Origin of the sequence: Streptomyces sp. NPDC058864 (assembly GCF_042742985.1) — a bacterium.
Lineage (GTDB): Bacteria > Actinomycetota > Actinomycetes > Streptomycetales > Streptomycetaceae > Actinacidiphila.
In genome coordinates, this window is record NZ_JBHYMQ010000008.1 from 1 (window position 1) to 55602 (window position 55602).

At 73.0% G+C, this 55602-nt stretch carries 51 protein-coding genes (1 of these 51 only partly in view); 22 read left to right on the forward strand and 29 right to left on the reverse strand.

All coding sequences use genetic code 11. The annotated features are described in order from the left end of the window. Positions 1-170: 170 nt before the first annotated feature. Positions 171-1028, forward strand: a complete 858-nt coding sequence (locus ACFW3D_RS08740) for a helix-turn-helix domain-containing protein (protein ID WP_500502915.1) — start codon at positions 171-173, stop codon at positions 1026-1028. Between the two features lie 160 nt (positions 1029-1188). Next, entirely contained in the window at positions 1189-1398 is a 210-nt protein-coding gene (locus tag ACFW3D_RS08745; RefSeq protein WP_500502917.1) for a DUF397 domain-containing protein, read from the forward strand. Between the two features lie 79 nt (positions 1399-1477). Here ACFW3D_RS08745 and ACFW3D_RS08750 read toward each other — a convergent pair whose 3' ends face one another. Beyond that, positions 1478-2323: a hypothetical protein gene (locus ACFW3D_RS08750; RefSeq protein WP_500502919.1), complete on the reverse strand. Its 846-nt coding sequence runs from the start codon at positions 2321-2323 to the stop codon at positions 1478-1480. A 105-nt stretch (positions 2324-2428) separates the two neighbouring features. Here ACFW3D_RS08750 and ACFW3D_RS08755 point away from each other — a divergent pair, with 105 nt between their 5' ends. The 3 genes from ACFW3D_RS08755 (at position 2429) to ACFW3D_RS08765 (ending at position 6287) form a co-directional block, all read left to right on the forward strand. Further along, on the forward strand, positions 2429-3622 hold the full coding sequence (locus tag ACFW3D_RS08755; RefSeq protein ID WP_500502921.1) for an aminotransferase-like domain-containing protein: 1194 nt from the start codon (positions 2429-2431) through the stop codon (positions 3620-3622). A gap of 63 nt (positions 3623-3685) precedes the next feature. Continuing rightward, positions 3686-4471: an SDR family oxidoreductase gene (locus ACFW3D_RS08760; RefSeq protein ID WP_500502923.1), complete on the forward strand. Its 786-nt coding sequence runs from the start codon at positions 3686-3688 to the stop codon at positions 4469-4471. 280 nt (positions 4472-4751) lie between these two features. After that, positions 4752-6287, forward strand: a complete 1536-nt coding sequence (locus ACFW3D_RS08765) for a sodium:solute symporter family protein (protein ID WP_500502925.1) — start codon at positions 4752-4754, stop codon at positions 6285-6287. An 88-nt stretch (positions 6288-6375) separates the two neighbouring features. On the opposite strand, the gene trxA is transcribed toward ACFW3D_RS08765, so the two are convergent. Together trxA and ACFW3D_RS08775 are read right to left on the reverse strand one after the other, a co-directional pair. Next, positions 6376-6711, reverse strand: a complete 336-nt coding sequence (trxA, locus tag ACFW3D_RS08770) for a thioredoxin (RefSeq protein ID WP_500502927.1) — start codon at positions 6709-6711, stop codon at positions 6376-6378. Further along, positions 6708-7127: a MerR family transcriptional regulator gene (locus tag ACFW3D_RS08775; RefSeq protein ID WP_500502928.1), complete on the reverse strand. Its 420-nt coding sequence runs from the start codon at positions 7125-7127 to the stop codon at positions 6708-6710. Before ACFW3D_RS08775 ends, trxA begins: the two co-directional genes overlap by 4 nt. A gap of 122 nt (positions 7128-7249) precedes the next feature. Here ACFW3D_RS08775 and ACFW3D_RS08780 point away from each other — a divergent pair, with 122 nt between their 5' ends. The 4 genes from ACFW3D_RS08780 to ACFW3D_RS08795 all read left to right on the forward strand — a co-directional run bounded on the left by ACFW3D_RS08780 (position 7250) and on the right by ACFW3D_RS08795 (position 12554). Then, positions 7250-9823 (forward strand): bifunctional FO biosynthesis protein CofGH, encoded by a 2574-nt coding sequence (locus ACFW3D_RS08780; RefSeq protein ID WP_500502930.1) that lies wholly within the window; start codon positions 7250-7252, stop codon positions 9821-9823. Between the two features lie 203 nt (positions 9824-10026). Then, complete coding sequence (locus ACFW3D_RS08785; protein WP_500502931.1) at positions 10027-10791, forward strand: SCO2400 family protein; 765 nt, start codon at positions 10027-10029, stop codon at positions 10789-10791. Between the two features lie 17 nt (positions 10792-10808). Next, positions 10809-11294: a DUF6069 family protein gene (locus ACFW3D_RS08790; RefSeq protein WP_500502933.1), complete on the forward strand. Its 486-nt coding sequence runs from the start codon at positions 10809-10811 to the stop codon at positions 11292-11294. A 153-nt stretch (positions 11295-11447) separates the two neighbouring features. Further along, a complete protein-coding gene (locus tag ACFW3D_RS08795) occupies positions 11448-12554 on the forward strand; it encodes an ADP-ribosylglycohydrolase family protein (RefSeq protein WP_500502935.1) in 1107 nt (368 codons plus the stop codon). A gap of 210 nt (positions 12555-12764) precedes the next feature. Here the strand turns inward: ACFW3D_RS08795 and ACFW3D_RS08800 are convergent, their stop codons facing one another. The 8 genes from ACFW3D_RS08800 to ACFW3D_RS08835 all read right to left on the reverse strand — a co-directional run bounded on the left by ACFW3D_RS08800 (position 12765) and on the right by ACFW3D_RS08835 (position 21602). Then, on the reverse strand, positions 12765-13595 hold the full coding sequence (locus ACFW3D_RS08800) for an LLM class F420-dependent oxidoreductase (RefSeq protein ID WP_500502937.1): 831 nt from the start codon (positions 13593-13595) through the stop codon (positions 12765-12767). 99 nt (positions 13596-13694) lie between these two features. After that, positions 13695-15434 carry an N-acyl-D-amino-acid deacylase family protein gene (locus tag ACFW3D_RS08805; protein WP_500502939.1) on the reverse strand — a complete coding sequence of 580 codons (1740 nt, stop codon included), beginning with the start codon at positions 15432-15434 and terminating at the stop codon, positions 13695-13697. Positions 15435-15594: 160 nt separating this feature from the next. Then, positions 15595-16716 (reverse strand): LLM class flavin-dependent oxidoreductase, encoded by a 1122-nt coding sequence (locus ACFW3D_RS08810; RefSeq protein WP_500502941.1) that lies wholly within the window; start codon positions 16714-16716, stop codon positions 15595-15597. Positions 16717-16809: 93 nt separating this feature from the next. Then, a complete protein-coding gene (locus ACFW3D_RS08815; protein WP_500502942.1) occupies positions 16810-17574 on the reverse strand; it encodes an SDR family NAD(P)-dependent oxidoreductase in 765 nt (254 codons plus the stop codon). Between the two features lie 12 nt (positions 17575-17586). Further along, positions 17587-18459 carry a TIGR03619 family F420-dependent LLM class oxidoreductase gene (locus ACFW3D_RS08820; protein ID WP_500502944.1) on the reverse strand — a complete coding sequence of 291 codons (873 nt, stop codon included), beginning with the start codon at positions 18457-18459 and terminating at the stop codon, positions 17587-17589. After that, positions 18456-18728, reverse strand: coding sequence for a hypothetical protein (locus tag ACFW3D_RS08825; protein ID WP_500502946.1), 273 nt, complete (start codon positions 18726-18728; stop codon positions 18456-18458). Before ACFW3D_RS08825 ends, ACFW3D_RS08820 begins: the two co-directional genes overlap by 4 nt. A gap of 90 nt (positions 18729-18818) precedes the next feature. After that, positions 18819-20054 (reverse strand): amidohydrolase family protein, encoded by a 1236-nt coding sequence (locus ACFW3D_RS08830; protein ID WP_500502948.1) that lies wholly within the window; start codon positions 20052-20054, stop codon positions 18819-18821. A gap of 834 nt (positions 20055-20888) precedes the next feature. After that, the gene (locus tag ACFW3D_RS08835; RefSeq protein WP_500502950.1) at positions 20889-21602 is read right to left on the reverse strand and encodes an AMP-binding protein; all 714 of its coding nucleotides are present in this window, start codon (positions 21600-21602) and stop codon (positions 20889-20891) included. Between the two features lie 302 nt (positions 21603-21904). On the opposite strand from ACFW3D_RS08835, the gene afsR reads away from it, so the two are divergent. Together afsR and ACFW3D_RS08845 are read left to right on the forward strand one after the other, a co-directional pair. Further along, a complete protein-coding gene (gene afsR, locus ACFW3D_RS08840; RefSeq protein ID WP_500502953.1) occupies positions 21905-24841 on the forward strand; it encodes an SARP-family global regulator AfsR in 2937 nt (978 codons plus the stop codon). Between the two features lie 175 nt (positions 24842-25016). After that, on the forward strand, positions 25017-25151 hold the full coding sequence (locus tag ACFW3D_RS08845) for a hypothetical protein (protein WP_018559962.1): 135 nt from the start codon (positions 25017-25019) through the stop codon (positions 25149-25151). Between the two features lie 443 nt (positions 25152-25594). Here the strand turns inward: ACFW3D_RS08845 and ACFW3D_RS08850 are convergent, their stop codons facing one another. Then, on the reverse strand, positions 25595-27163 hold the full coding sequence (locus ACFW3D_RS08850; protein ID WP_500502955.1) for a FadD3 family acyl-CoA ligase: 1569 nt from the start codon (positions 27161-27163) through the stop codon (positions 25595-25597). Between the two features lie 57 nt (positions 27164-27220). Between ACFW3D_RS08850 and ACFW3D_RS08855 the strand changes: the two genes are divergently transcribed. The 3 genes from ACFW3D_RS08855 to ACFW3D_RS08865 are packed head-to-tail and all read left to right on the forward strand — an operon-like array spanning position 27221 to position 29526. After that, entirely contained in the window at positions 27221-28369 is a 1149-nt protein-coding gene (locus tag ACFW3D_RS08855) for a lipid-transfer protein (RefSeq protein WP_500502957.1), read from the forward strand. A 1-nt stretch (position 28370) separates the two neighbouring features. Beyond that, positions 28371-28778: a Zn-ribbon domain-containing OB-fold protein gene (locus ACFW3D_RS08860; protein ID WP_500502959.1), complete on the forward strand. Its 408-nt coding sequence runs from the start codon at positions 28371-28373 to the stop codon at positions 28776-28778. Further along, positions 28747-29526 carry an enoyl-CoA hydratase/isomerase family protein gene (locus tag ACFW3D_RS08865; RefSeq protein ID WP_500502961.1) on the forward strand — a complete coding sequence of 260 codons (780 nt, stop codon included), beginning with the start codon at positions 28747-28749 and terminating at the stop codon, positions 29524-29526. Before ACFW3D_RS08860 ends, ACFW3D_RS08865 begins: the two co-directional genes overlap by 32 nt. A 379-nt stretch (positions 29527-29905) precedes the next feature. Here the strand turns inward: ACFW3D_RS08865 and afsK are convergent, their stop codons facing one another. Both afsK and ACFW3D_RS08875 read right to left on the reverse strand, forming a co-directional pair. Further along, the gene (gene afsK / locus ACFW3D_RS08870; RefSeq protein WP_500502963.1) at positions 29906-32296 is read right to left on the reverse strand and encodes a protein serine/threonine kinase AfsK; all 2391 of its coding nucleotides are present in this window, start codon (positions 32294-32296) and stop codon (positions 29906-29908) included. Positions 32297-32431: 135 nt separating this feature from the next. Next, on the reverse strand, positions 32432-33232 hold the full coding sequence (locus ACFW3D_RS08875; protein WP_500502965.1) for a VOC family protein: 801 nt from the start codon (positions 33230-33232) through the stop codon (positions 32432-32434). A gap of 193 nt (positions 33233-33425) precedes the next feature. Here ACFW3D_RS08875 and ACFW3D_RS08880 point away from each other — a divergent pair, with 193 nt between their 5' ends. Then, entirely contained in the window at positions 33426-34073 is a 648-nt protein-coding gene (locus tag ACFW3D_RS08880; protein ID WP_499512412.1) for a TetR/AcrR family transcriptional regulator, read from the forward strand. A gap of 161 nt (positions 34074-34234) precedes the next feature. Here ACFW3D_RS08880 and ACFW3D_RS08885 read toward each other — a convergent pair whose 3' ends face one another. Together ACFW3D_RS08885 and ACFW3D_RS08890 are read right to left on the reverse strand one after the other, a co-directional pair. Further along, on the reverse strand, positions 34235-34735 hold the full coding sequence (locus ACFW3D_RS08885; protein WP_500502967.1) for a nitroreductase family deazaflavin-dependent oxidoreductase: 501 nt from the start codon (positions 34733-34735) through the stop codon (positions 34235-34237). Beyond that, entirely contained in the window at positions 34732-35952 is a 1221-nt protein-coding gene (locus ACFW3D_RS08890) for an acyl-CoA dehydrogenase family protein (RefSeq protein WP_500502968.1), read from the reverse strand. Before ACFW3D_RS08890 ends, ACFW3D_RS08885 begins: the two co-directional genes overlap by 4 nt. Positions 35953-36033: 81 nt before the next feature. Between ACFW3D_RS08890 and ACFW3D_RS08895 the strand changes: the two genes are divergently transcribed. After that, positions 36034-37200: a thiolase C-terminal domain-containing protein gene (locus ACFW3D_RS08895; protein WP_500502970.1), complete on the forward strand. Its 1167-nt coding sequence runs from the start codon at positions 36034-36036 to the stop codon at positions 37198-37200. Between the two features lie 128 nt (positions 37201-37328). Here the strand turns inward: ACFW3D_RS08895 and ACFW3D_RS08900 are convergent, their stop codons facing one another. The 4 genes from ACFW3D_RS08900 to ACFW3D_RS08915 form a co-directional block, all read right to left on the reverse strand. Beyond that, entirely contained in the window at positions 37329-38159 is an 831-nt protein-coding gene (locus tag ACFW3D_RS08900; protein WP_500502972.1) for a glycoside hydrolase domain-containing protein, read from the reverse strand. Positions 38160-38463: 304 nt separating this feature from the next. Continuing rightward, the gene (locus ACFW3D_RS08905; protein ID WP_500502974.1) at positions 38464-39015 is read right to left on the reverse strand and encodes a GNAT family N-acetyltransferase; all 552 of its coding nucleotides are present in this window, start codon (positions 39013-39015) and stop codon (positions 38464-38466) included. An 8-nt stretch (positions 39016-39023) separates the two neighbouring features. Next, positions 39024-39449, reverse strand: coding sequence for a Zn-ribbon domain-containing OB-fold protein (locus ACFW3D_RS08910; RefSeq protein ID WP_500502976.1), 426 nt, complete (start codon positions 39447-39449; stop codon positions 39024-39026). Further along, entirely contained in the window at positions 39446-39898 is a 453-nt protein-coding gene (locus ACFW3D_RS08915; RefSeq protein ID WP_500502978.1) for a DoxX family protein, read from the reverse strand. Before ACFW3D_RS08915 ends, ACFW3D_RS08910 begins: the two co-directional genes overlap by 4 nt. Positions 39899-40031: 133 nt before the next feature. Here ACFW3D_RS08915 and ACFW3D_RS08920 point away from each other — a divergent pair, with 133 nt between their 5' ends. The 3 genes from ACFW3D_RS08920 (at position 40032) to ACFW3D_RS08930 (ending at position 44532) form a co-directional block, all read left to right on the forward strand. Then, on the forward strand, positions 40032-41225 hold the full coding sequence (locus tag ACFW3D_RS08920) for a flavin-containing monooxygenase (protein ID WP_500502980.1): 1194 nt from the start codon (positions 40032-40034) through the stop codon (positions 41223-41225). A 270-nt stretch (positions 41226-41495) separates the two neighbouring features. Continuing rightward, positions 41496-43703, forward strand: coding sequence for an acetate--CoA ligase family protein (locus ACFW3D_RS08925; RefSeq protein WP_500502982.1), 2208 nt, complete (start codon positions 41496-41498; stop codon positions 43701-43703). Beyond that, entirely contained in the window at positions 43696-44532 is an 837-nt protein-coding gene (locus ACFW3D_RS08930; RefSeq protein ID WP_500502984.1) for an enoyl-CoA hydratase/isomerase family protein, read from the forward strand. Before ACFW3D_RS08925 ends, ACFW3D_RS08930 begins: the two co-directional genes overlap by 8 nt. A 12-nt stretch (positions 44533-44544) precedes the next feature. Here the strand turns inward: ACFW3D_RS08930 and ACFW3D_RS08935 are convergent, their stop codons facing one another. Further along, on the reverse strand, positions 44545-45165 hold the full coding sequence (locus ACFW3D_RS08935) for a hypothetical protein (RefSeq protein ID WP_500502986.1): 621 nt from the start codon (positions 45163-45165) through the stop codon (positions 44545-44547). Positions 45166-45249: 84 nt separating this feature from the next. On the opposite strand from ACFW3D_RS08935, the gene ACFW3D_RS08940 reads away from it, so the two are divergent. Then, positions 45250-45867: a flavin reductase family protein gene (locus ACFW3D_RS08940; RefSeq protein ID WP_500502988.1), complete on the forward strand. Its 618-nt coding sequence runs from the start codon at positions 45250-45252 to the stop codon at positions 45865-45867. Between the two features lie 18 nt (positions 45868-45885). On the opposite strand, the gene ACFW3D_RS08945 is transcribed toward ACFW3D_RS08940, so the two are convergent. Both ACFW3D_RS08945 and ACFW3D_RS08950 read right to left on the reverse strand, forming a co-directional pair. Further along, the gene (locus tag ACFW3D_RS08945; RefSeq protein ID WP_500502989.1) at positions 45886-46212 is read right to left on the reverse strand and encodes a hypothetical protein; all 327 of its coding nucleotides are present in this window, start codon (positions 46210-46212) and stop codon (positions 45886-45888) included. Positions 46213-46298: 86 nt separating this feature from the next. Beyond that, a complete protein-coding gene (locus tag ACFW3D_RS08950; protein WP_500502991.1) occupies positions 46299-47633 on the reverse strand; it encodes an MFS transporter in 1335 nt (444 codons plus the stop codon). 70 nt (positions 47634-47703) lie between these two features. On the opposite strand from ACFW3D_RS08950, the gene ACFW3D_RS08955 reads away from it, so the two are divergent. Continuing rightward, entirely contained in the window at positions 47704-48729 is a 1026-nt protein-coding gene (locus ACFW3D_RS08955; RefSeq protein WP_500502993.1) for a GlxA family transcriptional regulator, read from the forward strand. A gap of 6 nt (positions 48730-48735) precedes the next feature. On the opposite strand, the gene ACFW3D_RS08960 is transcribed toward ACFW3D_RS08955, so the two are convergent. Genes ACFW3D_RS08960 through ACFW3D_RS08975 form a run of 4 tightly spaced genes read right to left on the reverse strand, consistent with a single transcriptional unit; the run spans position 48736 to position 53324 of the window. Then, a complete protein-coding gene (locus tag ACFW3D_RS08960) occupies positions 48736-49785 on the reverse strand; it encodes a Zn-dependent alcohol dehydrogenase (protein ID WP_500502995.1) in 1050 nt (349 codons plus the stop codon). Beyond that, positions 49785-51251, reverse strand: a complete 1467-nt coding sequence (locus ACFW3D_RS08965) for an aldehyde dehydrogenase family protein (RefSeq protein ID WP_500502997.1) — start codon at positions 51249-51251, stop codon at positions 49785-49787. Before ACFW3D_RS08965 ends, ACFW3D_RS08960 begins: the two co-directional genes overlap by 1 nt. Next, positions 51248-52393, reverse strand: a complete 1146-nt coding sequence (locus ACFW3D_RS08970; protein ID WP_500502999.1) for an acyl-CoA dehydrogenase family protein — start codon at positions 52391-52393, stop codon at positions 51248-51250. Before ACFW3D_RS08970 ends, ACFW3D_RS08965 begins: the two co-directional genes overlap by 4 nt. Positions 52394-52421: 28 nt before the next feature. Beyond that, positions 52422-53324: an SDR family oxidoreductase gene (locus tag ACFW3D_RS08975; protein ID WP_500503001.1), complete on the reverse strand. Its 903-nt coding sequence runs from the start codon at positions 53322-53324 to the stop codon at positions 52422-52424. A gap of 95 nt (positions 53325-53419) precedes the next feature. Here ACFW3D_RS08975 and ACFW3D_RS08980 point away from each other — a divergent pair, with 95 nt between their 5' ends. Next, on the forward strand, positions 53420-54346 hold the full coding sequence (locus ACFW3D_RS08980) for a cyclase family protein (protein ID WP_500503003.1): 927 nt from the start codon (positions 53420-53422) through the stop codon (positions 54344-54346). A 33-nt stretch (positions 54347-54379) separates the two neighbouring features. On the opposite strand, the gene ACFW3D_RS08985 is transcribed toward ACFW3D_RS08980, so the two are convergent. Continuing rightward, positions 54380-54853, reverse strand: coding sequence for an ATP-binding protein (locus tag ACFW3D_RS08985; RefSeq protein ID WP_500503005.1), 474 nt, complete (start codon positions 54851-54853; stop codon positions 54380-54382). A 378-nt stretch (positions 54854-55231) separates the two neighbouring features. Beyond that, positions 55232-55602: the 3' portion of an acyl-CoA dehydrogenase family protein gene (locus tag ACFW3D_RS08990; protein ID WP_500503007.1), read on the reverse strand. Its footprint extends 580 nt past the window's final position; the window shows 371 of its 951 coding nt (coding positions 581-951); its start codon lies beyond the right edge, outside the window; its stop codon occupies positions 55232-55234.

Here is a 55602-nt window from a genome sequence, read left to right on the forward strand (position 1 = left end):
CAGGCACAGGCCGGCCGCCGCCCCGCGCGCTGCCGTTTGTCCGCTCTTTTGAAGAGCGCAGCATATGACCAATTCCCAGCGGCGGGATGACCGATAGTGGCACTCTGCTGACCAGCAGTACATATCTGCAGAGAACACGGACCAGTCCGGAACCCGGAGGTGCACATCCCGTGGCCGCCAACGTCAATCCCACCGTCAGGCGACGCCGACTCGGCTCGGAACTGCGCAAGCTGCGCGAGCAGAAGGGAATGACCGCGGAGGAGGTCGCCGCCCGGCTGCTGGTCTCCCAGTCGAAGATCAGCAGGCTGGAGAACGGCCGCCGCAGCATCAGCCAGCGCGACGTGCGCGACCTGTGCAGCGTCTACGGGGTCGACGACAGCCGCCTCGTGGACTCCCTGATGAACATGGCGCGCGAGTCCCGGCAGCAGGGCTGGTGGCACGCCTTCGGCGACGTCCCCTACAGCGTCTACATCGGCCTGGAGACCGAGGCCGAGTCCCTGCGCGTCTACGACTCCCTGGTGGTGCCGGGCCTGCTGCAGACCCGCAACTACGCAGCGGCCGTCATCGAGGGGACGCTCCCCGAGGCCACGCCCGAGCAGATCGAGAAGCGGATCGAGATCCGGCTGCGCCGCCAGGAACGCGTCACCGACCCGGACTCGCCACTGCGCTTCTGGGTGGTGATGGACGAGTCCGCGCTGCGCCGGATCGTCGGCAGCAAGGACGTGATGCGCGAACAGCTGGAGTACCTGACCCAGATGAGCACCCAGGCGCACGTCACGGTCCAGGTCCTGCCGTACGACGCCGGGGCGCACCCGGGCATGTCCGGCAACTTCGCGATCCTGGAGTTCGCGGACGCGACCGACTCCAGCGTCGTGTACATCGAGGGCGTCACGAGCGACCTGTACCTGGAGAAGCCGACGGACGTGCACGGCTACAGCGTGATGTACGAGCACCTGCGGGCGCAGGCGCTGAGCGCGGAGCAGAGCCGGCAGTTCATCGCGGACGCCGCCAAGGAGTACGCACGCTGACCCTGCGCCAGGAAATGCCGCAGAGTACACCTGTGCCCCGTGAGGCGGAAGACCTCCTGGAATATGCCACCCATTGGAGGTAATAGCCGCTGTGGGCAGTGATGTTGGCGAGTAGCTTCGATCACGTCAGAGCTGCACAAAAAGAAAGCTCGGAGCGATCATGGCTATTCAGCTCGGAAACACCAAGGCGTGGACCAAGTCCACTCGTTCCCAGGGAAATGGCGCCTGCGTCGAGGTGGCCTCCCGTACGAAGTCCGCCGTCGACGTCCGCGACTCCAAGGACCCCGACGGCCCGGCGCTCGCCTTCTCACCGGAAGCCTGGTCGGCGTTCGTCGCGGACGTCGGCCACGGGACGTACGACCTCGACTGAGCACCGCCGCAGTACCCGTACGGGCCCTCTCGACCGGCACGCCGTCCTGGCCGAGGGGGCTCACTGCCGTCCGGGCGCCCTACCCCCGCAGTTCGTCGACGTAGGCGTCGGTCCCCGGCACCGTGGGGATGAAGGGCGCGACGAGTTCGACCCGGCCGAGCCCCGTGCCGGCCACCTCGGTGTCCAGCCCCGTGAAGTGCTCCTCCCACACCTCGCGCGGGTCCCGCTGCAGGAACCAGAGCAGGGTGAGCCGGGTGCCGACGCCCTCCACCTGCTTCACGTACGACATCCGTTCCAGCGGCAGCGGTGTGGGGCGGAAGACGGTCACCATCGCCGCGGGCGAGCCGGCCAGCCGCCTCGGCAGGTGGCTGTCGCGCAGCAGGCCGAGCAGCGCGTCGCACTGCTGCGGGGTGTCGGTGTCGACCACCTCGACGACCAGCCCGGTGTAGGGGTGGTCGAGCGCGTGGAAGTCCCGGGGGCCGGCCGGGCCGTCGCGGTAGACGGTGACGGCGTGGTCCTGGAAGGCGGTGAAGACGTGGGTGCGGTCGTGGTGGACGCGGGCGTCGCGGTTGAGGCGCCGGTTGATGGCGACGGTCCACTTCATGTGGTCCGCGTAGCGCCCGGCCGTGATCCAGTACACGGTGATGTAGCAGCCGTCGGTGACCGGCTGGGCGACCGCGGACTTCTCCGGGTAGCGCAGTGACTGCAGGTCCCGGGTGGCCACCCAGCGGCGTCCGGCGTACATCCAGGGCATGGCCATGGCGCCGGCGATGAAGTGGTCGTCCTCGTACCAGCGGTTGTAGGCGTACTCGTGGCCCGGGTGCGGCTCGACCATGGTGATGAGGGCGTGGCCGAGACCGGGGCCGTAGGGGCCGACGGAGGCCAGTTCGGCGTAGAGCTCGCTGCGGGTGTCTTCTTCGGTCATGTCTCCGGTTTAGCTGACTAAGCGTCAGATGCGGAAGCCCGTGGCGGGTCCCGACATATCTGTGTACGGTCCGCGAAATCACCCGCCACCGCGAAGGAGCCCGCCATGCGTGCCGCCGTCCCCGGACTCGCCACCCGTGCCACCGCCGTCGGCGGCTCGCCGGTACGGGAGATCCTCGCGCTGACCGCCCGCCCGGAGGTGATCTCCTTCGCCGGCGGACTGCCCGCCCCCGAGCTCTTCGACGCCGCCGCGATACGCGCCGCGTACGAACGCGTCCTCACCGACGCGCCCGAGCGGGTGCTGCAGTACTCCACCACCGAGGGGGACCCGGCGCTGCGCGGGGCGGTCGCCGGCCGGCTCACCCGGGCGGGACTGCCCACCGGCTCCGACGACCTGCTCGTCACCGGCGGCTCCCAGCAGGCCCTCACCCTGATCTCCACGGCCCTGCTGGAACCCGGGGACGTCGTCCTCGTGGAGGACCCGGGCTACCTGGCGGCGCTGCAGTGCTTCGCCTTCGCGGGCGCCCGCGTGGTGCCGGTCCCGTCCGACGCGGACGGCATCGACCCGATGTCCCTGGAGCTGGCCGCCGTCCGGGAGAAGGCCAAGCTGCTCTACCTGGTGCCCACCTTCCAGAACCCCACGGGCCGCACGACCACCGCCGAGCGCCGGCAGGCGATCGCCCGGGTCGCCGAGCGGCACGGGCTGTGGATCGCGGAGGACGATCCGTACGGGGAACTGCGCTACGACGGCGAGGCGCAGCCGTGGATCGCCTCGCACGAGGCGGCCGCCGACCGGACGGTCCTGCTCGGCAGCCTGTCCAAGATCATGGCACCCGGGATGCGACTCGGCTGGCTGCGTGCCCCGGCCGCACTACGCCGCGCGTGCGTGGTCGCCAAGCAGTCCGCCGACCTGCACACCTCGACCGTGGACCAGGCCGCCGCCGCCCGCTACCTCGCCGACTCCGACCTCGACGCCCATCTGACCCGGGTCCGCGCCGCCTACCGGGAGCGACGGGACGCGCTGCTGGCCGGACTGCCCGGCGCGCTGCCCGAGGGCAGTTCGTGGAACCGGCCGGAGGGCGGCATGTTCGTCTGGGCCCGGATGCCCGCCGGCTACGACGCGACGGAGCTGCTGCCCCGGGTGGTGGCGCACGACGTGGCGTACGTGCCGGGGGCGCCCTTCTTCGCGGGCGAGCCCGACCGTGCGGCGCTGCGGCTGTCGTTCGTGACGCACACCCCGGACGAGATCGGGGAGGGGCTGCGCCGCCTCGCCAAGGCCCTGGCCATCGCGGGCGGCTGACCCTATTCTGACGGTCCGTCAGTTCATCCGTCAGTTCATCCGTCCGGGTGGGGGTGGTGGGCCGTGCTGCTGCGCGACAAGACCGTGGTGGTGTCCGGGGTCGGGGCCGGCCTCGGGCAGCGCGTCGCCCAGGCCGTCGTCCGCGACGGCGGGAACGCGGTACTCGGGGCGCGCACCGAGGCACACCTCGCCAAGGCGGCGGACGAGATCGACCCCGCGGGCACCCGTGTCGCCTGGCGCGCCACCGACATCAAGGACGCCGCGCAGTGCGAGGCCCTGGCCGCCCTCGCCGAGGAGAGGTTCGGCGGGATCGACGCGGTCGTCCACGTGGCCGCGATGGACGGCCACTTCGGCGGACTCGCGGACGCCGACTTCGAGACCTGGAAGACCGTGCTGGACGTCAACCTGCTCGGCACGCTGCGGATGACCCGGGCCTGCCTGCCCGGCCTGCGCGGCCGCGGCGGAGGCTCGGTGGTCTTCATCGGCACCCAGTCCGCCGTGGCCGCCCCGTCCCAGGTGCGCCAGGCGGCGTACGCGTCCTCCAAGGGCGCGCTGACCTCGGCGATGTACTCACTCGCCCGCGAGCTGGGCCCGGAGCGGATCCGGGTCAACACGGTGCTCCCCGGCTGGATGTGGGGCCCGCCGGTCCAGGCCTGGGTCGGCTTCACCGCACACGTCGAGGGCGTGCCCGAGGACGAGGTGCTGCACCGGCTCGCCGAACGGATGGCGCTGCCCGAACTGGCCACGGACGGCGATGTGGCGGAGGCCGCGGTCTTCCTGGCCTCCGACCGGGCGCGCGCGATCACCGGGCAGTCGCTGCTGGTGAACGCGGGCGAACTGATGCGCTGACAGGGACGGACGGAGCCCGGACGGGCTCCGTCCGGCGTGCGGTCGTTCCGGCGAAGTACCCGCTCATGGTGGGGCGCCGCGCATCGTCACAACAACGTGAAGTAAGGTCAAGAACAAGTAAAATCGTTCTACTCGCTGATCGGCGTTCATGTCCTTGAACGCCGATGGTCTTGACCAGCCCCATTCCAGGCGGTTCAATCTGGGGCGCCGCCCCGCGACGGACGTACCGGCGAAGTGCGCTCCCGTTCACAAGGCGGACCCCTGGAAGGGGCAACAACGCATGAATGGTCTCGACTGGGCCGTACTCATCGGCTACTTCGGCGTGATGGTCGCCATCGGCCTGTGGTCCCACAAACGCGTCGACGACGTCAGCGACTTCTTCACCGCGGGCGGCCGCATGCCCTGGTGGCTGTCCGGCATCTCGCACCACATGTCCGGCTACAGCGCGGTGATGTTCACCGGTTACGCCGGCATCGCCTACACCTACGGTGTCACCTCGTACGTCACCTGGTCCTTCCCCATCGCCATCGGCATCGCCATCGGCGCCAACCTCTTCGCGCCCCGGCTCAACCGGCTGCGCTCGCGGCTGCACGTGGCCTCGCCGCTGGAGTACCTGAAGAACCGCTACAACGTGCCGACCCAGCAGGCCCTCGCCGTCTCGGGCGTACTGCTCAAGATCGTGGACGTCGGCGCCAAGTGGGCGGCGATCGCGACGCTTCTGTCGGTCTTCACCGGGGTCTCCCTCAACCAGGGCATCCTCATCACCGGCGCCGTCACGGCCGTCTACTGCACGGTCGGCGGACTGTGGGCGGACGCCCTCACCGAGCTGGGCCAGTTCGTCATCCAGCTGCTGGCCGGCCTCGCCATGCTGGTGGCGGTGCTGGGTGAGATCGGCGGGATCAGCGGGCTGTGGACGGTCTGGGACAAGCTGCCCGACAACCACACCGCGCCGACCGCCGGCCCGTACACCCTGACCTTCCTGCTGGCGTACCTGTTCATCAAGACGTTCGAGTACAACGGCGGCATGTGGAACCAGGCCCAGCGCTACATGGCCACGGCCAACGCCCGCGAGGCCACCCGCTCCGCCCGGCTGTCGGCCCTGCTGTGGTTCGTCTGGCCGCTGGTCCTCTTCTTCCCGATGTGGGTCGCCCCGCTGCTGGTGAAGGCGCAGAAGCCGGACGCGTCCGACTCGTACGCCCTGCTGACCGAGCAGCTGCTGCCGCACGGCCTGCTCGGCCTGGTGGTCGTCGGCTTCTTCTCGCACACCATGGCGATGTGCTCCTCCGACGCCAACGCCATCGCCGCCGTCTTCACCCGGGACATCGCGCCGGTGGTGTCCAAGGCGGCGCGCGGCTGGAACGCGCGGGCCGGGCTGATCGCCGCCCGGATCACCACCGTGGCCTTCCTCGCCCTGTCGATGGCCGTCGCCACCCAGGTCAACTCGCCGACCTTCAAGGACATCATCACGGTCGTCATCAAGTGGGTGGCCGGCCTGATGGGCCCGATCGCGATCCCGTTCATGCTCGGACTGCTGCGGACGTTCCGGAAGTCCGGCCCGACGGCGGCGCTGGTCTCCTGGGCGGCGGGCCTGTTCGCCTTCTGGCTCACCAACTACGGCCTGGACGGGGTGCAGCTGCAGATCCAGATCGTGACTCCGCTGGCGGTCAGCCTCGTGCTGTACGTGCTCATCGGCTTCGTCAAGCCGGAGGACACCCCGGAACGCGACGCGGTCCTGGCGCGGATCAACTCCGACGGCGACGGCGACGGGGACGACGCAGCCGCCGCGCCCCTGCCCGAGGAGCCCGCGAAAGCCTGACGGCCGGTGTCCCGGGGCGGGCCGCCACCCGCCCCGGGACGCTGAGTTCCGCGGCTCGGTCCGCCGCAGCAGCGGTGCCCGCCCCCGCTCACAGGACGTCGGCGAGCTCCTGCAGCAGCCGCCGCTTCGGCCGCGCCCCCACCAGGGACTTCACCGGCTCCCCGGACCGGAAGACCATCAGGGTCGGCATCGACAGGACGCCGTACACCGACGCGGCCTGCGGGTTGTGGTCCACGTCGAGCCGGACGACCTTCAGCCGGCCCGCCTCCTCGCGGGCGACCTCCGCCAGGACGGGCGCGATCTGGCGGCAGGGTCCGCACCAGTCGGCGGTGAACTCCACCAGCACCGGCCCCTCGGCCCCCAGCACCTCCTCGGCGAACGTCCCGTCGGTCACCTCGGTCAGGTCCTCGATGTGCGTCGTCATCGCGTACTCCCCTCACTTGCCTCGCAACTGAACTCACAGCGCGGTTCGGACGCGCCCCCGGCCGAGGCCAGCTCCGCGTGGGCGAGCTGCGAACCGAGCCGCTCCCGGACCTCCGTCAGGCGGTCGATGCACTCGTCCAGCTCGGCGAGCTTGCGCCGGTAGACCTCGAGCGAGGCGGCGCAGGAGTCACCCTCCGGGTGGCCGGCCCGCAGGCAGTCCACGAACGGCCGGGTGTCCTCCAGTTCGAAGCCGAAGGCGCGCAGCGCCTGGATCTGCCGGAGCAGCCGCAGGTCCTGCTCGTCGTAGGCCCGGTAGCCGTTGCCCGCGCGCCGGGCGCGCAGCAAGCCGAGCGATTCGTAGTGGCGCAGGGCGCGGGTGGTGGTCCCGGCCCGTTCGGCGAGTTCTCCGATCCGCATGCCCCGACGGTAGACCTTGACGCCGACGTCAAGGCCAGTGCGGATATTCCCCGTCGGGGGCCCGCGGCCCGGTGATCCTCCCGACACCGCCGACCGGCGTGCACCGCGCCTATCCTCGGAGGATGACCCAGACTCCGCCCACCGCCAACAGCATGCGCCGTGCCCTCAGGCGTGCCCGCGACGGCGTCGCGCTCGACACCGCGGAGGCCGCGGTGCTGCTCCAGGCGCGGGGGGAGGACCTCACCGCCCTGACGGAGAGCGCCGCCCGGGTTCGGGACGCCGGTCTGGAGGCGGCGGGCCGCCCGGGGATCATCACCTACTCCAAGAGCGTCTTCATCCCGCTCACCCGCCTGTGCCGGGACAAGTGCCACTACTGCACCTTCGTGACCGTCCCCGGCAAGCTGCGGCGGGCCGGGCACGGGATGTTCATGTCCCCGGACGAGGTGCTGGAGATCGCCCGGCGCGGTGCCGAACTCGGCTGCAAGGAAGCCCTGATCACGCTCGGGGACAAGCCGGAGGACCGCTGGCCGGAGGCGCGCGAGTGGCTGGACGCCCACGGCTACGACGACACCATCGCCTACGTCCGGGCCATGTCCGTGCGGATCCTGGAGGAGACGGGGCTGCTGCCGCACCTCAACCCCGGGGTGATGAGCTGGACGGACTTCCAGCGGCTGAAGCCGGTCGCGCCCTCGATGGGCATGATGCTGGAGACGACAGCGACCCGGCTGTGGAGCGAGCCCGGCGGCCCGCACTACGGCTCGCCCGACAAGGAACCCGCGGTGCGGCTGCGGGTCCTGGAGGACGCCGGGCGCAGCTCCGTACCGTTCACCAGCGGGCTGCTCATCGGCATCGGGGAGACGTACGAGGAGCGCGCCGAGTCGTTGTTCGCCCTCAGGAGGGTCGCCCGGTCGTACCACGGCATCCAGGAGCTGATCATCCAGAACTTCCGCGCCAAGCCGGACACCGCGATGCGCGGCATGCCGGACGCGGAACTGGACGACCTGGTGGCCACGGTGGCCGTCGCCCGGCACATCATGGGGCCCTCGGCCTGCCTGCAGGCGCCGCCCAACCTGGTGGACGCGGAGTACGCCCGGCTGATCGGGGCCGGAATCGACGACTGGGGCGGTGTCTCCCCGCTGACCCCGGACCACGTCAACCCCGAGCGCCCCTGGCCGCAGATCGAGGAACTGGCGGCCCGCTCCGCGGAGGCGGGTTTCAGCCTGCGCGAACGGCTCTGCGTCTACCCGGAGTTCGTCCGGCGCGGTGAGCCGTGGCTGGACCCGCGGCTGCTGCCGCACGTCACCGCGCTGGCCGACCCCGCCACCGGCCTGGCACGTGAGGACGCCGAGGTCACCGGCCGTCCGTGGCAGGAGCCCGAGGAGGTCTTCACCGCCGCGGGCCGCACCGACCTGCACCGCACCATCGACACCGAGGGCCGCACCGGCGACCGCCGCGAGGACTTCGACGAGGTGTACGGGGACTGGGAGGCGCTGCGCGAACAGGCCGCGCCCGGCCTGGTCCCGGACCGCATCGAGGCCGACGTGCGCACGGCGCTGTCCGTGGCCGCCGACGACCCCACCAAGCTGACCGACGCCGAGGCGCTCGCGCTGCTGCACGCCGACGGCGCGGCGCTGGACGCGCTGTGCCGGATCGCCGACGACGTCCGCAGGGACGCGGTCGGCGACGAGGTCACCTACGTCGTCACCCGCAACATCAACTTCACCAACGTCTGCTACACCGGCTGCCGCTTCTGCGCCTTCGCCCAGCGCCGCACCGACGCGGACGCCTACACCCTGTCCCTGTCCCAGGTCGCCGACCGCGCCGAACAGGCCTGGCAGGTCGGCGCCACCGAAGTCTGCATGCAGGGCGGCATCCACCCGGACCTGCCCGGCACCGCCTACTTCGACATCGCCCGCGCCGTCAAGGAACGCGTGCCCGGCATGCACGTGCACGCCTTCTCCCCGATGGAAGTCGTCAACGGCGCCACCCGCACCGGCCTGTCCATCCGCGAATGGCTCACCGCCGCCAAGGAGGCCGGCCTCGACTCCGTCCCCGGCACCGCCGCCGAGATCCTCGACGACGAAGTCCGCTGGATCCTCACCAAGGGCAAACTCCCCGCCGCCACCTGGGTCGAGGTCATCACCACCGCCCACGAACTGGGCCTGCCCTCCTCCTCCACCATGATGTACGGCCACGTCGACCAGCCCCACCACTGGCTCGCCCACCTGCGGCTGCTCGCCGAGATCCAGCAGCGGACCGGCGGCTTCACGGAGTTCGTCACCCTCCCCTTCATCCACACCAACGCACCCGTCTACCTGGCCGGCATCGCCCGCCCCGGCCCCACCCTCCGCGACAACCGCGCCGTCACCGCCATGGCCCGCCTCCTCCTCCACCCGCACATCCGCAACATCCAGACGAGCTGGGTCAAACTCGGCACCGACGGCGCCGCCGAAATGCTCCGCTCCGGCGCCAACGACCTCGGCGGCACCCTGATGGAGGAGACCATCTCCCGCATGGCCGGCTCCAGCTACGGCTCCCACCGCTCCATCCGCGACCTCGTCGCCATCGCCGACGCCGCCGGCCGTCCCGCCCGCCAGCGCACCACCGCCTACGGCCAGGTACCCGCCGAACGCATCGCCGCAGGTCTCGCCTCCGACGGCCACCTGCCCGAACTCCTGCCCGTGCTGGAGGACTGAGCCGGGGCGCGGCCGCGGGCCGCGCCCCTCGGCGACCTGTGCAAAAGAGCCCGAGCAACTCTCCAAAAGCGTCACACAGGCTGCGCACCTCCTGCGGGAGGTGTCGTTAGCGTTGCTGGCCGTCCCGCCCTGCACGGAGAACGTGCGCGTGGACCTGCCGCCGACGTCCCCCGGCGGCGCTGTCAGCACAGAAGGACTCGGAGATGGACTACTGCTCCTCTTGCCGTCGGCATCTCAACGGGGCTCTCGTGTGTCCGGGGTGCGGCGCGTACGCACCCGACATCGCCCCGCCCATGTGGCAGGGCCCGGACTCGGCCGCCGAATGGGAGAGACTCCGCGACACGGACGACCCCGATGACCCCGACGGCACCCGGCAGGACGACGCCGACCCGTCCCTGCAGGGCCGCGCGGCCCGGCGGCGGCAGCTGGAGCGCTGGAAGAAGAACCGGCGGCGCGCCGCGGCCGCCACGGCCGTGGCGCTCGTCGGCGGCGGTCTCACCGTCGCGGCGCTGCCGCACGGCGGCGCCCGGGGCCGGGCCGACACGGCCGCTGCCGCGGAGCCGCTGACACCGGCCAACGCCCGTACCCTGCCGCTCTCCTCGATCCCCGCGCAGCCCGGCGACGACGCCACGCACCGCCCCGGTCAGCGCGCACACCCCACCACCGCCGCGCCGCGGGGCCACGCGCCCGGCGCCGCACCGTCCGCCGCGAGCACCACCACGAGCACCACCAGGAGCGCCACGGCGCCGGAGCGCACCGCCGCGCAGGGCGGGACCGGTCCCCGGGTCCGCACGGTCCCGGCTGTCCCCGCTCCCGCGGACACCGCCCCGCACACCACCGCGCCCTCGTCCGCCCCCCACTCCCCCGCGGACGACCAGGCCACACCCCCCACAACGACGGCGACCCCAACGCCGTCGGCAACGAAGTCACCGATGCAGCTGTGCCTCCTGGTGCTCTGCGTCGGCTGACCGGAAAGGAACCACACGTGTCAAGCAGCTACGCCGACCGCGACCGCCGCCGGGTCAACGCCTGGCGGCTGTGGGGCGTCGGAGCCGCGACCGCGGTGCTCGCCGCCCTGCTGGCCAAGTCCGGCATCCTGGTCGCGCAGAGATTCCTGCTGCTGCCGCTCTTCGCCCCCCAGGGCTACGGGCTGTGGCGCGACGCCGCCGCCACCGCGTACGTCCTCGGGGCGGGGCTCGTCGCGCTCGTCGCGACCCTGCTCCTGCGCGTCCTGCTCACCTCGACGCCGCGCGCCATGCTGTTCTTCGGCTGGATCATGACCGCGCTGACCTTCTTCGCCGTGGTCGTCCCGCTGGCCGTGCACCGCTCGAACGAGATGCTCGCCGCCTGCGTGGTGAACCTGTTCATCGGGCTGATCGTCACCTCCCTGCTCGCGAGCGCGGCCCGCTGGGCGCTGACCCGCGGCGGCCCGGCCCCCCGGCCCGCATGGCAGGGGGGCCGGGGCTGGTAGACCCCCGGAGCCCCGAACCCCCGAAGGCCCCCGCTGCCCCGGCAGCGGGGGCCTTCCTCCGTGCGTGACCGGCCACATTCCGTTCACGGCCGGAAGCCGGCCGATCTGGCTCGATTACAGTGCTTGGTCGGGCCGAGCAGGGAGGTGTTGGTCATGAGCGGGGCCGTATGGGGGCGTGCCGAGCAGCAGGACTTCCGCAGCCGGGTGCGCGGTTGTCTGCTGGGCGGTGCGATCGGCGACGCCCTCGGCGCGGGCGTGGAGTTCGACTCGCTGGCCGCCATACGGCAGGCGCACGGGAAGGACGGGATCACCGACTACGTCCCGGCGTACGGGCGGCGGGGCGCCGTCACCGACGACACCCAGATGACGCTGTTCACGGCCGAGGGCCTGATACGCGCCCAGGTGCGCCGCGACGTCGGGGCCTGGCACCCGCCCACCGACGTGCACCGCGCCTATCTGCGCTGGGCGGCCACCCAGAGCGACTGGGGACCCGACGAGCGCCGCAAGGACACCGGCTGGCTGGCCCGGGAGGAGTGGCTGTACGCGCGCCGCGCCCCCGGGAAGGCCTGCCTGACCGGGCTCGGCGACGAGCGGATGGGCACCCTCGACGACCCCAAGAACCCGCAGTCCAAGGGCTGCGGCACGGTCATGCGCTCCGCCCCCTTCGGGCTGCTGGTCGGCTGGGAGCCGCACCTGGTGTTCCAGCTCGCCGTCGAGTGCGCCGCCCAGACGCACGGTCACCCCACCGGCGTCCTGGCCGCCGGAGCGTTCGCGGTCATCGTCCACGGGCTGGCCCGCGGCGAGGCCCTGGACGGCGCCGTGCAGCACGCGCTGGCCCTGATCGCGGCACGCCCCGGGCACGAGGAGACCTCCGCCGCCCTGCAGGCCGCCCTCGGCGCGGTACGCCAGGGGCTGCCCGGCGCGGAGCGGGTGGAGTCCCTGGGCGCGGGCCGGACGGCCGAGGAGGCGCTCGCCATCGGCGTCTACTGCGCCCTGGTCGCCGAGGACGTACGGCACGGGCTGCTGCTCGCGGTCAACCACTCCGGTGACAGCGACTCCACCGGCTCGATCTGCGGCAACCTGCTCGGCGTGCAGCACGGCGAGACCGCCCTGCCCCCGGCGTGGACCGCGGAGCTGGAGGGCCGGGGCACCATCCTCCAGCTCGCCGACGACTTCGCCATGGAGACGACGCAGGGGCCCGCGCTGCACGGGCCCGGCGGCGCGTCGGCGGCGTGGCTGGAGCGCTACCCCACCGCCTGATCTCCGGCGGGGAGCCGGCAGGCCGGCTGCAACGGCTGGAACGACCGGACCATCGGGCTCCGGGCACCCGGCCGGCCCACGACAGCGCGCCGGTCACGGCGACGACTTCACCGAGGAGGGCGTCCGCGCCGCGACGCGGGCGCTGCCGGAGCGCCGGCTCGACGTCGACGCGGCCTTCACTGCCTCGGACGTCGTGGCCGCCGGCGCGGTTCAGAGGTACTGCGCGTAGTCGTCGAGGGTGCGCAGCACCTCCGCCGTCCCCGCGGACGGCAGTTGCAGCACGATCTCGTCCAGGCCCTGGTCCCGGTAGTGGGCCAGCTTGCCCGGGTTCGGACGGACCGCGTACGGAACGACCCGGAGCGCCGCCGGGTCCCGGCCGGCGTCCGCCCACACGCGGCGCAGCCGCGGGACGCTCTCCGCCAGCCCGCCGCCGCCGATCGGCATCCAGCCGTCGGCGTACTCGGCGATGTGCGCGAACAGCGCGGGGCCCCCGGCACCGCCGCACAGGATGCGGGGCCGGCCGCCCGAAACGGGCTTGGGCCAGGCGTGGCTGGCCTCGACCCGGCAGGAGACGCCCTTGTACGCGGTCGGTTCCGGCGCCCACAGGGCCTTCATGAGGGCCATCCGCTCCCGCACCAGCTCCCGGCGGCGCGGCCAGTCGACCCCGTGGTCGGCGGCCTCCTCCACGTTCCAGCCGAAGCCGACACCGAGGGTGAACCGGCCTCCGGAGAGGAAGTCCAGGCTCGCGATCTGCTTGGCCAGCACGATCGGATCGTGCTGGGCGACCAGCGAGACGCCGGTGCCCAGCCGCAGCCGGCGGGTGACGGCCGCGGCCGCGGACAGGCCCACGAAGGGGTCGAGCGTACGGCCGTACTCCGGCGGCAGCGCGCCGCCCATGGGCGCGGGGGTCCGGCGGCTGACCGGGATGTGCGTGTGCTCCGGGAGGTAGAGGCCGTCGAAGCCGCGCTCCTCCAGTTCCCGGGCGAGCCGGACGGCGGGTACGGAGTGGTCGGTCAGGAAGATCGTCGTGGCGATCCGCATGGCGTCGTCGCACCTCCCGTGGTGTGGGCCAACCGTATGCCGGTGCCGCGGGCCCCGGACACCCCCGGCACGGTGTCCCGCCGCGGGGGCGACCCGTGGTCACACCCCCGTGGCGACCGTGCGGGTGTCCCGTCCCGAACGCAGGACCCGGCCGGGGACCGCCCCGGTGATCCCGTCGTCGCGGATCGTCTCCACGCCGTTGACCCGTACGCTCACCACGCCCCGCGCCCTGGAGTCCAGGCGCGGGCTGTCGCCCGGGAGGTCGTGCACGAGGACGGCGGTGCCCGCGTCGATCCGCTCGGGGTCGAGGAGCACCAGGTCGGCGTGGTGTCCCTCGGCGACCCGGCCGCGGCCGCGGAGCCCGAACAGCCGCGCCGGGTCGTCGGTGAGCATCCGCACCGCCTTCTCCAGCGGGACCAGCCGGCGGCCGCGCAGGCAGTCGCCGAGGAAGCGGGTGGTGTACGGCGCCCCGCACATGCGGTCCAGGTGGGCGCCCGCGTCCGAGCCGCCGAGCAGCACGTCCTCGTGCTCCCAGGTGGTGCGCCGCAGCTCCCAGCTGTCCGGGTCGTTGTCGGTGGGCATCGGCCACAGCACCGTCCGCAGGTCGTCGGCCGCACAGATCTCGACGAGGGTGCGGAAGGGGTCCTGCCCCCGTTCGGCGGCGATGTCCCGCACGACCCGGCCGCTGACCGCGGCCCGCCGGTTCTCCTCTGAGTACGTGTCCCCGATGACGTACCGCCCGAAGTCGGCCAGCCGGCGGAAGACGCCCGCCTCGGGGCTGACGGCGCGGCGGAGCATCCCGGCGCGGACCCCGGGGTCGCGGAGCCGGGCGATGCGCTCGGGGACGGGCAGGGAGAGGATCTCGCCCCAGCCGGGGATGAGGTTGAGGGCGCAGAAGGTGCCGAGCGACATGTTCATCGGCGTCAGGATCGGCATCGTCAGCGCGACGACGCGGCCCCCGGCCTTGCGGGCCCGCTCGGAGGCCTGCAACTGGCGGGGCACCCGGTCCGGGACGGCGGAGTCGACGGTCAGCACGTTCCAGTTGAGCGGACGGCCGGCGGCGACGGTCATCTCGACGAAGAGGTCGATCTCGTCGTCGGAGAAGGTGTCCAGGCACCCGGCGACGATCGCCTCGATCTGCGTGCCCTCGTGCTCGCCGACGGCCCGGGAGAGCGCGAGCAGTTCCGCGGGCCGGGCGTGCCGCGAGGCGACCGGGCGGCCGTCGCCGTCGGAGTGGGTGGCGGACTGGGTCGTCGACAGGCCCCAGCCGCCGGCCTCCATGGACTCGTGGAAGAGCCGCAGCATCCGGTCGAGCTGGTCGGCCGAGGGCTGTCCGCCGACGGCGTCGGGCCCCATGACGTAGCGGCGCAGCGCGCAGTGGCCCACCATGAAGCCGGCGTTGACGGCGATCCGGCCCTCCAGCGCGTCGAGGTAGTCGCCGAAGCCGTGCCAGCTCCAGTCGACGCCGGACTCCAGGGCCTTGAGCGACATGCCCTCGACCTTGGACATCATCCGGCGTGTGTAGTCGGCGTCCTGGGGCTTCAGCGGCGCCAGGGTGAACCCGCAGTTGCCGCCGGCGACGGTGGTGACCCCGTGGTTCATGGAGGGGGTCGCGAAGGGGTCCCAGAACAGCTGGGCGTCGTAGTGGGTGTGCGGGTCGACGAAACCCGGGGTGAGGACCAGCCCGGTCGCGTCCTCGGTGGTCCGTGCGGGCTCCTCGGTCCGGCCGGCCGGCGCGATCGTGACGACGCGGCCGTCCCGCAGTCCGACGTCGGCCGTGCGGGCCGGGGCACCGGTGCCGTCGACGAGCGTCGCGCCGCGGATCAGGTGGTCGAGCATGCGTGGTCCCTCCTCCTGCTGGGGCCGCGGGCGGGCGCCCCGCCGCGCGGTGTGGCCCCCGGCCGGCCGCGGGCGCGGCGGGCCGCCGCCGCGGTGCCGGTCCGGTCCGGGGGCCGGGCGGCGGTCCGGGAAGGCGCCGCCCTGTCGGTGGCCCGCGGCGTCACACCGCCCGGCGGAAGCGGGTGGTCCGGTGCACCGGGTCCGTGTCGATCTTGGGGATGACGTGCTCCCCCACCAGCTTGATCGTGCGCATCGTGTCCTCGAAGGGGACGCCCACCGGCAGTCCGAACGACAGCTGGTCGGCCCCCGCGGACTCCCAGCGCTTGCACTGCTTGAGCGCGTCGTCGGGGTCGCCGCAGATCATCAGCTCCTCGTCGAGGAGCATCTCGATGAGCTCCTCGGTGTACGTCGGCAGCAGCTCGGGCCACTGCGGGATGTACTCCGGGCGCGGGAAGGTGTCGTGGTAGCGGAAGACCAGCGACTGCAGGTAGTTGAGGTTGCTGCTCGCCGCGACGCGGATCGCCTCCTTGCGGGTCTCGGCGACGATCGCGGTGGTCGTCACCATGACGTTGTCGTTGACGAAGTCGCCGATGGGCTCGGCGTCGCGCACCGCGGTCTTGTACTGCTCCAGGACCCACTCCATGTCGGAGACCTTCTGGACGCTGAAGCCCAGCACGCCGAGCCCCTTGCGGGCGGCCATGGCGTAGGAGGGCGGGGAGCCCGCGGCGTACCACATGGCGGGGTGCGACTTCCCGTACGGCTTGGGGAACACCTTGCGGGGCGGCAGGGACCAGTGCTTGCCCTGGAAGCCCGGGTACTCCTCGTTGAGCCACATCTTCGGGAACTCGCCGACGGTCTCCTCCCAGATCTCCTTGGTGGCGTTCATGTCCGTGACGCCGGGGAGGAAGCCGAGGATCTCGTGGCTGCCGGCACCGCGGCCGGTGCCGAACTCGAAGCGCCCGTCGGAGAGGTGGTCGAGCATGGCGACCTTCTCGGCGACCTTGACGGGGTGGTTGACCTGCGGGAGGGGGTTGAAGATGCCCGACCCGAGGTGGATCCGCTCGGTGGCGTGGGTGAGGTAGCCGATGTAGACGTCGCTGGCCGACAGGTGCGAGTACTCCTCGAGGAAGTGGTGCTCGCTGAACCACGCGTACTTGAAGCCCGACCGGTCCGCCTGGACGACGTACTCGGTCTCCTCCATCAGCGCGTGGTGCTCGGCCTGCGGGTCGACCTCCGAGCGGAACTTGGGCACATATCCCTGTACGAAGATCCCGAATTCCAAGGGGTTCACCGTCCCTAGCTTTTCTGACGGATCGTCAGATTCCCGCTCCGACTGTTCCACCGGCGACGGGGGAGGTCAATACCTGATCGTGCGTCAGAAGAGCTGGACCCCGGCCAGCCAGCCGCCGTCCACGACGAACGGCTGTCCGGTGACGTACGAGGAGTCGTCACAGGTCAGGAAGAGCGCCAGCCGCGCGACCTCCTCCGGGCGCCCGATCCTGGCGAGCGGCACCAGCTTGCCGTACAGCCGGTCCAGGGCCTCCGCGGGGACGGAATCCCCCGGGTTCGACATCGGGGTGTCGATCGCGCCCGGGCACATCGCGTTGACCCGGATGCCCTTGGGCGCCAGCTCCAGGGCGGCCACCCGCGTCATGCCGACGACGGCCGCCTTGGTCGCGGCGTACGAGACCACCCCGGCCATGCCGGTCAGCGCCACGTAGGAGGCGGTGTTCACGATCGTGCCGCCGCCGGCCGCCGCGAGCAGCGGGGCCGCGGTGCGCATCCCCAGGAAGGCGCCCACCTGGTTGACCTGGACGACCTCCTGGAACTCCGCGAGCGGGGTGTCGACCAGCGCGTTGAACCGCAGGATGCCCGCGTTGTTGACCAGCCCGTCCAGCCGGCCGAAGGACTCGGTGGCGGCGTCCAGGGCCGCGGCCCAGTCCGCCTCGCTCGTCACGTCCAGGTGGACGTAGCGCGCCCGGTCGGCGCCGATCCCCTCCGCCACGGCCGCGCCCCGCTCGTCCAGCACGTCCCCGAGCACGACCCGCGCCCCCTCCGCCGCGAAGAGCAGCGCCTCCTGCTCGCCCTGCCCGCGCGCCGCGCCGGTGATCAGCACGACCCGACCGTCCAGCTTGCCCATGTCCGTCACTCCCTACGCGTCGAGGTGCGGCGCCACGCCGTCGGCGAACGCCTCCATCTGGTCGAGCAGTTCGGCGGCGCCACGGCTGCGGAACCTCACCTGGATCTGGTCCACCCCCATAGCGCCGTACTCCCGCAGCGACTCGGCGAGCGCCTCCGGCTTGCCGGTCAGGGTGCGCCGCCCCACCGGCCACTCCGGCTCGCCGACGTACAGGGGCTCCGCGATCACCCCGACGGTGATCGGCCTCCCGCCGCGCAGCCCGCGCAGCCGGGCGATCTGCCCTGGCATGGCCTCCCGCGAGTCCCCCTGCGGCAGCCAGCCGTCGCCCTTGAGCGCCGCGCGCCGCACCGCCGCGGGCGACGACCCGCCGACCCACACCGGGACCGGCCGCTGCACCGGCTCCGGCTTCTGCCCGCCCGCCGCGAAGTAGTCCCGCACCGCGTCGATCGCCCGGTCCAGCAGCGCTCCCCGCCGCTCGAAGTCCACCCCGAGCGCCTCGAACTCCTCCCGGACGTGCCCGGCCCCGACCCCGAGGACAAGCCGGCCCCCGGAAAGGTGGTCCAGGGTCGCGTACTGCTTGGCGGTCAGCAGCGGATGCCTCAGCCCGATCACCGCCACGTGGCTCAGCAGCCGGACCCGCGTCGTCACGGCGGCCAGGAAGGCGAGCGTGGCGACGGGGTCGTACCAGGTGGGGCTCATCGCGGGGGCGAGCCGGGGCGGGATGGCCACGTGGTCGCAGCACCCGATGTACGCGAAGCCGAGCCGGTCCGCCGCCCGCGCGACGTCCACCAGGTCGCCCGGCGGCGCCCCGGCCTCCCACGGCTCCGCGTAGAGGGTGCTCAGGGATTGCACCGGCAACTGCATGCCGTACGCGGTCTTGGTCATGCCGTCATGTTCGGACCTGACGAACCGTCAGACAAGGGCCGGCACACCCCGAACTCCGGAGCGGCCACCGCCCTTCGACCGCGGCGAAGCCCGAAGGGGTTGGATTCCCGGAGCGCGACCACCCACAGCAGGCCGCCGTCGGAGTCCAGCCGGGCGAAGAAGCCGTGCGAACCTTCGCCGCAGTCCACGCACCCCGTGCCGTCCACCCGGTACAGGCCGTCCCACGCCGGGACCCGGCCCGTCAGCCACAACTCGGCGATCAGGCCCATCGCCCGCCCCCTCCCCGCCATGCCGGGAGAAGCCCATCGGGCGGCCGCGCACGGTGTGCGACACGGCCGCCGACAGCGGGCGAACTCATCTCAGCCGGCGACGCCGCCCTGCCCCGGCCACAGCCCCTCCGGGGTCAGCCCGAGCAGCTCGATGGCGTTGCCGCGCACGATCCGCTCGACGACGTCCGGGGCGAGGTGGCCCATCTGGGCCTCCCCGACCTCGCGGGACTTGGGCCAGGTCGAGTCGGAGTGCGGGTAGTCGGTCTCGTACAGGACATTGCCGACGCCGATCGCGTCGATGTTGCGCAGGCCCACCGCATCGTCGAAGAAGCACCCGTACACGTGCTCCCGGAACAGCTCCGACGGCGGCCGCAGCACCTTGTCGGCCACACCGCCCCAGCCGCGGTTCTCCTCCCACACCACGTCGGCCCGCTCCAGGATGTACGGGATCCAGCCGATCTGGCCCTCCGCGTACATGATCCGCAAGGAGGGGAAGCGGTCGAAGATCCCCGACATCAGCCAGTCGACCATGGAGAAGCAGCAGTTGGCGAAGGTGATCGTGGAACCGACCGCGGGCGGCGCGTCGGCCGAGGTGGACGGCATCCGCGAAGAGGAGCCGATGTGCATCGCGATGACGGTGCCGGTCTCGTCGCAGGCGCGCAGGAAGGGGTCCCACGCGTCGGTGTGGACGGACGGCAGCCCCAGGTGCGGCGGAATCTCCGAGAAGCAGACGGCCCGCACCCCGCGCGCGGCGTTGCGGCGCACCTCGGCGGCGGCCAGTTCGGCGTCCCACAACGGTATGAGGGTGAGCGGGATCAGCCTGCCGCCGGCCTGCGGGCCGCACCACTCCTCGACCATCCAGTCGTTGTAGGCCCGCACGCACAGCAGCCCCAGCTCCCGGTCCTTGGCCTCGGTGAAGGTCTGGCCGCAGAACCGCGGGAAGGTGGGGAAGCAGAGGGCGGACTGCACGTGGTTGACGTCCATGTCCGCCAGCCGCTCCGGGACGCTGTACGAGCCGGGGCGCATCTGCTCGTACGTGATCGCCTCCAGCCGCACCTCGTCCCTGCTGTAGCCGACGGCGGTGTCCAGGCGGGTCAGCGGGCGCCGCAGGTGCTCGTAGACCCACCAGTCCGCGACGGGCCCCTCGTCGCCGGGCTCGCCCATGCGCGGGGCGAACCTGCCGCCGACGAAGGTCATCGACTTCAGGGGGGCGCGCACGATCCGCGGCGCGTTGTCCCGGTACGCCGACGGGAGCCGGTCCCGCCAGACGCCGGGGGGCTCGACCGTGTGGTCGTCCACCGAAATGATCCTCGGGAAGGTCTCCATGGGGTCACGGTAGCGCGAATCTGACGCCCCGTCAGGAGTGCCGGTGCGACCCGTTTGCTTGCGTGCGGCGCGGTTTGTGGTTGCGGTTGGGGTTCTTTTCCCCGCCGCCCTCCCGTTGCCCCGGTCGGTCAGTGACCGCCTCGCTGCGTGCGTCTGTGGGTCGGTGGCGCGCCGGCGCACGTCCTCAGCGCTCGCGGATTTGCCGGATCATTCCGTCCCGGGTCCGCCGCTCGTCGCTTCCGGGCGCACCCCTGCACACCCCCTCCTGTCGTATGGGCGACTGACGCCGGTGGGGGGTGAGTAACGCACCTGCGGCACCCCCGGACCGCCTCCTCGCCCACCCTCCGGCCGTCTCCCGCCCGCCTGCCCTCCCCCGTCCTTGGGCCGGGTCGGCCAGTGGGGGTGAGGAGGGCACTTGCGGCAACCCCGGACTGCTTCATCACCCCCCACCGGGCGTTGGTCGCTCGCGATAGGGAGGGGGGGGGTGATGAGGGCACTTGCGGCAACCCCGGACTGCTTCATCACCCCCCACCGGGCGTTGGTCGCTCGCGATAGGGAGGGGGTGGGGTCGTAGGGGTGGGCGTTCTGGACGCTGACGTGTATTTGTTGTGCGGCAGAGCGGCACCTGTTCGGACCGCCCGCCATGCACATAAATATGCGGTACAGAATGCCCACCCCGGAGGCCCCGCCCCCGGCCCACCCAACGGACTGGGCGAGACCCGTACCAACCGTCCCGGGGCAATCGGGTGGGCGGGCGGCGGGAAACCGCCCGCCGCAGGCGCAAACAAGCCGCACACGTACAACCGGCCCGCAGAAACGACCCCCGGGCGCCACTCACCCCACCCCGCCCCCCGGCTCCAGCAGCAGCATGCGCCACACCGCGTCCTCCAACCCCCGCACGGAGGCCATCCACCCGAGGCTGTCCTCCGACGTGCCCCGGCCCGCCGCGACGACCAGCTCACCCACCGCGTCCGCCAGGTCACCGTGCCGCAGCGCGGGCTCCATGCGGCCCCCGCCGAGCCCGTCGGCCACGTAGCGCTCGTAGCCGGGCGCCGTGCGCAGGACGCCGACCGGGCGCCACTCCCGCGCCAGCCGGTCCACCGGCTCACCGCCCACACGGTGCCCGTCGGCCTCGACGACCTCCGTGCGCGAGCGGTCCACCGCGAGCGCGGTCCACGCGTCGGCACCGGTGAGCACCGCCGCGGGACGGCAGCGCTCGACGGCCTCCGCGACCGTCCCCGCCCCGTCCGGGCCGCCGCCGACCAGCGGCACCGCGGCCATCCCGGCGTACAGGCAGCCGTAGAACGCCCCGGCCAGGTCCGCACCCTGCCGGTAGGCGAGCAGCACCCGGCTGCCCGGCGGCAGCAGCCGTCCCAAGCGCGCGGCGACCGCGCGGGCGCGGCGGTCGAGTCCGGCGAAGTCGCAGTCGTACGGCTCGTACGGGCGCCCTTCCGGCTGCCGGAAGGCCCGGCGGCGCAGCGCGGGACCGGGCAGCCGGTAGACCGACGGCGCCGGCCCGCCGCCGGCGCGGCTCCGTGGTCCGCTCACGGCCTGCGGCACACAACGCGAGCACATGGGCGCCCCTCCATCTCTCCGGACGGGGAGCCCGTCAGACCGACGGCATATGACCGCACTTCACATGAAAATGGCCCGAACATTCCCTGCTACTCCTCGGAACGCCCCTCCCGAAAGCCACCCATAGGTGACCGCGTACAGGTTGAGGCGGCAAACTGGCACAGGCGGCGGAACTGATGGCGATGGTCCTGCCGTCTGTGAAAACTGTTCCGCCTCGTGATGAACGATCGATATACGCGCTCGTCGGGAAGGTTCGGCGGCACCTGGGGGCAGGCATGGCAAGCGGTAAGGACCAGGGCGGAGTGCTGCGCTTCGCGGTCCTCGGCCCGGTGCGGGCCTGGCACGGCACGGAGCCGATCTCCGCCGGTTCGCCACAGCAGAAGGCGCTGCTGGGCGCGCTGCTGCTGCGCGGCGGCCGCACGGCCACCGCGCAGGAGCTGCTGGACGCCGTCTGGGGCGAGGACCCGCCGCCCACCGCGCTCGCCGCGCTGCGCAGTTACGCCTTCCGCCTGCGCAAGGCCCTCGGCGCCGAGGCGCTGGCCACCGTCGACGGCGGCTACGTGCTGCACCCGGGGGACGACTTCGACCTCTTCCTCGCCGAACGCCACCAGGCCGCGGCCGAGAAGGCCCGCGCGGCCGGGGACCTGGCCACGGCCCGCGAGGAACTGCGCGGTGCCCTCGCCCTCTTCGACGGCGAACCCCTGGCGGGGCTGCCCGGCCCGTACGCCGAGACCCAGCGCACCCGTCTGCTGGAATGGCGGCTGCAGCTCACCGAGACGTGCCTCGACCTGGACCTGCAGGCCGGCGGGCACGCCGAGGCGGTCTCCGAGCTCACCGTGCTGTCCGCCGAGCACCCGCTGCGCGAGCGGCCGCGTGCCCTGCTGATGCTCGCCCTGTACCGCAGCGGGCGGCAGGCCGAGGCACTGGGCGTCTACGCCGACACCCGCCGCCTCCTCGACGACGAGCTGGGCGTCGACCCGGGTGCCGAGCTCGCCGAACTCCACCAGCGCGTGCTGGAGGCCGACCCTTCGCTGCTGCCGCCGCCCGTTCCGCAGGCGGAGGTCGTCGCCGAGCCGGTACGCCCTGCCCAGCTGCCCGCCACCGTCGCCGACTTCACGGGCCGCGACGCCTTCGTCCGCGAGCTCGGCGAGCGTCTGGCCGGGGCCTCCGCGGAGGGCGGGGTCATGTCGGTCTCCGCAGTCGCCGGCATCGGGGGCGTCGGCAAGACGACCCTCGCCGTCCACGTCGCCCACGCGGTCGCGGGCACCTTCCCCGACGGCCAGCTCTACGTCGACCTCCAGGGCACCGCCGCCCGGCCCGCCGAACCCGAGACGGTGCTCGCCTCCTTCCTGCGCTCCCTCGGCGTCACCGACTCCGCGATACCCGAGTCCCTCGCCGACCGCGCCGCGCTCTACCGCTCCACGCTCGCGGGCCGCCGGGTCCTGGCCCTGCTGGACAACGCCCACGACGCCGCCCAGGTCCGCAACCTCCTGCCGGGCACGCCCGGCTGCGCGGCGCTGGTCACCAGCCGGACCCGCATGGTCGACCTGGCCGGGGCCCACCTGGTCGACCTGGACGTCATGAGCCCGGAAGAGGCCCTGCTGCTCTTCACCCGCATCGTCGGGGAGGAGCGCGTCGCCGCCGAACGCCAGGCCGCCCTCGACGTCGTCGCCGCGTGCGGCTTCCTGCCGCTCGCCATCCGCATCGCCGCCTCCCGCCTGGCCACCCGCCGCACGTGGACGGTCTCCTTCCTCGCCCGCAAGCTCAGCGACGAACGCCGCCGCCTGGACGAGCTCAAGGCCGGCGACCTCGCGGTCAAGGCCACCTTCGAGCTCGGTTACGGCCAGCTCACCCCGCAGCAGGCCCGCGCCTTCCGCCTGCTGGCCCTCGCCGACGGCCCGGACGTCTCCCTCGAGGCGGCCGCGGCCGTCCTCGACCTGGACGTCCACGACGCCGAGGAACTGCTGGAGACGCTGGTCGACATCAGTCTCATCGAGTCCGCCGCTCCCGCCCGCTACCGCTACCACGACCTGGTGCGCCTCTACGCCCGCGACTGCGCCGAACGCCACGAGGGGGACGACGCCCGCTGCGCCGCGCTGTCCCGGCTGCTGGACTTCTACCTCGCGTCGGCCGCGTGCGCGTACGAGTTGGAGAACCCCGGCGACCGCCTGCTCGCGCACCTCGCCCCCGTCGGCCGCCCCGGACTGCCCTTCAGCTCCCGCGAGGACGGCCTGGACTGGCTGTTCACCGAGGCGTCCAGCCTCCTCGCAGCCGTCCAGCAGGCCGCGGGCGGCGGCTGCGAGGGCCCGATGCGGCGGGCCGTCGACCTGCTGCTGGTGAGCCAGGACCTGATGGAGTCCGGGATCTACGCGCGCCAGTACGAGCAGGCCACCCGCGCCATCGTCACCACGGCCGGCGCCTGCGGCGAGCCGCTCGTGGAGGGCCGGGCCCGCGTGCTGCTGGGCCAGCAGTACAGCCTGGCCGGACGACTGGAGGAGGCGGACCGGGAGGCCGAGCGCAGCCTCGCGCTCGGGCGTGCCGTCAGCGACCCTCTGACCAGCAGTTACGCCCCCAACCTGCGCGGGATGGTGGCCCTCGCCTCGCGGCGCTTCCAGGACTGCGCGGACCACCATTCCCAGGCCCTGGAGACCTTCGTGGCCGACGGCAACCGGCACGGCGGTGCCGCCGCGTTGAGCAACCTGTCACGCGCCCAGATCGAGCTCGGAGACGTCTCCGCCGCCGTGGCCTCGGCGGAGCGGGCCCTGTCGATCTACCGCGAGCTGCGGGCCGGATTCCGTCTCGGCAACGGCCTGTACGCGCTCGCCATCGCGCTGACGGCGGCCGGCCGCCGTCAGGAGGCCCTGGCGGCGCTCTCCGAGGCGCTCCCCGTCTTCAGAGCGGCCCGGCAGCGCTTCTGGGAGGCCATGTCCCTCTTCCGTATGGCGGAGGTGCACCTGTCCTCCGGTGCCCACCGCCAATCGGCGGCGCTGGCCGAGCAGTCGCTGAACGCGCTGCGCGACCTCGGGGGCGAGCTCTATCGCGCGAAGGTGCTCACCGTCCTCGGGCGCGCGCTCGCCGAGGTCGGCCAGGTGGACCGTGCCCGCGCCTGCTGGCGGGACGCCCTGGCGGCCTTCGTCGCGCTGGGCTCCCCCGACGCCGACGAGGTCCGGCGCCTGCTGCACGGTCCGGCCTCTCCGGCGATCGCCGTGTAGCGGTTCCGCGCCACGCAACACCGCTGATACAGGACATCAACAGTTCCGTTTATCGGTTGATTATCGACGCCTGCCACGATTCCATCACTGCAAGAGCTGCCCGCCTGGTAGCGCACGGGGGTCGTTGCCAGGCGGGCTTTGCATCGGCCCAGTTCCACCCACAAGGGGAGGCAGCATGAGCGAGACGGCACCCGAGTCCGGCTCCACCGTCGAGGAAGAGCCGGAAGTCGTCGAGACCGAGGAGATCGAGGAGCCCAAGGTCAAGGGCGACGACACCACGGTCAAGCCCGACAACTGGCACTCGCCCTGACCGGCGCCTGAACGGGGGACGGCCGGCCCGAGGGGGGCACGGGGGGACAGCACCACCACGGGGGACAGCACGGCCTGAGGGCGCACCAAGGGGGGAGCGCCTCCAGGAGCGGGGGGACGGCACGAGGGATCCACGGACCGACTGCGGCGCGGAGGGGGCGCCGCAGTCGGTCTTCGTCGTGCGCCTGATCATCTTCCGCGACGCACGGCACTTGCGGGTCTTCGGGCCCGGCACGGTGGGTTCACAGCCGGAGTTGCCCTCCCGTTTCCCAGGCGGCCGGACACCGCCTCACCGCCGCGCTCCCGGCCGCCGCCGGGGACGGCACGGACGCCTGGCACCGGACGATCGTCTCGCCCGACGACTTCCACACCCGCTGACACCCGGCTCGCCGGACCGCCGGGGCTCCCTCCCGCAGGGTGCGGGAGGGAGCCCCGGCACGTCGCTCACCCCGCCCGCAGCGCCGTCTTGAGCACCTTCCCGCTCGCGTTGCGCGGCAGCTCCGCCAGGAACTCCACCTCGCGCGGCACCTTGTAGTTGGCCATCTCGCGCCGGGACCAGGCGATCAGGTCGTCCGCGGTGACCACGGCCCCCTCCCGCCGCACGACGTACGCCCGGCCCACCTCGCCGAGCCGGGGGTCGGGGACGCCGACCACCGCCGCCTCCACCACGTCCGGGTGGCGGGCGAGCGCCTGCTCGATCTCCGCGGGGTAGGCGTTGAACCCGCCGACGATGAACATGTCCTTGATGCGGTCGGTGATGCGCAGGTTGCCGTCGGCGTCCATCACGCCCACGTCCCCCGTGTGCAGCCAGCCGTCCGCGTCGACCGCCTCGGCCGTGGCCGCGGGGTCCTCCCAGTAGCCGGACATGACGTGGTAACCGCGCACCAGGACCTCCCCCGGGCGCCCCGGCCCCTCCGAGAGGACCCGCACCTCCGTGTCGGGGATGGCCCGCCCGGAGGTCGCGGCCACCACCTCCGCGGGATCGCCGCGCCGGCACATCGTCACGGTGCCGCTCGCCTCCGTCAGCCCGTACGCAGTCAGCACGGTGGCGATCTTCAGCTCACTGCGCAGCCGTTCCACCAGTTGCAGCGGGATCACGGACGCGCCGGTCACGACCAGTCGCAGTGAGCTCAGGTCGTGCTGGGCGCGCTCGGGGTGGTCGAGGACCGACTGGTGGAGGGTGGGCGGCCCGGGCAGCACGGTGACGCGCTCGGCGGCGATGTTGGCCAGGACGGTGCCCACGTCGAACACCGGCTGCGGGATCATCGTCGCGCCGCGCATGAGGCAGGCGATGATGCCGGCCTTGTAGCCGAAGGTGTGGAAGAACGGGTTGACGATCAGGTAGCGGTCGCCCTCCTCCAGTCCTGCCAGGTCCGCCCAGACGTCGTAGACGCGCAGCGTCTGGGCGTGGGTGACCACCGCGCCCTTGGGGTGGCCGGTCGTCCCGGAGGTGAAGGTGATGTCGGAGGGCGCCGAGCCGTCGATCGCGTCGGAACGGGCCCGTACCGCCGCACCGGTGACGGGGTCGCCCGCCGCCAGGAAGTCCTTCCAGCGCCGGTAGCCGTGGCCTTCCGGCGCCGCGTCGGACAGGACGACGACCTGTTCCAGGTCCGGCAGCGGCTGCTCCCGCGTCGCGCGGCGCAGCGAGGCGACGTAGGAGGTGCCGAGGAAGGTGCCCGTGACGAAGAGCAGCCGGGCGCGGGTGCGGCGCAGCACGTACGCGGCCTCCGCTCCCTTGAAGCGGGTGTTGAGCGGGACGAGGACCCCGCCGGCGGTGACCGAGCCCAGGGCGGCCGTGATCCAGTCGAGGGTGTTGGGGGCCCAGACGGCGATCCGGTCCCCCGGGGCGATCCCGGCCGCGACGGCCGCCGCGGCGGCGCGCTCGACCCGGGCGCCGAGTTCGGAGTACGTGACACGGGTACGGCCGTCCACGACCGCCTCGCGCTCGCCCCAGCGCCGCGCGGCTTCCCGCACGAGCCGGGGGACACTGCCCCACTCCAGGTCACCGCGCATGCGCCGAGCACCTCCCCAAGAGCTGACTATCCGTCAGATTAGCGATAACCTGACGGAATGTCAGCCTTGAAGGACGCCACCGCGATCGCCGGCATAGGCGCGACCCCCTTCGCCAAGCACCTGCCCGAGTCGGAGAAGGCGCTCGCCTGCCGCGCCATCCTGGCGGCGCTCGACGACGCCGGGATCGAGCCGCACGAGGTCGACGGCCTCGCGTCGTACACGATGGAGGAGACCGACGAGGTCGAACTGGCCAAGACCGTCGGTCTCGGCGACCTCACCTTCTTCTCCAAGACGGGTTTCGGCGGCGGCGGTTCCTGCGCCACCGTCGCCCACCTCGCCGCCGCCGTCGCCACCGGGCAGGCCACCGTCGGGGTCGCCTGGCGGTCCCGCAAACGCGGCAGCGGCCCCCGTCCGTGGACGAACACCACCGCGCAACTGCCCACCCCCGCCCAGTGGACCCGGCCCTTCGGCCTGCTGCGGCCCGCCGACGAGATCGGCATGCTGGCCCGCCGCTACATGCACGAGTACGGCGCCACCCGCGACCACCTCTTCAACGTCGCCCTCGCCTGCCGCAACCGCGCCAACCAGAACCCGGCCGCGATCATGTACGACCGCCCGCTGACCCGCGAGATGTACATGACCTCGCGCTGGATCAGCGAGCCGCTCTGCCTCTACGACAACTGCCTGGAGACCGACGGCGCCCTGGCCTGTGTCGTGGTCTCCGCCGACCGCGCCCGCGACTGCCGGCAGCGGCCCGTCTACGTGCACTCCGCGGCCCAGGGCCTGCCCGCCCAGCACCACGGAATGGTCAACTACTGGACCGACGACCCCCTGACGGGCCCGGCCTGGACCGCCGCCCGCCATCTGTGGAAGCACGCCGACCTCACCCCCGAGGACATCGACGTCGCCCAGATCTACGACGCCTTCACCGCTCTCGTCCCGCTCTCCCTGGAGGGCTACGGCTTCTGCGGCCGCGGCGAAGGCGGCGCCTTCACCGAGGGCGGCGCCCTGGAGATCGGCGGCCGGCTGCCGCTGAACACCTCCGGGGGCGGGCTGAGCGAGGCGTACGTGCACGGCTTCAACCTCATCACCGAGGGCGTGCGGCAGCTGCGCGGCACCTCCACCGCCCAGGTGCCCGGCGCGCGGACCTGCCTGGTCACGGCCGGCGAGGGCGTCCCGACCTCCGCGCTGATCCTGAGGAGCTGACATGCTGAGCCCCGTCACCGACGACGACGGCGCCCCCTTCTGGGAGTACGCCCGCGCCGGCGAACTGCGCGTCCAGGCCTGCGCGGACTGCGGACGGCTGCGCTTCCCGCCCCGCCCCTGCTGCCCGCACTGCCACTCCTTCGCCTCCGAGTGGCGGCGCACCAGCGGGCGCGGCCGCGTCTGGTCGTACGTCGTCCCCCATCCCCCGCTGCTGCCCGGCTACGCCGAGCAGGCGCCGTACAACGTGGTCCTCGTCGAACTCGCCGAGGACCCGAGGATCCGGCTGGTGGGCAACCTGGTCAAGGCCCCGGACGCCCGGCTGGACTCCTTCGACCCCGCCCGCATCCGCATCGGCGCCCCCGTGAAGGCGGTCTTCCATGACGGCATCCCGCGCTGGCTTGCGCTGTGAGACGAAGGACGGCGTCGCCGTCGTCACCCTCGACCGGCCCGAGCGGCACAACGCGCTCGACCTGGCCACCGCCGCCGGACTGAGCACGCTCTGGCGGGAGTTCCGGGCCGGCGACGAGGTCCGCGCGGTCGTCCTCACCGGAGCCGGTGACCGTGCCTTCTGCACCGGCCTGGACCGCGCGGCCGAGGTCCCGCAGCCGCCCTCCCCGTACGCCGTCGACGATCCGCTGCTGACCGTCGGCCCCAAGGCCAACGACCTGTGGAAGCCGGTCATCGCCGCCGTCAACGGGATGGCCTGCGGCGGCGCCTTCTACCTGCTCGGCGAGTGCGAGTTCGTGATCGCCGCCGAGCACGCCACCTTCTTCGACCCGCACACCAGTTACGGCATGGTCAGCGCCTACGAGGCCATCGCCATGGCGCAGCGCATGCCGTACGGCGAGGTGATGCGCATGGCCCTGATGGGCACGGCCGAGCGGATCGGCGCCCGGCGCGCCCACGAGACCGGGCTGGTCTCGGAGGTCGTGCCCGGGCCGCGGCTGCTCGACGCGGCCCTGCGCGCGGCGGCGGTCCTGGCCGCCCACCCCACCGAGGCCGTGCAGGGCACGATCCGCGCCGTCTGGTCGGCCCACGAGGCCGCGCGGGCCCAGGCCTTCGCGCACGCCCCGCACCTCATCGCCCTCGGCAACCTCCCGCCGGAGCGCCAGGCCCGGCTCTTCGCCGACCGCACACGGGAGCACCGCGTGCGCTGACCGGTTCCCCCGCGGCACGGAGCGGTCCCGCGGACGCCGGCGCAATCGCGGTACGGCCTGCCCTCACCACACGGGGCAAGCACCGTCGTCGGGGTACCGATGGCACTGCCGCCCGGAACCCGGGGGACACCCGCGTCCGCGGGCTCGGGAAACGCACGCGAACGGGGAAGTACCCCCGCAGCAACCCGTGGTGGCAGGCGCGCCACCGAGTCCGGGCCGCCGCCCCTCGTGTGCGGGGTGAGGCGGCCTCACGACGGCCGGCAAGGGGTCACCCTGACGGCCCCCCGCATGGCGCCCTGGCCTCCCGCCGCGTAAGTTGGCCAGCGGCGGCCGTCGTTTGCCCCTTCCGTGTGTGGCACGACGGCCGTCAGCCTGGTCCTCACGCGCGCCGGGTGGCCGCCTCGGTGCCCTTCACGGCGTTGAGGGCGTACACGCAGCGGTCCTTGCTGCTCGCGTAGACCACACCGTCCGACACCACCGGGGAACCGGTGATCTCCCCGCCGGTCTCCAGCTTCCAGCGCAGCTGACCGCCGCTCGCGTCGACCGTGTAGAGGCAGTGGTCCTTCGAGCCGAAGTGCACCCGCCCGTCGGCCACCACCGGGGAGCCGACGATCTCTCCCTGGGCGGCGAAGCGCCACTTCGGGGTGCCGGAGACCGCGTCGAGCGTGTACAGCGCGCCGCCCGCGCCCAGCATCACCGAACCGCCCGCGACGAGCACGGGCTCCACGCTCTGCCGCTGCTCGGTCGCGACCCGCCAGCGGTCGCGCCCGTCCGCCGGGTCCAGGGCGTACACGGTGCCCAGGTAGTCCGCGACGTAGACGCCGCCGCCCGACACGCCCGGTCCGGGCACGTAGGCGGGCGGCGCGAACATCACCGCGGGGGCGTCGAAGCGCCACCGCTCGGCACCGCTGCGGGCGTCCAGGGCGAGCACGCGGTTCCCCACGGTCACGTAGACCGCGCCGTCGGCGACGACCGGACGGGTCGGCATGGCGCCGCCCTCCCCGGTCGGGTACGACCAGTGCTCCGCGCCGCTCGTCGCGTCCAGGGCGTGCAGCCGGCCGCCGCCGTGGAAGTACACGACCCCGTCGACCACGCTCGGGCCCGACTCGGGCGTCTCGAACTCCGTCTGCGCTCCGCCGCGTTCCCAGCGCAGCCGTCCGGCCGCGGCGTCCCAGACCTGCACGCCGCCGCCGCGGGTGCCGGTGACCACGGTCCCGGCGTCCGCGCGGAGCGAGTAGATCCAGCCGTCCACCCCGGTGCGCCAGTGCTCGGAGCCGTCCGCGGCGTCCAGCGCGTACAGGCTCGGCCCGTCGGAGCCGTGGATCCGGCCGCCCGAGACCGCCATCGTCCACGCCACGTCACGGGTCTTGAACCGCCGCCGCCCGGTGGCCACGTCCAGCGCGTGCACCTCGAAGGAGGTCACGTAGAGCCGCCCCGAGGACACGACCGGGGTGCCCCACACGTCGTTCGACATGCGGAACCGCCACGGCCGCCATTCGCCCGGTGGGGCCGCGGGCGCCTGCGGGACACCCTGGGGCGCGCCCTGGGCGTTGCCCTGGCCGGGCACCGCCGCCGGCGGACCTCCGGCCGCGCCGCCACGGCCGGCCCAGCCGAGCCCGCCGCCGGCGGCGGCCGCCGTGGCCGCGGCCTGGTTCTTGCGCTCGGCGATCCGCATCCCGGGTCCTATCGGTGCCGACCCGGCGAGTTGCACCGGTCCGCCCGGACCGTCGGCGGCGACCGGAGGGGGCCCCACGGGCGCCGCGGGGGGCGCCGGAGGCTGCGCCGGCATCGGGGGCACCGCTGCGCCCGCGCCACCGCCTCCGGGCGCTCCGGCGCCGACGCCGCCGGGGGCGCCCGGCCCCGCGCCAGGGCGGCCGCCGCTGCGCCGCTCCTCTATCAGGCCCACCGCCGCGGGCGGCAGCCACGCGGAGGCCGTACCGGTGTCGTCGCCCGCGGAGGAGAACAGGTGCGGCGCCAACTGGGCCTGCAGGTCCGCCGGACTCGGCCGGCGGTCGGCCTCCATCCGCATGCACGCGTCGATGAGCGGGCGCAGCTCGTCGGGCAGACCCGACAGGTCCGGGCCCTCCCGGAGCAGCATGAAGACCGTCTCCACGGGGTTCGCCCCGTGGAAGGGCGCGTGCCCGGTCGCCGCGAAGACCAGCGTCGAGCCCAGCGAGAACACGTCGCTGGAGCCCGTGACGCTGCGGGAGTCCTTGGCCTGCTCGGGCGACATGTACGCGGGCGTGCCCACGGCGACGTTCGTCATCGTCAGCCGCGTGTTGGACACCCCGCTCGCGATGCCGAAGTCGATCACCCGGGGGCCGTCCTCCACGACGAGCACGTTGGAGGGCTTCATGTCCCGGTGGACCAGCCCCGCCCCGTGGATCGACTGCAGCGCCTCGGCGACCCCGGCCGCCAGCCACCGCACGGCCTGCACCGGCAGCGGCCCGGACTCGTTGACGATCTCCTCGAGTGAGGGCGCCGGCACGAAGGCCGTCGCCAGCCAGGGCACGGCGGCCCTGGGATCGGCGTCGACGACCGCCGCCGTGTAGAAGCCGCTGACGGCGCGGGCCGCCTCCACCTCACGGGCGAAGCGCACACGGAAGAGCTGGTCCTCCGCGAGCTCCGCCCGTACGGTCTTGATCGCCACGCGCCGGCCGGACGCCGAGCGCGCGAGATAGACCAGGCCCATGCCGCCGGCACCCAGCCTGCCCAGCACCTCGAAAGGGCCGATCCGTCTCGGATCGTGCTGCGTCAGCTGCTGCACCACTGCCCTGCCACCTCCCCGTGGGTTCCCCCCATCCCGGGGTCCGTCCCTGATTCTTCCTGGGATGAGTATCAGTTGCGAACCCGGGGCGGTGTCGACACGCGATTACCTTTGATTCGGTTGCGGATCCGCGTGCGTTCAGGACGGCTTCTCACCCACCGTGGTGCCGGGGTCGATCAGGGCGAAATGGGCACCCTGGTCGTCGCTCGCCAGGAGGAAACGGCCGAAAGGCGAATCCATCGGACCCATGGTGACCCGGCCCCCGAGCCGCGCGACCGTTTCCGCGGCGCGGTCGGCGTCGGAGACGGCGAAGTAGACGATGAAGTGCGCGGGCAGTTCCTCGGGGAAGCCCTCCCCCATCCGGAAGCGGCCGAGGACCGCGTTGTCCGGGGTGACCTCCTCGCCCTCGGGGACGAAGATCCTGAAGTCGATGGCCTCGTCGTCGATCCGCTTGCTGCCGAAGCCGAAGACCGCCTCGTAGAAGGGGTCGGTCCGCTCGGTCTCCCGCGTGTAGATCTCGGTCCAGATGTAGGAGCCCGGGACGCCGGTCGCCTCGAAGCCGCCGTGCGTGCCGGGCTGCCACACCCCGAACACCGCCCCGCCCGGGTCGGCCGCCATGAGCATCGTGCCGAAGGCGCCGACGGCCATGGGTTCCATGATGAGTTGGCCGCCGGAGTCGCGGATCCGGCCCGCGGTGGCCCGGATGTCGGAGGAGGCGAGGTAGAGGTTCCAGACCGTCGGCATCCTGCCGTCCGGCTTGGGGGAGAGGGCCGCGACGTTCTTCCCGTCCGGGCCGTACGCCTGGGTGTACTGGCCGTACTGCTCCTCCCCCTCCCCGAAGGTCCAGCCGAGCAGTCCGCCGTAGAAGCGCTTGCCGGCCTCCAGGTCGTTGAGCATGGCGTCGGCCCAGCAGGGGGTGCCGTCGGGGTGTGCGGCCATCTCGTCCTCGATTCGTCCGATGATGCGACCGGCGATCCCGATTCACGTGGGGATTCGCATGGATCGACGGAGTGTCTGACTTGACACGTTATCGGCGGATCCCCCGCCGCGCCCGAGGAGAAATCGAACACATGGCCTTCCCCATTTGCAGGCATCGAATCGCGCGCTGATCACCAGCCCGTAAACTGACGGCATGACAGGACAAGTTCGCACCGTCGACGGCCGTGTGGCAGGCCGCCGGGGACAGGCGACGCGGCAGAAGCTGCTCGACTGCCTCGGCGAAATGCTCAGCACGTCGCCGTACCGGGACGTCAAGGTGATCGACGTCGCCCGGATGGCGGGTACCTCCCCCGCAACGTTCTATCAGTACTTCCCCGACGTCGAGGGCGCCGTCCTCGAGCTCGCCGAGGAGATGGCCAAGGAGGGGGCCGCGCTGACGGACCTCGTCGCCGGCCGTTCCTGGGCCGGCAAGTCCGGCGCCACGGCGGCGGAGGAACTGGTCGAGGGCTTCCTCTCCTTCTGGCGCAAGCACGACGCCATCCTGCGCGTCGTCGACCTGGGCGCCGCCGAAGGGGACAAGCGGTTCTACAAGATCCGCATGAAGATCCTCAACCCCCTCACCAACTCCCTTTCCGACTCGATCAAGGAGCTCCAGGGCAAGGGCCGCGTCGACAAGGATGTCAGCCCGGCAGCCGTCGCCGGATCCCTCGTCGCCATGCTCGCAGCGGTCGCCGCGCACCAGAAGGGCTTCCAGAGCTGGGGCGTCAAGCAGGCCGAGCTGAAGCCGAACCTCTCGCTGCTGGTGCACCTCGGCGTGACGGGCAAGAAGCCGACGCGGTGACGCCGCGTCGCTGACGCCCGCCTCCGGCGGCATTGTTGACCTACGTTCAAGTCGAAGTCCTGCCTGCAACGACGCGGGCGCCCACCGGTCCTCGGGGGAGGTTGCCGGCCCAGGCGCCCGCGTTGTTTTTTCCGGGGGCTTCGCCCTACGGCACCACGGCACTACGGCACTACGGGCGGGCCGCCGCCCGACTCCCTGGGGACGAGCCGGAACAGCCGGATCCGCCGCTCCACGCGCCGCGCGTAGGTCGCGTACGGCGGCCAGAACTCCAGCAGCGCCGCCCACACCGCCTCGCGCTCGCCGCCCGTCAGCAACTCCGCACGCACGGGGACGTCCCGGCCGCGCCAGTTGACCTCGGCGTCGGGGTGCTTGAGCAGGTTCCCCGTCCACGCCGGATGGTCGGCGCGGCCGAAGTTGCTGCCGACCAGCACGAAGGTGCCGTCCCCCTCCGGCATGCAGGCAAGCGGGGTGCGCCGGGGCAGACCGCTGCGCGCGCCCGTGGCGGTGAGCACCAGGCCGGGCAGCATCCGCGCGCTGAGCAGCACCTTGCCGCGGGTCGCCCGGTGCACGAACCGGTCCACCGCCGGGACGACATGCGGCCCGATCCTGGCGAACGCCCGGGTCGACGACACCTTCTGCACTGCGGTCCGCAACACGCTCATGCCGCCGCCCTTCCCCGGGTCGTGGCCGCTGTGGTGGTGGCAGCGGCGAAGAGTCCCGCGCGCTCGGCCGCGTGGGCCCGCAGCGCGTGCACGGGGCCGAAGAGCAGGTCGTCGGAGGCGGCCCGTTTCACGTACAGGTGCGCGTGGTGCTCCCATGTGAAGCCGATGCCGCCGTGCAACTGGACGGCCTGCCCCGCCGTGGCACGCAGCGCCTCCAGGCCCTGGGCGAGGGCGAGCGGTGCCGCGACCGCGGCGTCCGGCGCCTGCTCCGGGGGGTTCCCGACGGCCCAGGCGGCGTAGTAGGCGGCCGAGCGGGCGGCCTGCACCTGGACGTACAGGTCGGCGAGACGGTGCTTGACGGCCTGGAAGGACCCCACGGGCCGCCCGAACTGCTCCCTGACCCCGACGTACTCCACGGTGCCCGCGAGCGCCTGGGACGCGGCTCCGACGGCCTCCGCGGCCAGGGCGGCGGCGGCCAGGACACCCGTACGGGCGAGTGCGGGGCACGGATCGCCCGCCTCGTCCCCGCCGAGGGGCTCGGCGGGGACGTCGCGCAGTTCGACGCGCGCCTGCGGGCGGGTCTCGTCCAGGGCGGTCAGCCGCCTGCGGGACAGGCCCGATGCGTCGCCGGGGACCAGGAAGAGCCGGATGCGGCTGCGGGCGTAGCCACCCGCATGGGCGGCCACGAGCAGCAGCCCGGCGGCGGGGCCGCCGAGCACCTGGTCGGCCTGCCCGTACAGCCGCCAGACGCCGTCCGTCCTGCGGGCCTGCACTCCTCCCGCGCGGCCGCCGCCCGCCCAGTCGCCGGTGTTGGGGCCGGTGAGGCCGAGGGCCGCCGGGGGCGCGGCGAGGGCGGCGGGTTCACCCGAGGCGAGGCGCGGGAGCAGGTCGCGGCGCTGGGCCCCGGTGCCGAGCGCCTCGACCAGGGGAGCGGCGAGCACGGCCGTGCCCAGCAGCGGCGAGGGCAGCAGCGCCCGGCCAGTCTCCTCGCAGGCCAGCACCAGTTCGGTCGGGCCGCAGCCGGCGCCCCCGTACGCGGCGGGGAGGGCGAGGCCGGGCAGGCCGATCGAGCGCGCCAGCAGCCGCCACAGGGCGGTGTCGTGGCCCTCGGAAGTGCGGACGGCGGTCTTCACCTCGTCCGGTCCGCAATGTTTGCGGAGCAGTTCCCGCAGGGTGCGGCGGATCTCGTCCTGCTCCTCGGTGAAGGCGGCGTCCACGGCGAGTTCTCCTCCCACCTCGGGGTGTCCGGCACGTCCGGTGGCGTCCGGAAACCCCGTATCTGATGTACCGTCAGATTTATGGCTCAGGGTCAGGGTACTCGCAACGGCCGTGAAGTCGCCGTCCTCGGCGTCGCGTTGTCCGACTGCGGCAGGGTCGACGACGCCACCCCCTACGCGCTCCACGCCCAGGCGGCGCGCCGCGCGCTCGCGGACAGCGGGCTGCCCCGGTCGGCCGTCGACGGCTTCGCCTCGGCCGGGCTGGGCACGCTCGCGCCGGTCGAGGTCGCCGAGTACCTCGGACTGCGGCCCCGCTGGGTCGACTCGACCTCCGTCGGCGGGGCGACCTGGGAGGTCATGGCCGCGCACGCCGCCGACGCGATCGCCGCCGGGCACGCCGACGTCGTGCTCCTGGTCTACGGTTCCACCGCCCGCGCCGACCTCAAGGCCGGGCGGCGCACCGCCAACCTGTCCTTCGGGGCGCGCGGACCGCTGCAGTTCGAGGCCCCGTACGGGCACACGCTGATCGCCAAGTACGCGATGGCCGCCCGCCGCCACATGCACCAGTACGGCACCACCGCCGAGCAGCTCGCCACCGTCGCCGTCCGGGCCCGGGCGAACGCGGCCCGCAACCCCGAGGCGATGTACCGCACGCCGATCACCGTCGACGACGTCCTGTCCGGGCCGATGATCGCCGACCCGTTCACCAAACTGCACTGCTGCGTCCGCTCCGACGGCGGCTGCGCGGTGCTCCTGGCGGCGGCGGAGTACGTTCGGGACGCGGCTGCGCCGCCGGTGTGGGTGCTCGGCTCCGGCACCGCCGTCTCGCACGCCACGATGTCGGAGTGGGACGACTTCACGGTCTCCCCCGCCGCGGTGTCCGGGCGGCTGGCCCTCTCCCGCGCGGGCGTCACCCCGGACGAGATCGACCTCGCCGAGATCTACGACGCCTTCACCTACATGACCCTGGTGACGCTGGAGGACCTCGGCTTCTGCGCCAAGGGCGAGGGCGGGCCCTTCGTCGCCGCGTCGCCGCTGCCGGTCAACACCGACGGCGGCGGGCTGTCGGCCTGCCATCCCGGCATGCGCGGGCTGTTCCTGCTCGTCGAGGCGGTGCGGCAACTGCGGGGGGAGGCGGGCGAGCGGCAGGTGCGCAAGGCCGGCGGGGCGCTGCCGGAGCTTGCCGTGGCCTCGGGGACGGGGGGCTGGTTCTGCTCCTCGGGGACGGTGGTGCTGGGGCGGGGCTGAGGGGCGGCGGCCGGGGCCCGTGCCTCTCGGCCCTCCGCCGCTCAGCTCATCCGCGCCGCACGCCCCGCCCGTGCCGCCCGTGCCGCCTCGGCGTCTCGGCGTCTCGGCCTCGGTCTCCGTCCCGGGCGTCAGCCGGTGATGGCGACGGGGGCGTCCCAGTCGCTGCGGTCCACGGTGATGGTGTAACCGCCGCGGGACTCCTTGCTGTTCACCATGTACTGGTGGCCGCGGCGGTGCCCGGTCCACAGCGACGTGGAGAACGGCCAGTCCGTGGTCGTGGTCTTGCGCTCGTCCCACAGCGCGTACCAGAGGACGTCCGGCAGGTCGGTCCGGTTCGTCGCCGTGGCGACGGCCTTCGCGCTGGAGCTGCGGAAGCCGTAGAAGCCGGCCCAGTAGCCCTTGGCGTGCACCGCCTTGTCCCAGGCCCGGATGTACGTGAGCACCGCGTTGTTGCACGAGGTGTTGGCGACGTCGTACGACTCCATGTCCAGGTAGACCGGGCTGCCGGCCTTCATCCCCAGCGCCGATGCCTTCGCCACCGCGTCCGCGCCGTCCGTCGCGCCGAGCGAGGCCGCGGTGGAGGCGGTCAGCTTCTCCGGGTTGCGGCTGGTCTGGCACGGCGGCTGCGCACCCACGTAGAGCGGGATCAGCTTCCAGCCGGTGGCACTCACCGACTTGACCCAGGACGCGGTGAGGTTGGGCTGCGCGCACCCCCGGTTCTTGCCGCCGACGTACACCGCCGCCGCGCCGTAGAACCCGTTGTGCCAGGCCTTCATCGCCGAGGCGGACGGCGCGGCGCACGTGTCGAACGCGCGCCCCGTGTAGACCTTGGGCGCGGGGCGCGACACGGTGGTCGCCATCGAGGCCTCCGCGGCGACCCCACCCCCCACGAGCACCGCGGCCGCCGCCACCGCCCACGCGATGTAACGACGCTTCCTCGACATCCGGTGACCGGACATCCCCACCCCATTCACGACACGGGACGCACCGCACCGGGTGCGCCTGGCAGGACTGCTGAGGCCCCCGGCACAGCAATGCGAAGGCTGTGCGGCGCGCGGCTGCACCGGCGTACGGGTCCGCGGCGCGCGAGGGCGGATCGCACCCTAGCCAACCCGCCTCACCCGATCGGGAAAGCACATGTCCCGATCGGCACAAGATTCCCCCAAGACACGGCAAATCTCCGCACCGAGCGGCTGCGGGGCGCGGAAGCCGGCGCACGGGGATCGAGGAGCAGGGTTCAGGGGCGCGGATCAGGGGGCGCGGTCAGGGGCGCGGATCGGTCGCCAGGCGGCTGTGCAGGTGGACGTCCCGGAGCGCGCCGGACAGGTCGACCACCGCCTCGCGCAGCACGCCTTCGAGGACGTAACCGCAGCGTCGCGCCACCCCGCAGGAGGGCTCGTTGCCGACGGCGTGGCCCAGTTCCAGGCGGTGCAGCCCCAGATCGCGGAAGGCCCACCGGGTCACCGCCTCCAGCGCCCGGGAGGCGACGCCGCGCCCACGGGCCTCGGGGAGCATCCAGTAGCTGACGCGTGCGCCGCGCATCGCGTGGTCGATCATCCCTATCCCGGCCTGGCCGAGTACGGCACCGTCCTCGGTGACGGCGAAGGACGCGAGGTCGCCGGCCACCCAGCCGTCGCGCCGGCGCAGCAGGAACCCCCGCGCCCCGGCCTCGTCGGGCTCGGGTGCGTGCGCGGTGTTCCAGCGGCGGAAGTCCGGGTCGCCGAGGCCCCGCAGTGCCGCGTCCAGATCCTTGGGCGTCTCCTCCCACGGCCTGAGCAGCAGTCCGTACGCTTCCAGCTCCACCGGTCTCAGCACGCCCTCATTCAAGCAAAGGAGGCCGCCCGGTCCGGACGGAAGACGGGGATGGCGATCCGGCCGTCTTCGGCCGCGGGGCGGAAGCAGACGCGCAGGTCCATGCCGACGCGCAGCGCTTCGTGGGGACAGCCGACGACCTCCGTCATCATCCGCGGCCCCTCGGCGAGGTCGACGATGGCGGCGACGTAGGGGACCCGCCCGGCGAAGGGCCGGAGGTCGTTGGCGTGCACCACGGACCAGGTGTAGAGGGTGGCGTGGCCTGCGGCCTGTTCCCAGACGACCTCCTCGCTCCAGCAGCGGGGGCAGAACTCCCGGGGGTAGTGGTGGGCGGCTCCGCAGCCCGCGGCCAGGCAGCGGCGGATCAGCAGCCGGCCCTCCGCGGCGGCCCGCCAGTAAGTGCGCGTGAAGGTGTCGGGCTCGGGCAGGCCGGTCACAGGAAGAGCCCCCAGACGCTGTCCAGGGACCAGGTCTGCCAGCCCATGGCGAAGAGGAGGACGGCGGAGATGAGGATCATCATGGCGTTCTGCCCCTGTTCGGCCCAGTCGTGGATCATGAGGACGAGGTAGAGCAGGTTGAGGACGATTCCCCCGGCCAGGGCGATCGGGGTCAGCAGGCCGGCGGTCAGGCCGAGGCCGACGGCGAGTTCGGCGTAGACGACGACGTACGCCATCGCCTTGGGGCGGGGCGCGACGACCGCGGAGAAGCCGCCCCGGACGAAGGTCCAGCGATGCCTGGCTGCGACGTCGGCGGCCCAGGCGATGCCCGTGCCCCGCTCGAACCAGCCCTTCTTGTCCTTGTGCCGCCAGCTCTCCAGCCACCACAGCCCGAGGCCGATGCGCAGGACGGCGAGCCATTCGGCGCCGGTCAGCCAGATGGTCTGCATCGTATGCCTCCCCTGGGCAAGTAATCTGACGGTATGTCAGTTGAGCGGATGCGGTCGCACCTCCGCAAGGTGCGGGGACGAAAGCGCGCTACCTTCCGGTAGTGACCCTCAACCTGCAGGCACGGGAGCAGCCATGACCGACACCTCGGCATCCGCCGGCACCTCCGCATCCGCCGCCGCCTCCATACCGAGCACGGCCGCGCCGGACGCCATCGTCGTCGGCGCCGGTCCCGGCGGTCTCGCCGTCGCGGCGTCGCTGCGGCACCGGGGCGTGCGCACCCTGGTCGTCGAGCGGTCGGACGCGGTGGGCGCCTCCTGGCGCGGCCACTACGACCGGCTGCGGCTGCACACGACCAGACGCCTTTCCGCGCTACCGGGCCTGGGAATCCCCCGGGCGTACGGCCGCTGGGTGGGCCGCGACGACGTCGTGCGCTACCTGGAGCAGTACGCCGAGTTCCACGGGCTCGACGTCGCCACCGGCATAGAGGTGGGGCGGATCGAGCCCGCCGAGGACCCGGCGGCGGGCTGGGCGCTCCCGGCCACCGGCGGCCGCCGGCTGACCGCGCGGAGCGTCGTCGTCGCCACCGGCTACAACCACTCGCCGTACCTGCCGGACTGGCCCGGCCGCGACACCTTCGACGGGGAGCTGCTGCACGCCTCGCGCTACCGCAACGGCCGCCCCTACGAGGGCCGGGACGTCCTGGTCGTCGGCGTGGGCAACACCGGCGCCGAGATCGCCGTCGACCTCGCCGAGTCCGGCGCGGACCGCGTCCGGCTGGCGGTGCGGACTCCCCCGCACATCATGCGTCGCTCCACCGCCGGGTGGCCCGCGCAGCGCACCGGGATCATGGTGCGCCGCCTCCCGACGAGGCTGGTCGACGGGATCGCGCCCTATGTGGAGCGCATCTCCGTGCCGGACCTCTCGGCGTACGGGCTGCCCCGCCCGGACAACGGGCTCTACTCGCGGGTGCGGGAGGGCTCCATCCCCGTCCAGGACGTCGGCATCATCGACGCCGTCCGGTCGGGGAAGGTCGAACCCGTGGCCGCCGTCGAGGGCTTCGACGGACGCGAGGTGCTGCTCACCGACGGCACGCGGATCACCGCGGACGTGGTGGTCGCGGCCACCGGCTACCGGCGGGGCCTGGAGCCGCTCGTCGGCCATCTCGGCGTCCTGGACGAGCGGGGCCGGCCCCTGACGCACGGCCGCCGCAGCCCCAAGAACGCCCCAGGGCTGTACTTCACCGGCTTCACCAACCCCATCAGCGGCATGTTCCGCGAAATGGCCATCGACGCGCGCCGGATCGCCAAAGCCGTGGCACGGCGGTAGCGGACCCGGCGCGACGGTTGTCGAGGGGGTGCGGAGGAGCGCCCGCCGCACCCCCGGCCACGCCTCCGCATCACCCTTGAGCACCCCCGCGGCGCTCCCGCACCACCCCGGTCCGGCGGACCGGCCGGCCCTCTCCCCTTCATCCGGCCGGGCCGCCCTCCCGCGGGGCGCACAGGTTTCTCGCATCCTCCCCGTTCCTGACGGATCGTCAGTTAAGTAATCTGACATTGCGTCAGTTCTCTGTACCTTCGAGCGGGACGGGCGAGACACATGCTTGGTTCGACCTTCAGCACACGCGGCACCGATCCCGCGGCGGACGCCGGCGGCCCGAACCGCCGCACGCACGAGGTGGACGTCAGCGGGCGTCCGCTGCACGCCCGCGTACCCGACCTCGACCGCTTCTTCCGGCCCGAGTCCCTGGCCGTGGTGGGCGCCTCCGACGCCGAGGGCCGGCCCAACACCGGCATCACCCGGCAGCTCGTCGACTGGGCGGAGCGGGTCGGCGCCCGGCTCCACCCCGTCAATCCCGGCCGCGCGACCGTGTTCGGCCTGCCCTGCCACCCCTCCGTCGCGGATCTGCCCGAACCGGTCGACCTCGCCGTCCTGCTCGTCGCCGACCCCCTCCCCGTCCTCGAACAGCTCACCGGGGCCAAGGCGCGGTTCGCCGTCGTCTTCGCCTCCGGCTTCGCCGAGACGGGAGAGGCGGGCGCCGCCGCCCAGGAGCGGCTCGGCCGTGCCGTCGCCGGCAGCGGGCTGCGACTGCTGGGGCCCAACACCAACCTCAACGCCTTCCAGCCGTTCCGCGAGGACCTCCCCGGCCCGGCCATCGCCCTGATCACCCAGTCCGGCCACCAGGGCCGCCCGGTCTACGCCCTGCAGGAACTCGGCATCCGGCTCAGCCACTGGGCACCGACGGGGAACGAGGCCGATCTGGAGACCGCCGACTTCCTCTCCTACTTCGCCGGGCGCCCCGAGGTCGGCGCGATCGCGGTCTACGCCGAAGGCCTCAAGGACGGACGCTCGTTCGCCCTCGCCGCCGACCGCGCGGCCCGCAACAAGGTTCCGGTGGTCATGGTGAAGGTGGGCCGCACCGAGACCGGCACCCGCGCCGCCGCCACCCACACCGGCAAGCTCACCGGTTCCGACGCGGTCGCCGACGCGGCCTTCCGCCAGTTCGGCGTCATCCGCGTCGACGGGCTGGACGAACTCCAGGACACCGCCGCCCTGCTGGCCCGCGCCCGGCCACCGGTCGCCGAGGGTGTGGCCGTCTACTCGATCTCCGGGGGCACCGGGGCCCACTTCGCCGACCTGGCCACCGCCGCCGGGCTGCCGCTGCCCACGCTCCCTGAGACGAAACAGGCCGAACTCCACCAGTGGATACCGGAGTACCTGAACGTCGCCAACCCCGTGGACAGCGGAGGCCACCCCGTGGGCGACTGGCGCGGCCGGAAGATCATCGACGCGATCCTCGCCGATCCCGCGATAGGCGTCCTCATCTGCCCGATCACCGGCCCCTTCCCGCCGATGAGCGACCGGCTGGCCCGGGACCTCGCCGAGGCCGCCGAGGCCACCGACAAGCTGGTGTGCGTGATCTGGGGCTCCCCGGTGGGCACCGAAGAGGCCTACCGGACCACCCTGCTGGGCTCCTCCCGGGCCGCCACCTTCCGCACCTTCGGCAACTGCGTGACCGCCGTACGGGCCTGGCTGGACCACCACCGCTTCACCGCCGGCTACCGCTCCCCCTTCGACGACGCGCCGCGCACCCCCTCCTCCTCCGCGCGCAAGGCCCGCGCACTGCTGCACCCCGGCCGCCGGCTGAGCGAGCACGCCGCGAAGCAGCTGCTGCGCGCGTACGGCATCCGCGTCCCGCGCGAGCAACTGGTCACCAGCGCCGCCGGTGCCGTCCGGGCGGCCGCGCTCGTGGGCTACCCGGTGGTGATGAAGGCGTCCGCCGACCGGCTCGCGCACAAGACCGAGCTCGGCCTGGTGAAGATCGGCCTCACCTCGGCCAGCCAGGTCCGCGACGCGTACCGCGAACTGGCCGACATCGCGCGCTACGAGGGCCTGGACCTCGACGGCGTCCTCGTCTGCCAGATGGTGGAGCGCGGTGTGGAGATGGTCGTCGGCATCAGCCACGACCCGCTCTTCGGGCCCACCGTCACCGCCGGCCTCGGCGGCGTCCTCGTCGAGGTCCTGCGGGACACGGCCGTCCGCGTACCGCCCTTCGACGCCGGGACCGCGCAGGACATGCTGCGGGAACTGCGCGGCGCGCGGCTGCTCGACGGGGTCCGCGGGGCTCCGCCCGCCGACACCGACGCGCTCGTCGACGTCATCCTCCGCGTGCAGCGCATGGCGCTGGAACTCGGCGACGGCCTCGCCGAACTCGACATCAATCCGCTGATGGTGCTGCCGCGCGGGCAGGGCGCCTGCGCCCTCGACGCACTGGCCGTCTGCCGTCAGGAGAACACGCATGACTGACTCCCCCCGTGGAGTGGTTACGGAGCGTGACGACCCCGTGGAATCCGTTGTACTCCACGTCACCGACAACGGGGTCTCCCGGCTCACCCTCAATCGCCCCCAGGCGATGAACGCCATTACCCCTGACCTGCGCGAACGCCTCATCGAGAAATTTCTCGAGGCCTCAGCGGACCCGGCCGTCCGGGCCGTCGTCCTGACCGGCGCAGGCCGCCGGGCCTTCTGCGCGGGGGCCGACCTGCGCGGCGGTCCGGCCGGTGCGGACCGGGTCGCGGGCGACGTCGCGCGGATGATCCGGTCCGGGGCCCAGCGCCTCATCGCCGCCGTCCTCGACTGCGAGAAGCCCGTGATCGCCGCGGTGAACGGCACCGCCGCGGGTCTCGGCGCCCATCTCGCCCTCGCCTGCGACCTCGTCCTGGCCGCCGACACGGCGAAATTCATCGAGGTCTTCGTCCGCCGCGGCCTCGTCCCCGACGGCGGAGGCGCCTACCTCCTCCCCCGCCTGATCGGCCCGCACCGCGCGAAGGAACTCCTCCTGCTCGGCGACGACCTGCCCGCCCCCGCCGCCGAACGCCTCGGGCTCGTCAACCACGTCGTCCCCGCCGACGACCTCGACACGGCCGCCCGCGCCCTCGCCGGGCGCCTGGCGGCCGGCCCCACGCGCGCCCTGGCCCTGACCAAGCAGCTCGTCAACGCGTCCCTGGACTCCGACCGCGCGACGGCCTTCGCCGCCGAGGCGGCCGCGCAGGAGCAGAACATGACCACCGCCGACGCCCAGGAGGGACTGCGCGCCTTCCTCGAACGCCGCCCGCCGGACTTCCGCGGACGGTGACGCCCCGAGGGCTCACTCCACGGACGCCCCGGGCGGGGGCCGGTACTCCTCCAGCAGGCCGGTGCCGTACGCCAGCAGGCCGCCCGCGAAGACGACGCCGATCACCGCGATCGTCACGACCCCGACCTGGAAGGCGACATGCCGTTGCCGCGCCCACCCGGTGCGGCCCTCCGGGTCCCTGCGCCCCGCGTAGAACGAGGTGACCAGCACCGGCGCCGCGCCGGCACCCGCGACGCACGCCCAGGCGAGCACGTACGGACCGTCGAGCCACACGACGGGCAGCGCGACCACGGCGGCCGTCGCCACCTCCACCGCCAGGAGGCAGAGCCATCGGGGACGTCCGGTGCGCGCCGCGAGCCGCAGCCCCAGCACCGTCGCCGGCAGGGCGTGCAGGAGGGAGGCGGCCACCGCGCAGGCCCAGAGGGGGATGAGGAACAACGGCAGGAAGCAGCAGGCCAGCGGTTCGCCGAAGGCACGCTCCGAGGACGCCTGGGACGGCAGGAGGACCATGTGGACCGTTGCCGCGACCGCCATCACCGCGCAGTACGTCGAGACCGCCGCCGCTCGTCCGGCGTCGCCCCACGGGTCGACCGCGGGCCGCACCGGGGACCCCCACCCCGTACCCCGTCCCATGACCGCCACGCTACGCCCGACGCCCGTCCGCCCTGCGCACGGGCCTTCACTTCTGACGGTCCGTCAGTTTCAATGGAAGGCGTGATGGGACAAGCAGGCATGGCGGTCGCCGTCGTCCGCTACCTCCGGTCCGCCGGGGCGGCGCCGACGGCCGGGCGGGTGGACCCGCTGCCGCGGCCGGAACTGCGGGCCGTGCGGCCGGACGAGCGCGCCCCGGTGGACCAGGCGGAGTTCCGCAAGGTGCTGGGGAACTTCGCGAGCGGCGTGACGGTGATCGCGGCGCCCGGGGACAACGAGGATGACGGACCCACGGGGTTCGCCTGCCAGTCGTTCGCATCACTGTCGCTCGACCCCCCGCTGGTCGTGTTCATGGTGGCGCGCACGTCCACCAGCTGGCCGCGCATCGCGCGGGCCGGGGTGTTCTGCGTCAACGTCCTCGGCGCGGGGCAGCAGGGGCTGTGCCGCACCTTCGCCGTGAGCGGTGGGAACAAGTTCGCGGGCGTGGAGTGGGATCCGGCGCCGGTGACGGGCTCGCCCCGGCTGCGCGGCGTGCCCGCCTGGATCGACTGCGTGATCCACGCGGTGCACACCGGCGGCGACCACCTCGTCGTCATCGGCAGGGTCCGCGACCTCGGTTGCGCGGCGGAAGGCAGCGAGCCGCTGCTCTTCCACCGCGGCCGCTTCGGCCGGCTCACGTCCTGACCGCGGCCGACGTACGTCTCAGCCCGCGGACTCCGGCGCCTGGTGCGGCGCCCACCAACTGGTCAGCGCCCAGATCCCGAGGGCGGCCACGGCCACCGCCACCAGGGCCGCGAGCCCGGGGCGGCGCGACCCGCGCAGCGTGAGCAGCCAGAAGGCGAGCGGCACCAAGGCGCCGCCCGCGGCCACGAGCGGAAGGTCGACGTAGAGGACGCTCAAGTCCCGGCGTTGCCCTTCGAAGCCGCCCTCGACGTTGACCCTGGCGAGCGGTGCCCAGGCCAGCAGCGCGGACGCGGAGCCCAGGACCGCCACGAGAAGGCCGGTAAGGCCCTTGGTCGCTTCCCTCACACACGGGACGGACGCCCCGGTGCCGCACGCGGTTCCCGCGCCGCCGCGGTGCGGGCGCGGGAACCGCCGACGCCGGGGCCGGCCGGCTATGCCGCGAGGGGGAGCGCCCCGGAGTCCGGGGTCGACCGCCGCCGGATCACCAGCGACATGAGCGCCGCCAGCGCGCACAGTGCCCCGGAGGAGTACCAGACCAGGTTGTAGTCGCCGAAGGTGTCGCGCGCCACGCCGCCGAGGAACGCCACCAGGGCGGCGCCCACCTGGTGGGAGGCGAGGACCCAGCCGAAGACGATGGCGCTGTCGGCGCCGTAGTACTCGCGGCACAGGGCGATCGTGGGCGGCACGGTGGCGACCCAGTCCAGGCCGTAGAAGACGATGAACAGCACCATGGGCGGGTGGACGGAGTCGCCCAGGAGCACCGGCAGGAACATCAGCGACAGTCCGCGCAGACCGTAGTAGGTGGCCAGCAGCCGCCGCGGGCTGAAGCGGTCGGTGAACCAGCCGGAGGCGACGGTGCCCGCGATGTCGAAGATGCCGATCACGGCGAGCAGGGAGGCGGCGGCCGTCACCGGCATCCCGTGGTCATGCGCGGCGGGCACGAAGTGCGTCTTGACCAGGCCGTTCGTCGAGGCGCCGCAGATCGCGAAGGTCCCGGCCAGCAGCCAGAACGGGCCGCCGCGGGCGGCGCTGAACAGGGCCTTCACCGCCCGCGTCGCCGCCCCCGTCACCGGCGGCGGCTTCGGCACGAACTCCTTGGCGCCGTAAGGGGCCTGGCCCACGTCGGCCGGGTGGTCCCGCAGCAACACGTACACCAGGGGCGCGACGAGGACCGCGGCGCCCGTGACGGTGAGGGCCGCCGCGCGCCAGCCCGCGTGCTCGATGACGACAGAGAGCAGGGGGAGGAAGATCAGCTGTCCCGCCGCTCCGGCCGCGGTCAGGATGCCCGTGACCAGGCCGCGCCGGTGCTCGAACCAGCGGTTGGTGACGGTCGTCGCGAAGGCCAGCGCCATGGAGCCGCTGCCCAGTCCGACGAGCACGCCCCACAGGAGCACGAGCTGCCAGCTCGCGGTCATGAAGACGGTCAGGCCGGCTCCCGTCGCGATGGTGAGGAGCGCGGCCGCCACGACCCGCCGGATGCCGAAGCGGTCCATCAGCGCGGCGGCGAACGGCGCCGTCACACCGTAGAGGGCGAGGTTCACCGAGACCGCCAGGCCGATCATGCCCCGCGACCAGCCGAACTCACCGTTCAGCGGCTCGATGAGCAGTCCGGGCAGGGAGGCGAAGCCTGCGGCGCCGATGAGCGTGACGAAGGCGGCGGCGGCCACCGACCACGCGCGGTGGAAGCGGGGTGTGCGGAGCGGCCGGGAATCGTCGGGGACCCTGTCGGCGAGGGTCTGCGCGGGAAGCTCGGGAGTCTGCGTCACCGGATCAGCATCCGGCATCGCTTCTGACGGAACGAGTGGCCGGATGGTCATGTTGTGCAAGGATCGGGCCATGGCCGAATCCATGGAGACGCCTTCGCGGAACACCGATCCCGGCACACCGGCGCGCCACCGGGTCGCCGTCCTGGTGCAGCACGGGGTGATCCCCTTCGAAGTGGGCATCCCGCACCGCATCTTCGGCGGCGCGAGGGACTCCGACGGGACCGATCTGTACGAGGTGGTGACGTGCTCCCCCCACGGTCCCGGGCCGGTGCGCGCCGAGGCGGACTTCGCGATCCACGTCGTCCACGGCCCCGAGGTGCTGGAGACCGCCGACACCGTCATCGTCCCCGCCGCCCACGAGCGTTCCGTCGCCCACACGGAGGGCCGCCTGCCCGAGGAGATGGCGGCCGCCTTCGCCCGCATCCGCCCCGGGGCCCGGCTGGTGTCCATCTGCACCGGCTCGTACTTCCTCGCCGCCGCCGGCTACCTGGACGGTCTGCGTGCCACCACGCACTGGTCGAGCACGGACCACTTCCAGAGGCTCTTCCCACGGGTTCGGGTCGAACCGGACGTCCTCTACGTCGACAACGGCGCCATCCTCACCTCCGCGGGCGTCGGCTCGGGCGTCGACCTGTGCCTGCACCTGGTACGCCGTGACCACGGCATCGCCGTCGCCAATGCCAGCGCGCGCCGTACGGTCGTACCGCCGCACCGGGAGGGCGGTCAGGCCCAGTACATCCAGCGGCCCGTCCCCGAGCCCCAGCAGGCCACCACGGCCGCGGCGCGCACCTGGGCGCTGGACCGCCTCGACCGGCCGCTGACGCTGCGCGAGCTGGCCGAGCGCGAGGCGATGAGCGTGCGCACGTTCACCCGCCGGTTCCGCGAGGAGGTGGGCACCAGCCCCGGGCAATGGCTGACGCAGCAGCGCGTCGAGCGTGCCCGGCACCTGCTGGAGACCAGCGACCTGTCGGTCGACCAGGTCGCCCGGCAGGCAGGGTTCGGCACGGCGGCCTCCATGCGGCAGCACCTCCAGGCCGTCCTCGGCGTCTCGCCCAGCGCCTACCGGCGCACCTTCCGGGCGACGGCGGCGTTCTGAGGCGCCTCAGAAGGTCAGCACGCCCCGCGCCACGCGGCCGCCGCGGGCGTCCTCCACCGCCTTGGCGAAGTCCTCCACCGGATAGGTGCGGGTGACGAGTTCGTCCAGCAGGAGCCGCCCCCGCCGGTACAGGTCGGCGTAGAGCGCGATGTCGCGCTGCGGCCGGGACGATCCGTAACGGCATCCCAGGATGGACTTGTCGAGGTACATGGAGGACACCAGGAAGGAGGCCTCGGCGTCGGCCGGCGGCACACCGAGCAGGACGGCCTGGCCGTGCCGGTCCAGGAGGTCGACGGCCTGGCGGACGAGCCCGACGTGGCCGACGCACTCGAAGACGTGGTCGGCGCCGGTGGGCAGCAGCGCGCGCACCGCCGCGGCCGAGTCCACGAAGTCGGTGGCGCCGAACAGCCGCGCGGGTTCCTCCTTCGCCGGGTTGGTGTCGACGGCGACGATCCGGGAGGCGCCCGCGAGGCGCGCGCCCTGCAGCACGTTCAGGCCGATGCCCCCGGTGCCGATGACCACGACCGTGTCGCCCCGGTCGACGCGGGCTCGGTTGAGGGCGGCGCCGACCCCGGTCAGCACCCCGCAGCCGATGAGCGCGGCGGAGGTGAGGGGGATGCCGTCCGGGAGGGGCACGGCCTGGACGGCCTTGACCACGGTCAGTTCCGCGAAGGCCGAGTTGGAGGCGAAGTTGAACAGCGACTCGCCCTGACGGCTGAAAGGCCTGCCGGGACGTCCGATCGCCTTGCGGCACATCGTCGGCCGGCCCCGGTCGCAGTCCGGGCAGGTGCCGCAGTTGGCGAGGGTGGACAGGGCCACGTGGTCACCGGGCGCGACGTGCGAGACGCCGGCGCCGGTCGCCTCGACGACGCCCGCCCCCTCGTGGCCGAGCACGACCGGGACGGGGAAGGGGATCACGCCGTCGACGACGGACAGGTCGCTGTGGCACAGCCCGGCCGCGTGGATACGGACCAGCACCTCGCCGGGGCCCGGGTCGCAGACCTCCAGGTCGTCGACGACCGCGGGCTGCTTCCCGTCGAAGATCACACCTCTCATCACCACACCACCGCCTGGAGTTCGCTGTAGGCGTGCAGCCCGAAGGAGCCGCCGTCACGGCCGATGCCGCTGTGCTTGAAGCCGCCGAAGGGCGTCTCGGGATGACGCTGCACGGTGTTGATGCCGACGTTGCCGCTGCGCAGCCGGGCGGCCAGGGCCCAGGCGCGTGCGGTGTCGCTGCCGAAGACGTAGTCGTACAGGCCGTACGGGGTGCCGTTGGCGATCTCGACGGCCTCGTCCTCGGTGTCGTACGGGAGGGCGGCGACGACCGGGCCGAAGATCTCCTCCTGCGCGACCGTCATGCCGGGCGTGACGTCCGCGAGCAGCGTGGGGGCCACGTAGTAGCCGGGTTTGAGGTCGGGGCGGGCGCCGCCGGTGACGACGCGGGCGCCCTGCTCGCGGGCACCGGCGACGTACGCCTCGACGCGGTCACGCTGGGCGGCGGTGATCAGCGGGCCGACGACGGTGGAGTTATCCACAGGGTCACCGACGGTCAGGGAACGGGCGTACTGTTCAAGGGCGGTGATCACCTGTTCGTACCGCCCGCGGGGGACGAGCACCCGGGTCGGCGCCGTGCAGATCTGACCTGAATGGAATGCCCATGTTGAACCGACAGCAGATATCGCTGATCTGAGGACGCCCGGGGCGGCGTCCTCGAGGATGATCGCCGCGCCCTTGCCTCCCAGTTCCATCAGGGTCCGCTTCATCGACGCGCCCGCGACGCGGGCGATCGCCTGCCCGACCGCCGTCGAGCCGGTGAAGCTGATCATGTCGACGCCGGGGTGCGCGACGAGTGCCTCGCCGGCCGCGGCGCCCGAGCCGGTGATGACGTTGAACACCCCGTCGGGCAGGCCCGCCTCCCGCATGATCCCGCCCAGCAGCAGGCAGGTCAGCGGGTCCTGGGGCGCGGGTTTGGCGACGACGGTGTTGCCCACGGCCAGGGCGGGGGCGACCTTGCCGGCCAGGTTGACCAGAGGGAAGTTGTAGGAGGTGATGCAGGCGACGACGCCCACCGGGCGCCGTGCCGCGGCCGCGTTGACCAGCCCGCCGGGGGCGAGCGGCGAGGCCTTCACGGGCTGCGGCGCGAACGGGATCGTGTCCGGCTCCAGCGCGCCCCGCGCATAGCGCCGGAAGCGGTCCGCCGCAGTGGGAATCTGCATGCTCGACGCGACACGGATCGTCGCTCCCGTCTCCTGCTGGAGCAGCGGTACGAGATCCGCCGACCGCGAGGCGAGGACGTCCGCGATCCGCTCCAGGATCGCGGCGCGCTCCGCCGGGCTCGTACGGGACCAGCCCTCGTACGCCTCCCGCGCGGCGCGCACCGCGGCGTCCACGTCCGCCGGGCCCGCTTCGGGGGCGTGCCCGACGGTCTCCTCCGTGGCCGGATTGACAACTGGATAGTGAGCTCCGGCCGGTTCGTGCCACCGGCCGCCGATCCAATGGCCGTACGTCCCGTCGCTGTTCATCCGCGAGGCTCCTTCGGGAGGCCGAGCACCCGCTCGGCGATGATCGTGCGCTGGATCTCGTCCGAGCCGCCGTAGATGGTGTCGGCGCGGCTGAACAGGAACACGTGCTGGGCCTGGTCGAGTTCGTAGGGCCGCTCCGGCTCCCACGGCGTGGGCCCGGTCGCGGCGGGGGCGCCGCGGACGGCGACGGCCAGTTCGCCGAGCCGCTGGTGCCAGCCGCCCCACAGCAGCTTGGCCACGCTCGGGGCGGCCGGGTCCGCGGTGCCCAGCGTGCGCAGGGCGTTCCAGCGCATGGTGCGCAAATCGGCCCACTGGCGCACCAGCCGGTCCCGCAGCACGGGGTCGGCCACCGCCCCGGTGGCGACCGCGCGGTCGACGACCTGGCGCAGTTCGCGTTCGAAGCCGATCTGCTGGACGAGGGTGGAGACCCCGCGTTCGAAGCCCAGGAGGGACATGGCGACCTGCCAGCCGTTGCCCTCCCCGCCGACGACGTGGGCGGCGTCGGCGCGCGCCCCGTCGAAGAAGACCTCGTTGAACTCGGCTGTCCCGGTGAGCTGGCGGATGGGGCGCACCTCGACCTTGCCGGGCTGGTCCATGGGGACGAGCAGGAAGCTCAGTCCGTGGTGGCGGCGCGAGTCGGGGTCGGCGCGGGCCAGGACGAAGCACCAGTCGGCGTGCTGGGCGAGGGAGGTCCAGATCTTCTGGCCGGTCACGCGGTAGCAGGGGCCCTCGGCGTCGTGGTCCCGGACGGCCGCGGTGCGGACGCCGGCGAGGTCGGAGCCCGCGCCGGGTTCGCTGTACCCCTGGCACCACAGTTCCTCGCCGCGGGCGACCGGCGGCAGGAAGCGGTCGCGTTGGCCGGGTGTGCCGTGTGCCTCCAGGGTGGGGGCCAGCAGGTTCTCGCCGATGTGCCCGGAGCGGGCGGGAGCCTCCGCGCGGGCGTACTCCTCCCCCCAGGCGACCTGCTGGGGCAGGGTCGCACGGCGGTTGCCGTACTCGCCGCGCCAGCCGAGCCCGATCCATCCGGCGGCGCCGAGTTCCCGCTCCCACTCCCGGCCGGGTGCGCGGTCCGGGCGTGCCGTCAGCCACGCCCGCGCCTCCGCGCGGAAGGCCTCCGTCTCCGGGCCGAAAGTGAAGTCCATGGTCCGCCCTCTCCTCGGCGCGGGGCCGTCACTGCCCTCGGGAGGCGGCCGCGGCGGTGCGCATGGCCTCGAGCCGGGCAAGCATGGGCATGGGGTCGGTGCCGACCGTGCCGGGCAGGGCGGCGGCGATGCGCTGCGGCGTCCAGCCCTCGCCGTCCGCGTAGGCGGCGCGCAGTTCGCGGGGCTGGGCCCAGACCGCGATCTTGGGTCCGGCGACGGTGTAGACCTGTCCGGTGATGTCGCGGGCCTGGTCGCTGAGCAGGTAGACGACCATGGCCGCGACGTCCTCGGGTTCGCCGATCTCGTCGAGTTCCATGGGCACGTTGGCGGACATGCGGGTGTGTGCCACGGGGGCGACGCAGTTGGCGGTCACTCCGTAGCGGTGCAGTCCGAGCGCGGCGCTGCGGACCAGCGAGATGATCCCGCCCTTGGCCGCGGAGTAGTTGGCCTGGGAGACGCTGCCCTGGTGGTTGCCGCTGGTGAAGCCGAGGAGTGTGCCGGAGCCCTGCCGGCGCATCACGGCGGAAGCGGCGCGGAAGACGGTGAAGGTCCCCTTCAGGTGGGTGGCCAGGACCGGGTCCCACTCGTCCTCGCTCATGTTGAAGAGCATGCGTTCGCGCAGGATCCCGGCGACGCAGACAACTCCGTCGACACGGCCGTAGGTCTCCACCGCGGTGGAGACGATCCGTTCGCCGCCCGCCATGGAGGACACGTCGTCGGTCACCGCGGTGGCCTCGCCGCCGGCCGCCTCGATCTCCTTCACGACGGCGGCCGCGACCTCGCCCGTCGGCTCACGGCCGTCGACCGCGACGCCGTAGTCGTTGACGACGACCTTGGCGCCCTCGGCCGCGCACGCGAGGGCGACGGCCCGCCCGATCCCGCGCCCGGCCCCCGTGACCGCGACGGCCTTTCCGCTCAGGAAGTTGCCCACGTCCGGTCCCGCCCCTTCTCAGAGTTTCTGACGGACCGTTAGATTTTAGGAGCACGGACGCACCCCAGCACAAGCCCTGAGACCGGGAGGCAGCGATGGCGTTCCCCGCCGAGTTCCACGACATCGCCAAGCGCGTCAACAACTGGGGCCGCTGGGGGGAGGCCGACGAGACCGGCACCCTCAACCTGATCACCGACGAGGTCGTCCGCGCGGCGGCCCGCACCGTGCGCGGCGGACGCCGCGTGCCGCTGGCGCTGCCCCTGCGGCAGGACGGGGTGCAGACGGGCATGATCCCGGGCAGGGTCAATCCGCTGCGCACCATGGTGATGCTCAACCACGAGATGTTCGGCCCCGGCACGGTCGCCACCAGCGACGACATCGTCACCATGGGGCTGCAAGCGGCGACCCACTGGGACGCCCTGACCCATGTCTCGCACTCGGGACGGATCTACAACGGCCGCCCGGCCGGCTCCGTCACCGCCCACGGCGGAGCCGCGTTCAGCGGCATAGAGAAGATCGCGACGCTGCTCTCCCGCGGCGTCCTGCTCGACGTGGCACGCGCCCGCGGCACCGACCGGCTGCCCGGCGACCACGCCGTCACCCCCGACGACCTCGACGCGGCCGAGGAACTGGCCCGCACCACGGTCCGGGCCGGGGACATCGTGCTGGTCCGCACCGGCCAGATGCAGGTGTACCTGGCGGGCGACAAGCACGCCTACGCCTTCCCGTCACCGGGGCTGTCGGTGCGCACCCCCGAGTGGTTCCACGCCCGCGACGTCGCGGCGGTCGCCAACGACACGCTGACCTTCGAGATCTTCCCGCCGGAGATCGAGGACCTGTGGCTCGCCGTGCACGCCCTGGACCTGGTGGAGATGGGCATGCCCCAGGGCCAGAACTGGAACCTGGAGGCACTGTCGGAGGCGTGTACCGAGGAGGGGCGGTACGAGTTCCTGCTGGACGCCACGCCGCAGCCCTTCGTGGGCGGGGTCGGCAGTCCGGTCGCGCCGGTGGCGGTGCTCTGAGGACGGACCCTGCGGTCCCTGGGGTCCGTGCGGTCAGAAGGCGGGGCGGCGGATCAGCCCGCCGATGGACTGCGCGGGGACGATCGCCGGGCGCTCACAGCGGTCGATCTCGCACCAGATCTGCTTGCCGGCGCCCTCGCGCTGCCAGCCCCAGCGGTCCGCAAGGCCGTCCACGAGTTCCAGTCCCCGGCCACCGGTCTCGTCGTTGTCGGCGTGCCGCGGGCGCGGCGGGGCGTCGCTGGTGTCGGCCACCTCGACGCGCACGGTCTCCTGTTCGCCGCTCTGCGAGGCGCCGGAGGAGCGGAAGAGCATCCGCAGCACGGCGGGACAACCGGTGTGCACGACGGCGTTGGTGACCAGTTCGGAGATGAGCAGGATGAGGGTCTCGGCGACCGGCTCGTCGGCTCCTATCCCGGAGCCCGCCAGACGCGAACGGGCCCACCGGCGGGCCCTGCCGACCTCTGCGGGGTCGGGGCCGACCTCAAGCTGAACCTGGAGCACCTGCACTGCTCACACCATCCGAACCGGCGGACACATCGCCTCGCGCCTCGGCAGGGTCACCGTACGTGACCTCTTCGCGACCCAGCATGATTGACCCGCAGTCACCGCAACAAGCGCTTCGGGCATATTCCAGCGCAAGGGGGTACGAGTACTGCATACTGTGCGGGGCTCATTACGGGGCGAAATCGAACAGCCCGGCACAGGCAGCCCACCGGGCACCGAGGCCCCGCCACTGCCACATCCGTCGCGTTTCGCCACCACACGCACCCGATGGAGCGTACCCGAGGCGGGCTCCGACTCCACGGCGTGACGAGTCACACCTCGGACACAACCCGATATCGACGCTCGGGAGCCCCTTATCCGTGATGAAACGCCCATAGCCGACTAACCGCCGCGAAAAGTGTTGTCGAGGAGGCTCAGCGCGAGCCCCTCCTCACACTCCGCCACCGATCGGCCCCGGCCGCGCAGGATCCATGAGCGCTTGATGTGGAGATGCACCTCCGCCTCCCAGGTGAAACCCATCCCGCCGAACACCTGCAGACAGTCACGGGCATTGCGGACGGCTGCCTCGTCCGCCAGCAGCCGCGCGGCGGCGGTCTCGCCGGCTTCGCCGGAGACAGCGGCGGCACGCACCGCCGTACGTGCCATCTCGGACCGGACCAGCATGTCCGCGCACAGGTGCTTGACCGCCTGGAAGGAACCGATGGGCCGCCCGAACTGCTCCCGGTCGGCGGCGTGGCGGACGGCGAGATCCA

What these genes read in the sequence shown, in the direction of transcription:
- ACFW3D_RS08745 (WP_500502917.1), top strand. Translation starts at nt 1,189, where the DNA reads ATGGCTATTCAGCTCGGAAACACCAAGGCGTGGACCAAGTCCACTCGT.
- ACFW3D_RS08750 (WP_500502919.1), bottom strand. Translation starts at nt 2,323, where the DNA reads ATGACCGAAGAAGACACCCGCAGCGAGCTCTACGCCGAACTGGCCTCC.
- ACFW3D_RS08755 (WP_500502921.1), top strand. Translation starts at nt 2,429, where the DNA reads ATGCGTGCCGCCGTCCCCGGACTCGCCACCCGTGCCACCGCCGTCGGC.
- ACFW3D_RS08765 (WP_500502925.1), top strand. Translation starts at nt 4,752, where the DNA reads ATGAATGGTCTCGACTGGGCCGTACTCATCGGCTACTTCGGCGTGATG.
- trxA (WP_500502927.1), bottom strand. Translation starts at nt 6,711, where the DNA reads ATGACGACGCACATCGAGGACCTGACCGAGGTGACCGACGGGACGTTC.
- ACFW3D_RS08775 (WP_500502928.1), bottom strand. Translation starts at nt 7,127, where the DNA reads ATGCGGATCGGAGAACTCGCCGAACGGGCCGGGACCACCACCCGCGCC.
- ACFW3D_RS08780 (WP_500502930.1), top strand. Translation starts at nt 7,250, where the DNA reads ATGACCCAGACTCCGCCCACCGCCAACAGCATGCGCCGTGCCCTCAGG.
- ACFW3D_RS08785 (WP_500502931.1), top strand. Translation starts at nt 10,027, where the DNA reads ATGGACTACTGCTCCTCTTGCCGTCGGCATCTCAACGGGGCTCTCGTG.
- ACFW3D_RS08795 (WP_500502935.1), top strand. Translation starts at nt 11,448, where the DNA reads ATGAGCGGGGCCGTATGGGGGCGTGCCGAGCAGCAGGACTTCCGCAGC.
- ACFW3D_RS08800 (WP_500502937.1), bottom strand. Translation starts at nt 13,595, where the DNA reads ATGCGGATCGCCACGACGATCTTCCTGACCGACCACTCCGTACCCGCC.
- ACFW3D_RS08805 (WP_500502939.1), bottom strand. Translation starts at nt 15,434, where the DNA reads ATGCTCGACCACCTGATCCGCGGCGCGACGCTCGTCGACGGCACCGGT.
- ACFW3D_RS08815 (WP_500502942.1), bottom strand. Translation starts at nt 17,574, where the DNA reads ATGGGCAAGCTGGACGGTCGGGTCGTGCTGATCACCGGCGCGGCGCGC.
- ACFW3D_RS08820 (WP_500502944.1), bottom strand. Translation starts at nt 18,459, where the DNA reads ATGACCAAGACCGCGTACGGCATGCAGTTGCCGGTGCAATCCCTGAGC.
- ACFW3D_RS08825 (WP_500502946.1), bottom strand. Translation starts at nt 18,728, where the DNA reads ATGGGCCTGATCGCCGAGTTGTGGCTGACGGGCCGGGTCCCGGCGTGG.
- ACFW3D_RS08830 (WP_500502948.1), bottom strand. Translation starts at nt 20,054, where the DNA reads ATGGAGACCTTCCCGAGGATCATTTCGGTGGACGACCACACGGTCGAG.
- afsR (WP_500502953.1), top strand. Translation starts at nt 21,905, where the DNA reads ATGGCAAGCGGTAAGGACCAGGGCGGAGTGCTGCGCTTCGCGGTCCTC.
- ACFW3D_RS08845 (WP_018559962.1), top strand. Translation starts at nt 25,017, where the DNA reads ATGAGCGAGACGGCACCCGAGTCCGGCTCCACCGTCGAGGAAGAGCCG.
- ACFW3D_RS08850 (WP_500502955.1), bottom strand. Translation starts at nt 27,163, where the DNA reads ATGCGCGGTGACCTGGAGTGGGGCAGTGTCCCCCGGCTCGTGCGGGAA.
- ACFW3D_RS08855 (WP_500502957.1), top strand. Translation starts at nt 27,221, where the DNA reads ATGTCAGCCTTGAAGGACGCCACCGCGATCGCCGGCATAGGCGCGACC.
- ACFW3D_RS08860 (WP_500502959.1), top strand. Translation starts at nt 28,371, where the DNA reads ATGCTGAGCCCCGTCACCGACGACGACGGCGCCCCCTTCTGGGAGTAC.
- ACFW3D_RS08865 (WP_500502961.1), top strand. Translation starts at nt 28,747, where the DNA reads ATGACGGCATCCCGCGCTGGCTTGCGCTGTGAGACGAAGGACGGCGTC.
- ACFW3D_RS08875 (WP_500502965.1), bottom strand. Translation starts at nt 33,232, where the DNA reads ATGGCCGCACACCCCGACGGCACCCCCTGCTGGGCCGACGCCATGCTC.
- ACFW3D_RS08880 (WP_499512412.1), top strand. Translation starts at nt 33,426, where the DNA reads ATGACAGGACAAGTTCGCACCGTCGACGGCCGTGTGGCAGGCCGCCGG.
- ACFW3D_RS08885 (WP_500502967.1), bottom strand. Translation starts at nt 34,735, where the DNA reads ATGAGCGTGTTGCGGACCGCAGTGCAGAAGGTGTCGTCGACCCGGGCG.
- ACFW3D_RS08895 (WP_500502970.1), top strand. Translation starts at nt 36,034, where the DNA reads ATGGCTCAGGGTCAGGGTACTCGCAACGGCCGTGAAGTCGCCGTCCTC.
- ACFW3D_RS08900 (WP_500502972.1), bottom strand. Translation starts at nt 38,159, where the DNA reads ATGTCCGGTCACCGGATGTCGAGGAAGCGTCGTTACATCGCGTGGGCG.
- ACFW3D_RS08915 (WP_500502978.1), bottom strand. Translation starts at nt 39,898, where the DNA reads ATGCAGACCATCTGGCTGACCGGCGCCGAATGGCTCGCCGTCCTGCGC.
- ACFW3D_RS08920 (WP_500502980.1), top strand. Translation starts at nt 40,032, where the DNA reads ATGACCGACACCTCGGCATCCGCCGGCACCTCCGCATCCGCCGCCGCC.
- ACFW3D_RS08925 (WP_500502982.1), top strand. Translation starts at nt 41,496, where the DNA reads ATGCTTGGTTCGACCTTCAGCACACGCGGCACCGATCCCGCGGCGGAC.
- ACFW3D_RS08930 (WP_500502984.1), top strand. Translation starts at nt 43,696, where the DNA reads ATGACTGACTCCCCCCGTGGAGTGGTTACGGAGCGTGACGACCCCGTG.
- ACFW3D_RS08935 (WP_500502986.1), bottom strand. Translation starts at nt 45,165, where the DNA reads ATGGGACGGGGTACGGGGTGGGGGTCCCCGGTGCGGCCCGCGGTCGAC.
- ACFW3D_RS08940 (WP_500502988.1), top strand. Translation starts at nt 45,250, where the DNA reads ATGGGACAAGCAGGCATGGCGGTCGCCGTCGTCCGCTACCTCCGGTCC.
- ACFW3D_RS08955 (WP_500502993.1), top strand. Translation starts at nt 47,704, where the DNA reads ATGGCCGAATCCATGGAGACGCCTTCGCGGAACACCGATCCCGGCACA.
- ACFW3D_RS08960 (WP_500502995.1), bottom strand. Translation starts at nt 49,785, where the DNA reads ATGAGAGGTGTGATCTTCGACGGGAAGCAGCCCGCGGTCGTCGACGAC.
- ACFW3D_RS08965 (WP_500502997.1), bottom strand. Translation starts at nt 51,251, where the DNA reads ATGAACAGCGACGGGACGTACGGCCATTGGATCGGCGGCCGGTGGCAC.
- ACFW3D_RS08970 (WP_500502999.1), bottom strand. Translation starts at nt 52,393, where the DNA reads ATGGACTTCACTTTCGGCCCGGAGACGGAGGCCTTCCGCGCGGAGGCG.
- ACFW3D_RS08980 (WP_500503003.1), top strand. Translation starts at nt 53,420, where the DNA reads ATGGCGTTCCCCGCCGAGTTCCACGACATCGCCAAGCGCGTCAACAAC.